The 56,353-nt window shown below is 63.0% G+C and carries 51 protein-coding genes, 2 tRNA genes and 1 pseudogene (2 of these 54 running past the window's edge); 26 read left to right on the top strand and 28 right to left on the bottom strand.

The annotated features are described in order from the left end of the window. The 4 genes from FJW04_RS25980 to FJW04_RS25965 form a co-directional block, all read right to left on the bottom strand. A protein-coding gene (locus tag FJW04_RS25980) for an O-antigen ligase family protein (protein WP_140717547.1) crosses the window boundary here: on the bottom strand, positions 1–1,194 show its 5' portion. The gene continues 96 nt to the left of window position 1, outside the view; the window shows 1,194 of its 1,290 coding nt (coding positions 1–1,194); its start codon is at positions 1,192–1,194; the stop codon falls past the left edge of the window. Then, a complete protein-coding gene (locus FJW04_RS25975; RefSeq protein ID WP_140717545.1) occupies positions 1,191–2,726 on the bottom strand; it encodes an undecaprenyl-phosphate glucose phosphotransferase in 1,536 nt (511 codons plus the stop codon). Before FJW04_RS25975 ends, FJW04_RS25980 begins: the two co-directional genes overlap by 4 nt. Positions 2,727–2,812: 86 nt before the next feature. Further along, on the bottom strand, positions 2,813–3,943 hold the full coding sequence (locus FJW04_RS25970; RefSeq protein WP_140717543.1) for a glycosyltransferase: 1,131 nt from the start codon (positions 3,941–3,943) through the stop codon (positions 2,813–2,815). Between the two features lie 10 nt (positions 3,944–3,953). Next, on the bottom strand, positions 3,954–4,517 hold the full coding sequence (locus tag FJW04_RS25965; RefSeq protein WP_041163468.1) for a polysaccharide biosynthesis/export family protein: 564 nt from the start codon (positions 4,515–4,517) through the stop codon (positions 3,954–3,956). 253 nt (positions 4,518–4,770) lie between these two features. On the opposite strand from FJW04_RS25965, the gene FJW04_RS25960 reads away from it, so the two are divergent. Then, positions 4,771–7,071 (top strand): exopolysaccharide transport family protein, encoded by a 2,301-nt coding sequence (locus FJW04_RS25960; protein WP_140717541.1) that lies wholly within the window; start codon positions 4,771–4,773, stop codon positions 7,069–7,071. A gap of 80 nt (positions 7,072–7,151) precedes the next feature. On the opposite strand, the gene FJW04_RS25955 is transcribed toward FJW04_RS25960, so the two are convergent. Next, positions 7,152–8,381, bottom strand: a complete 1,230-nt coding sequence (locus FJW04_RS25955) for a GNAT family N-acetyltransferase (protein WP_140717539.1) — start codon at positions 8,379–8,381, stop codon at positions 7,152–7,154. An 89-nt stretch (positions 8,382–8,470) separates the two neighbouring features. On the opposite strand from FJW04_RS25955, the gene FJW04_RS25950 reads away from it, so the two are divergent. Next, complete coding sequence (locus FJW04_RS25950) at positions 8,471–9,529, top strand: polysaccharide deacetylase family protein (RefSeq protein WP_140717537.1); 1,059 nt, start codon at positions 8,471–8,473, stop codon at positions 9,527–9,529. A 24-nt stretch (positions 9,530–9,553) separates the two neighbouring features. Here FJW04_RS25950 and FJW04_RS25945 read toward each other — a convergent pair whose 3' ends face one another. Beyond that, positions 9,554–9,769, bottom strand: coding sequence for a DUF2842 domain-containing protein (locus FJW04_RS25945; protein ID WP_015318215.1), 216 nt, complete (start codon positions 9,767–9,769; stop codon positions 9,554–9,556). 153 nt (positions 9,770–9,922) lie between these two features. On the opposite strand from FJW04_RS25945, the gene FJW04_RS25940 reads away from it, so the two are divergent. Then, positions 9,923–11,014, top strand: a complete 1,092-nt coding sequence (locus FJW04_RS25940; protein WP_140717536.1) for a COX15/CtaA family protein — start codon at positions 9,923–9,925, stop codon at positions 11,012–11,014. Positions 11,015–11,215: 201 nt separating this feature from the next. On the opposite strand, the pseudogene FJW04_RS30495 reads toward FJW04_RS25940, so the two are convergent. From FJW04_RS30495 to speB, 3 genes and pseudogenes are all read right to left on the bottom strand, one after another. Then, a pseudogene (locus FJW04_RS30495) lies at positions 11,216–11,323 on the bottom strand (3'-kinase); the annotation flags it as partial. Next, positions 11,323–12,249 (bottom strand): N-acetyl-gamma-glutamyl-phosphate reductase, encoded by a 927-nt coding sequence (gene argC / locus FJW04_RS25930; RefSeq protein ID WP_140717534.1) that lies wholly within the window; start codon positions 12,247–12,249, stop codon positions 11,323–11,325. The gene argC and the pseudogene FJW04_RS30495, both read right to left, overlap by 1 nt. Before the next feature lie 30 nt (positions 12,250–12,279). Further along, positions 12,280–13,287, bottom strand: coding sequence for an agmatinase (speB, locus tag FJW04_RS25925; RefSeq protein ID WP_015318212.1), 1,008 nt, complete (start codon positions 13,285–13,287; stop codon positions 12,280–12,282). A gap of 123 nt (positions 13,288–13,410) precedes the next feature. On the opposite strand from speB, the gene FJW04_RS25920 reads away from it, so the two are divergent. Next, complete coding sequence (locus FJW04_RS25920; protein WP_140717532.1) at positions 13,411–14,619, top strand: acyltransferase; 1,209 nt, start codon at positions 13,411–13,413, stop codon at positions 14,617–14,619. A 234-nt stretch (positions 14,620–14,853) separates the two neighbouring features. Next, positions 14,854–15,912, top strand: coding sequence for a glycerophosphodiester phosphodiesterase family protein (locus tag FJW04_RS25915; protein ID WP_140717530.1), 1,059 nt, complete (start codon positions 14,854–14,856; stop codon positions 15,910–15,912). 67 nt (positions 15,913–15,979) lie between these two features. On the opposite strand, the gene rpsI is transcribed toward FJW04_RS25915, so the two are convergent. The 3 genes from rpsI to FJW04_RS25900 all read right to left on the bottom strand — a co-directional run bounded on the left by rpsI (position 15,980) and on the right by FJW04_RS25900 (position 17,608). Further along, complete coding sequence (rpsI, locus tag FJW04_RS25910; protein ID WP_140717528.1) at positions 15,980–16,462, bottom strand: 30S ribosomal protein S9; 483 nt, start codon at positions 16,460–16,462, stop codon at positions 15,980–15,982. Position 16,463: 1 nt separating this feature from the next. Next, a complete protein-coding gene (gene rplM / locus FJW04_RS25905; RefSeq protein ID WP_010915638.1) occupies positions 16,464–16,928 on the bottom strand; it encodes a 50S ribosomal protein L13 in 465 nt (154 codons plus the stop codon). 215 nt (positions 16,929–17,143) lie between these two features. Beyond that, the gene (locus tag FJW04_RS25900; protein ID WP_140661962.1) at positions 17,144–17,608 is read right to left on the bottom strand and encodes a PaaI family thioesterase; all 465 of its coding nucleotides are present in this window, start codon (positions 17,606–17,608) and stop codon (positions 17,144–17,146) included. Between the two features lie 154 nt (positions 17,609–17,762). On the opposite strand from FJW04_RS25900, the gene FJW04_RS25895 reads away from it, so the two are divergent. From FJW04_RS25895 to FJW04_RS25870, 6 genes are all read left to right on the top strand, one after another. Then, on the top strand, positions 17,763–18,587 hold the full coding sequence (locus tag FJW04_RS25895) for an enoyl-CoA hydratase (RefSeq protein ID WP_140717526.1): 825 nt from the start codon (positions 17,763–17,765) through the stop codon (positions 18,585–18,587). A 4-nt stretch (positions 18,588–18,591) separates the two neighbouring features. Further along, entirely contained in the window at positions 18,592–19,014 is a 423-nt protein-coding gene (locus tag FJW04_RS25890) for a VOC family protein (protein WP_140717524.1), read from the top strand. Then, entirely contained in the window at positions 19,014–19,796 is a 783-nt protein-coding gene (locus FJW04_RS25885) for an AAA family ATPase (protein ID WP_140717522.1), read from the top strand. Before FJW04_RS25890 ends, FJW04_RS25885 begins: the two co-directional genes overlap by 1 nt. Then, the gene (locus FJW04_RS25880; protein ID WP_140617029.1) at positions 19,793–20,314 is read left to right on the top strand and encodes a CoA-binding protein; all 522 of its coding nucleotides are present in this window, start codon (positions 19,793–19,795) and stop codon (positions 20,312–20,314) included. Before FJW04_RS25885 ends, FJW04_RS25880 begins: the two co-directional genes overlap by 4 nt. Before the next feature lie 158 nt (positions 20,315–20,472). Further along, positions 20,473–21,753: an O-acetylhomoserine aminocarboxypropyltransferase gene (locus FJW04_RS25875; RefSeq protein WP_023773229.1), complete on the top strand. Its 1,281-nt coding sequence runs from the start codon at positions 20,473–20,475 to the stop codon at positions 21,751–21,753. Between the two features lie 6 nt (positions 21,754–21,759). Beyond that, positions 21,760–22,104, top strand: a complete 345-nt coding sequence (locus FJW04_RS25870; protein WP_140717520.1) for a cupin domain-containing protein — start codon at positions 21,760–21,762, stop codon at positions 22,102–22,104. 50 nt (positions 22,105–22,154) lie between these two features. Here the strand turns inward: FJW04_RS25870 and FJW04_RS25865 are convergent, their stop codons facing one another. Next, on the bottom strand, positions 22,155–23,405 hold the full coding sequence (locus tag FJW04_RS25865; RefSeq protein WP_140717518.1) for a cytochrome P450: 1,251 nt from the start codon (positions 23,403–23,405) through the stop codon (positions 22,155–22,157). Between the two features lie 104 nt (positions 23,406–23,509). Here FJW04_RS25865 and FJW04_RS25860 point away from each other — a divergent pair, with 104 nt between their 5' ends. Next, a complete protein-coding gene (locus tag FJW04_RS25860; protein WP_140717516.1) occupies positions 23,510–24,613 on the top strand; it encodes an FAD-dependent oxidoreductase in 1,104 nt (367 codons plus the stop codon). A gap of 2 nt (positions 24,614–24,615) precedes the next feature. Here FJW04_RS25860 and FJW04_RS25855 read toward each other — a convergent pair whose 3' ends face one another. Then, positions 24,616–25,209 (bottom strand): hypothetical protein, encoded by a 594-nt coding sequence (locus FJW04_RS25855; RefSeq protein ID WP_140717514.1) that lies wholly within the window; start codon positions 25,207–25,209, stop codon positions 24,616–24,618. Between the two features lie 334 nt (positions 25,210–25,543). Between FJW04_RS25855 and clpP the strand changes: the two genes are divergently transcribed. From clpP to FJW04_RS25835, 4 genes are all read left to right on the top strand, one after another. Further along, a complete protein-coding gene (gene clpP, locus FJW04_RS25850) occupies positions 25,544–26,173 on the top strand; it encodes an ATP-dependent Clp endopeptidase proteolytic subunit ClpP (RefSeq protein ID WP_015318198.1) in 630 nt (209 codons plus the stop codon). 295 nt (positions 26,174–26,468) lie between these two features. Further along, positions 26,469–27,743 (top strand): ATP-dependent Clp protease ATP-binding subunit ClpX, encoded by a 1,275-nt coding sequence (gene clpX, locus FJW04_RS25845; protein ID WP_013532190.1) that lies wholly within the window; start codon positions 26,469–26,471, stop codon positions 27,741–27,743. A gap of 274 nt (positions 27,744–28,017) precedes the next feature. Beyond that, on the top strand, positions 28,018–30,429 hold the full coding sequence (lon, locus tag FJW04_RS25840; protein WP_015318197.1) for an endopeptidase La: 2,412 nt from the start codon (positions 28,018–28,020) through the stop codon (positions 30,427–30,429). 196 nt (positions 30,430–30,625) lie between these two features. Further along, positions 30,626–30,898 (top strand): HU family DNA-binding protein, encoded by a 273-nt coding sequence (locus tag FJW04_RS25835; protein WP_015318196.1) that lies wholly within the window; start codon positions 30,626–30,628, stop codon positions 30,896–30,898. Positions 30,899–30,983: 85 nt separating this feature from the next. Here FJW04_RS25835 and FJW04_RS25830 read toward each other — a convergent pair whose 3' ends face one another. Continuing rightward, on the bottom strand, positions 30,984–32,006 hold the full coding sequence (locus tag FJW04_RS25830; protein ID WP_140717512.1) for an aldo/keto reductase: 1,023 nt from the start codon (positions 32,004–32,006) through the stop codon (positions 30,984–30,986). Between the two features lie 187 nt (positions 32,007–32,193). Here FJW04_RS25830 and FJW04_RS25825 point away from each other — a divergent pair, with 187 nt between their 5' ends. Then, entirely contained in the window at positions 32,194–32,760 is a 567-nt protein-coding gene (locus FJW04_RS25825; protein ID WP_140717510.1) for an SIS domain-containing protein, read from the top strand. A gap of 3 nt (positions 32,761–32,763) precedes the next feature. After that, a complete protein-coding gene (locus FJW04_RS25820) occupies positions 32,764–33,507 on the top strand; it encodes a creatininase family protein (RefSeq protein ID WP_140717508.1) in 744 nt (247 codons plus the stop codon). Positions 33,508–33,529: 22 nt separating this feature from the next. Here FJW04_RS25820 and FJW04_RS25815 read toward each other — a convergent pair whose 3' ends face one another. From FJW04_RS25815 to FJW04_RS25805, 3 genes are all read right to left on the bottom strand, one after another. Then, a complete protein-coding gene (locus tag FJW04_RS25815) occupies positions 33,530–34,447 on the bottom strand; it encodes a carbohydrate ABC transporter permease (RefSeq protein WP_023773222.1) in 918 nt (305 codons plus the stop codon). 6 nt (positions 34,448–34,453) lie between these two features. Continuing rightward, positions 34,454–35,575 carry a sugar ABC transporter permease gene (locus tag FJW04_RS25810; RefSeq protein ID WP_140717506.1) on the bottom strand — a complete coding sequence of 374 codons (1,122 nt, stop codon included), beginning with the start codon at positions 35,573–35,575 and terminating at the stop codon, positions 34,454–34,456. Between the two features lie 69 nt (positions 35,576–35,644). After that, positions 35,645–37,309: a sugar ABC transporter substrate-binding protein gene (locus FJW04_RS25805; protein WP_015318190.1), complete on the bottom strand. Its 1,665-nt coding sequence runs from the start codon at positions 37,307–37,309 to the stop codon at positions 35,645–35,647. 277 nt (positions 37,310–37,586) lie between these two features. Here FJW04_RS25805 and ugpC point away from each other — a divergent pair, with 277 nt between their 5' ends. The 3 genes from ugpC to rbsK are packed head-to-tail and all read left to right on the top strand — an operon-like array spanning position 37,587 to position 40,053. Beyond that, positions 37,587–38,636: a sn-glycerol-3-phosphate ABC transporter ATP-binding protein UgpC gene (gene ugpC / locus FJW04_RS25800; protein WP_140717504.1), complete on the top strand. Its 1,050-nt coding sequence runs from the start codon at positions 37,587–37,589 to the stop codon at positions 38,634–38,636. Positions 38,637–38,663: 27 nt separating this feature from the next. Beyond that, the gene (locus FJW04_RS25795; RefSeq protein WP_140717502.1) at positions 38,664–39,116 is read left to right on the top strand and encodes an RbsD/FucU family protein; all 453 of its coding nucleotides are present in this window, start codon (positions 38,664–38,666) and stop codon (positions 39,114–39,116) included. 4 nt (positions 39,117–39,120) lie between these two features. Next, positions 39,121–40,053, top strand: coding sequence for a ribokinase (gene rbsK / locus FJW04_RS25790; protein ID WP_140717500.1), 933 nt, complete (start codon positions 39,121–39,123; stop codon positions 40,051–40,053). A 70-nt stretch (positions 40,054–40,123) separates the two neighbouring features. On the opposite strand, the gene FJW04_RS25785 is transcribed toward rbsK, so the two are convergent. Together FJW04_RS25785 and FJW04_RS25780 are read right to left on the bottom strand one after the other, a co-directional pair. After that, entirely contained in the window at positions 40,124–40,639 is a 516-nt protein-coding gene (locus FJW04_RS25785) for a hypothetical protein (RefSeq protein ID WP_140717498.1), read from the bottom strand. 311 nt (positions 40,640–40,950) lie between these two features. After that, a tRNA-Asp gene (locus FJW04_RS25780) sits at positions 40,951–41,027 on the bottom strand. Positions 41,028–41,244: 217 nt separating this feature from the next. On the opposite strand from FJW04_RS25780, the gene FJW04_RS25775 reads away from it, so the two are divergent. Further along, positions 41,245–41,320, top strand: a tRNA-Val gene (locus FJW04_RS25775). Between the two features lie 52 nt (positions 41,321–41,372). Here the strand turns inward: FJW04_RS25775 and FJW04_RS25770 are convergent. The 6 genes from FJW04_RS25770 to FJW04_RS25745 all read right to left on the bottom strand — a co-directional run bounded on the left by FJW04_RS25770 (position 41,373) and on the right by FJW04_RS25745 (position 47,791). Beyond that, positions 41,373–42,143, bottom strand: a complete 771-nt coding sequence (locus tag FJW04_RS25770; RefSeq protein WP_140717496.1) for an SDR family oxidoreductase — start codon at positions 42,141–42,143, stop codon at positions 41,373–41,375. 30 nt (positions 42,144–42,173) lie between these two features. After that, on the bottom strand, positions 42,174–43,169 hold the full coding sequence (locus FJW04_RS25765) for an ABC transporter permease (protein WP_140717494.1): 996 nt from the start codon (positions 43,167–43,169) through the stop codon (positions 42,174–42,176). Positions 43,170–43,286: 117 nt separating this feature from the next. Then, positions 43,287–44,327, bottom strand: coding sequence for a sugar ABC transporter substrate-binding protein (locus FJW04_RS25760; protein ID WP_140717492.1), 1,041 nt, complete (start codon positions 44,325–44,327; stop codon positions 43,287–43,289). 39 nt (positions 44,328–44,366) lie between these two features. Beyond that, on the bottom strand, positions 44,367–45,131 hold the full coding sequence (locus FJW04_RS25755; RefSeq protein ID WP_140717490.1) for an ATP-binding cassette domain-containing protein: 765 nt from the start codon (positions 45,129–45,131) through the stop codon (positions 44,367–44,369). Further along, positions 45,128–46,294 carry an ROK family transcriptional regulator gene (locus FJW04_RS25750; RefSeq protein ID WP_140717488.1) on the bottom strand — a complete coding sequence of 389 codons (1,167 nt, stop codon included), beginning with the start codon at positions 46,292–46,294 and terminating at the stop codon, positions 45,128–45,130. Before FJW04_RS25750 ends, FJW04_RS25755 begins: the two co-directional genes overlap by 4 nt. 192 nt (positions 46,295–46,486) lie before the next feature. After that, on the bottom strand, positions 46,487–47,791 hold the full coding sequence (locus FJW04_RS25745; RefSeq protein WP_140717486.1) for a M23 family metallopeptidase: 1,305 nt from the start codon (positions 47,789–47,791) through the stop codon (positions 46,487–46,489). Positions 47,792–48,092: 301 nt separating this feature from the next. On the opposite strand from FJW04_RS25745, the gene FJW04_RS25740 reads away from it, so the two are divergent. After that, positions 48,093–49,094, top strand: coding sequence for a sterol desaturase family protein (locus tag FJW04_RS25740; protein ID WP_140717484.1), 1,002 nt, complete (start codon positions 48,093–48,095; stop codon positions 49,092–49,094). Beyond that, positions 49,091–50,230, top strand: coding sequence for a GNAT family N-acetyltransferase (locus FJW04_RS25735; protein WP_140717482.1), 1,140 nt, complete (start codon positions 49,091–49,093; stop codon positions 50,228–50,230). The genes FJW04_RS25740 and FJW04_RS25735 overlap by 4 nt, the downstream gene beginning before the upstream one ends. Before the next feature lie 39 nt (positions 50,231–50,269). On the opposite strand, the gene FJW04_RS25730 is transcribed toward FJW04_RS25735, so the two are convergent. Continuing rightward, positions 50,270–50,737, bottom strand: coding sequence for a peroxiredoxin (locus tag FJW04_RS25730; RefSeq protein WP_015318177.1), 468 nt, complete (start codon positions 50,735–50,737; stop codon positions 50,270–50,272). 95 nt (positions 50,738–50,832) lie between these two features. Here FJW04_RS25730 and FJW04_RS25725 point away from each other — a divergent pair, with 95 nt between their 5' ends. After that, positions 50,833–54,213 (top strand): DUF3971 domain-containing protein, encoded by a 3,381-nt coding sequence (locus tag FJW04_RS25725; RefSeq protein ID WP_140717480.1) that lies wholly within the window; start codon positions 50,833–50,835, stop codon positions 54,211–54,213. Positions 54,214–54,289: 76 nt separating this feature from the next. Here the strand turns inward: FJW04_RS25725 and tyrS are convergent, their stop codons facing one another. Further along, positions 54,290–55,543, bottom strand: a complete 1,254-nt coding sequence (gene tyrS, locus FJW04_RS25720; RefSeq protein WP_015318175.1) for a tyrosine--tRNA ligase — start codon at positions 55,541–55,543, stop codon at positions 54,290–54,292. 228 nt (positions 55,544–55,771) lie between these two features. On the opposite strand from tyrS, the gene FJW04_RS25715 reads away from it, so the two are divergent. Further along, positions 55,772–56,353, top strand: the 5' portion of a protein-coding gene (locus FJW04_RS25715) for a glycosyltransferase family 39 protein (RefSeq protein WP_140717478.1). Its footprint extends 1,062 nt past the window's final position; the window shows 582 of its 1,644 coding nt (coding positions 1–582); its start codon is at positions 55,772–55,774; the stop codon falls past the right edge of the window.

Below are 56,353 nucleotides of genomic sequence, written 5' to 3'. Positions count from 1 at the left end.
CGCTATGGCGCCCCAGATCAAGCCGAGCAGCAGATACATATGGCGCCAGTGGTCGATGTCGATAAAGGTGCCGAGCCCGACATTGCCGATGAAGGCGACGTAGGCGCATAGGAGGTAAGGCTGCCACGGCCGGTCGCGCAGCAGGATGCGGAATCCGGCTGAGATCGTCCAGACGACCAGCGTCAGGAACGAGACGAAGCCGAGCCAGCCATAGTCCATCAGCATCTTCAGCCAGATGTCGTGTGTGTCCTCGCCGAAGATCGTGCCGAAGACCAGCGGCCCGATGCCGAATGGGTGCTCCATCGCCATCTGAAAACCGAGCGTGTAGCGGGCGAAGCGGCCCAGGCGTGCGGTGTCGTAGCTCTGTTCCAGATGCGCGCGGCTGGAGAACATCTCCGACACACCGGGCAGTTGCAAGATGATGATGATTGCGATGGCCAGCAGCGACAGCGCGGCGATCGTCATGATCACCACCCGGAGCCGGAACATGCCGCTGGCGCTCTGCAGGAACAGGCAGCCGGTGAGCAGGATGGCCGAGACCGCGAACATGCCCCAGGCACCACGCGAGAAGGAGAAGAAAATGCCGGCGCTGATGATCAGCAGCGGCACAGCCAGCAGCGGCATACGCGTGACTGGGCCCGTCAGCAGCAAATAAAGCAGATAGATGCCGGGCAGCACCAGGAACGGCCCGAACACATTCGGGTCCTGGAAGGCGCCGGCGGCGCGGTCGTATTTGGTGAAAATTTCGGCACCGGGGAAGGCGTGGAAATAGCCCGCTATGCCAAGCAGCGACGTCGCCACCGCCGAAACGACATAGGCATTGAAGATCAGCCGGTAGAGGTTCGGCTGCGTGGCCGTAACCGATGCGAAAAACACCGCGCTGAAAGCGAGAAACAGCGACACGGCAAGATAAAGCGGGGTGTTGGCGAGATCCGCCATCTGCGTCATGGAAATCGTGCCGCCGATGTTCATCGTCACCAGCAGCACCAGAAGCGGCATGGCCGCGCGCGATATCCTCAGGCCGAACAGCGCCCAGATGGCGATCAGCGCGGCCATGTAGATTTCGTAAGGCGCCGGCTCGCTGATGACGAAGCCGGACAGAAGAATGCCGAGCACGACCGCGCTCGAGGAGATCAGCGTGATCAGCTTGGCGTTGACCGCCGCACGCGGCAGATCATGGCTGATCGCGCTCAATAGGCGTTTTCCGTGTTCAAGAGCCGGACCGGCGTCAGGAACAGGATCCGCAGGTCGAAAAGCAGCGACCAGTTCTCGATGTAGTAGAGGTCGTATTCCGTCCGCATGCGGATCTTTTCATTGGTGTCCATCTCGCCGCGCCAGCCATTGATCTGCGCCCAGCCGGTGACCCCCGGCTTGACCTTGTGGCGCGCGAAATAACCGTCGACCACCTCGTTGTAGAGCAGGTTGTGCGACTGCGCGGCAATGGCGTGCGGGCGCGGACCGATGAGCGACAGCGAGCCCAGCAGCGAGTTGAAGAACTGCGGCAGTTCGTCGACAGAGGTCTTGCGGATGAAGCGCCCGACGCGGGTGACGCGCGGATCGTTCTTGGTCACCGTCTGCTTGGCGGTCGGATCCGACCGGTCGGTGTACATGGAGCGGAACTTGTAGACCTCGATGATCTCGTTGTTGAAGCCATGCCGCTTCTGCTTGAACAGCACCGGTCCCTTGCTGTCGAGCTTGATGGCGATCGCGGCGGCCAGCATGACAGGCGAGAACACGACGATGCCGATGAGGCTGAAGATGATGTCGAAGGCCCGCTTGGCGACCGAATCCCAATCGTTGATCGGCTTGTCGAAGATGTCGAGCATCGGTACTGAACCGATGTAAGAATAGGCGCGCGGACGGAATTGCAGCGCGTTGGAATGCGCCGACAGCCGGATGTCGACCGGCAACACCCACAGTTTCTTCAGCAATTGCAGCACGCGCGATTCGGCGGTTAGCGGCAACGACACGATCAGCATGTCGATGCGGGCAATGCGGGCGAATTCGATCAGTTCCGAAATCGTGCCGAGCTTGGGATAACCGGCGACGAGGGATGGCGAACGCTTGTCGCTGCGATCATCGAAGATGCCGCAGATGCGGATGTCGTTGTAAGGCTGCTTTTCCACCGAGCGGATGAGCACTTCCGCCGCCTTGCCGCCGCCGACGATGACGGCGCGCCGTTCCATGCTGCCATCGCGCGCCCAGCGCCGGATCAGCCTCGACATCACCAGCCTGAGACCGAAGAGGCAGACGAAGGCGACGACGAACCAGGTGCCGAACAGCAGGCGCGAATAGTCTTGCGACATCTTCATGGCGAATGCTGTTAGCGCCATCAGCGCGAAGGTGCCGGCCCAGACCAGCAGGATGCGCCCAAAATTGGCGATCGGCCGCATCAGGGACACCACCTGGTAGCAATCGGTGACATCGAGCAGCACCACGGCGAGGAACGATGCGGCGGCGATCGTCAGCGGATATTGCCAGGCGAGATAATTGAAGAAACCGACATAGTAGAAATAGACGCCGAGCCCCGAGACGAACAGCACCGCGAATTCGACCATGCGCAGCACGCCGCTGACCATGATCGGCGACATCGTATCGCGCCGGTATTGCGACGCGACCTGCCGGGCAACGTCGTTCATGCCGCCCGGCTTGTCGCCATCGGCAGGCCCGTCGAAGTGACGCACCGCTTCTGATGAAAAGCGGTGCGCGGGGTCGATCTCGTTCATGGAACAGTCCGCAAGCTTCCCAGGGTGATTAGCAAAAGAGAGCTAAGAAACCCTTGAAACAACCTGTGGCTTTGGAAGGGCCCGAGCTAACTTTCGAGCGCGGCGAAGTAGGCCTTCTCGATTTCGGCGGCCATGACGTCGGCGCCGAAGCGCGCCCTGAGCGTGGATTCGTCAGGCATCAATCGGCGATAGGTGGCAAGGTCACCCAGCGCCTGGCTCATTTTGTCGGCGAGCTCGGCCGGATCCGGGCGAATCAGGGCGGGGGAGCTTGAACCGAAAATCTCCGGTATGCCGCCGACCGAGGTCGCGATAACAGGTCTTGCCGCGGCAAGTGCCTCCAGCACGGTATAGGGCATGGCTTCCGCGCGCGAAGGAACGACGACGAGCGCCCCCAGCACAAAGGCCTCCCGGGCCGGCATTGGCGGCAGGAAACGGACATTGTCTTCAAGCCCGAGGCGTTTCACCTGCGCGTGGTAGCGGGGCAGGTCGTCGCCGTCGCCGACCATCACCGCACTCGGTGCGCGGCCGAGCCGGGGAGCGGCGGCGGCCAGGGCATCGATGAAGATATCCGGGCCCTTGAGGTCCCGCATCATGCCAATATAGAGCAAATCAGCCGCATCGGCCCTGGCGGCTACCGGCTCGAATTCGGTGGTGCGAAGTCCATTGTAGACCAGCGTGTTCGGGATCGGCGGTTCACCCACCTTCCTGCGGTAGGTCCGCCGCTCGTAGTCGGAGACGAACAGCAGGCAATCGGTGAAGCGCGCCATGAGATACTCGAGCGCGAAGAACAGCTTTCCGGTGGCTGTGTTCTCGTCATAGTGGAGAGAGCCGCCATGCGGCGAATAGAGGCGGGCTACGCGAGACCTTGATACCCGCAACAATGAGCCGAACAGACGGGCATAGGCGCCACCCTTGGCGCCATGTCCGTGCAGCACGTCCGGCCGCAATTCCTTGATGATCCTGTAGGTGCGCCGGGCCGAGGCGAGGTCGCCCGGGCCGACGTGACGCTGCATTGGCGTACGATGGATGCCTAGCGCCAGCACGTCCTCCATCTGCCCGAAAAGACGCTCCTCGAATTCACCGCCGGTGGTCGAGTCGCAGACGATGCCGACCATGTGGCCGGCGGCGACCTGCGCTTCCGCCAGGTCGCGCACGTGCCGGAAAATTCCTCCCACGGGTGAGCGAAAGCAGTGGACGATCCTGAGCTTGTCCGCCACGAGGTGTCTGTCAGAACAGACGTTCGCGGACGTAGACGGTATCTCCCGGCAGCAGGGGATCGGAGGTGACCACACGGCCAGTTATCACCTTGCCGTTGATATCGCGGGTGATGTCGACGCTCTCCTGGTTGGCGCGTGGCGTGAAGCCCCCGGCAATGGCGATGGCCTTCTGCACCGTCAGGCCGGGCACGTAGGAATACTGGCCGGCGGCGCCCACTTCGCCCATGACGAAGATCGGCCGGTAACGATCGATCTCGACCGAGACGTCGGGGTCGCGCAGATAGCCCTGCCGCAATTTGTCGGCGATCTCCTTTTCCATCTGCTGCGCGGTATGGCCCCGTGCCGGTATGGCGCCGACGAGCGGGAAGGAGATATAACCGGACTGGTCGACGCTGTAGCTGTTGGTCAGGCCCTCCTGTTCGAACACAGTGACGCGGACCCGGTCGCCTGCGCCGAGGCGATAGGGCTGTTCGAGGACCTCGTGGAAGGCGGCCGGCGTCGGCCGGTAGCTGGAACAGCCGGCGAGCATCGAAACGGCAAGCAGTGCGCGAAACAGGGAAGCAGTGCTTTTCATGACCGGACAGGTACCTTCGACTGGCCGCTGCGATGTCGCAGCAAACATCTGGGATCGGGTCCGTTATCATCCTGTTAGGGTTAATGGCCGGTAAAGGAGCGCGCCAATAGCGTTTTAGCAGGCAAGGTTTTGCTATTTTATCGATTTTTTTGTCGGCCCCGGCAAAATCCTAACGGAAGCTTACCGTGATCTTAACGGCTGGGTTACCATAGTTGTTTACGGTGCATGCTGATCCAGTTTCGGAGTGGGATGCATGTCCGTTCAATCCGCGGCCGCAGACGTCGACGTTGATCTTAGGCAGCTCTTCGCCAGCCTGGGACGCAACTGGCTGCGGATTCTGGTCTTCGTTCTGGTGGTGACGGGGCTTGCCTTCGTGGCTGCGTCGTTCGCGACCCGCCATTACAAGGCCCAGACGCAGGTGGAGATCGCCCCGCGAGAATCGGTCTACACGCGGCCCGCCAGCAGCAATCCGGACAGCGACAAGCCGATCCTCGACGAGCAGGGCGTTGCCACCCAGGTCCAGATAATTTCGTCCAACGAGATCCTCAAGCAGGTCGCGCAGAAGCTCGGCCTGTCGCGACTGCCCGAGTTTGACGAGACGATCAACATGTCGTCGCTGAGTCGCGTGCTGATCCTGCTTGGCCTTAAGAACGACCCGATGGATGTTCCGGCCGATGAACGTGTCCTGAAGAAGATGCGCGAGAAGCTCAACGTCTACGGCGTTGAAAAGACTCGCATCATTGCCATCGAGTTCTCCTCGGAAGTTCCGAAGCTCGCGGCCGCCATCCCCGATGCCATTGCCGCCGCGTACATTGCGGGGCAGGGCGCGGCCAAGAGCGAATCGAACACCGCCGCCGCCGACTTCCTGGCGCCCGAGATCGCCGATCTGTCCAAGCAGGTCAGGGATGCCGAAGCCAAGGTCGCGGCTTACCGCTCGCAGTCCGACCTCCTGATGGGCGGCAACAATTCCACCCTGGCCACCCAGCAATTGGCCGAGCTGTCGACCGAGTTGTCGCGGGTGCGGGCCAACCGGGCCGCGGCCGAAGGCACGGCCGAGAGCGTGCGCAAGGCGCTGCAGAACGGCGGATCGCTGGATTCGCTGCCGGAAGTGCTGTCTTCCGATCTGATCCAGCGCTTGCGGGAGCGCCAGGTCGAGCTGCGCGCCAACATCGCCGATCTGTCGACGACGCTGCTTGACAATCATCCGCGTGTTCGCGCGGCCAAATCGCAACTGACCGATCTCGACGCGCAGATCCGCAGCGAAGCCCAGAAGATCATGAAGGGCCTGGCGATGCAGGCCGATGCCGCCAAGGCGCGCGAAAGCCAGCTCGTCGCCGACGTCAACACACTCAAGGCTGCTTCGGCGCAGGCCGGTGAGCAGCAGGTCGGTCTCGACGCGCTGCAGCGCGATGCCGCCGCCAAGCGCCAGCAGCTCGAACTCTACCTGACCAATTATCGCGAGGCGGCGTCGCGTCAGGATCGCAACTATATCCCGGTCGACGCCCGCATCGCCTCACCGGCTTCGGTCCCCGCAGAGCCATACTTCCCCAAGGTCGGGCCGATCGTCGGTGCTGCCGCCGCGGCTTCCCTTCTGCTGGCGGCCGTGTTCACGCTGCTGCGGGAGCTTTTCTCGGGCCGTGCCATGCGCCCGGCCAGGGGCGCGCGGTTTGAGCCGATCGACGAGGTGACGATGCCGCCGGCCGCCTATCAGGAGCCGTCCACCCGCCTCGAACCGGCTGTCGCCACTGAGCGCGCCACTCGCACCGCCGACGTATCATGGCCCGAAACGGTCACCGAAACACCGGCCCAGCCGCGGCCCGCCGCCGAGGTCGAGCCCGTCGCCAAAGCGGAGCCTATCGTCGAGCCTGAACCCTTGACCAAATCTGGACCCTTGGCAGAGCCTGAGCCCACGGCTGAGCCGGAACCCGTGGAGGTTCGGCGGCCGCGCTCCGTGCTCGGCGAGATCGACGTCGAGAAGGCAGCCGAGAAGCTGATCGCCAGCGGGGCCGCGCGCGCCATATTCGTTTCCCCCGAGGGCGATGAAGCGGCGGCGTCGGCGATCCTGGTGGCGCGCGAGGTTTCCGACGCCGGACTGCGCGTCCTGCTGCTCGACCTCACTGCCTCAGGGGCTGCCTCGCGCCCGATGCTGGACAGCGGGCTTTTCCCCGGCATCACCAATCTGCTGGCGTCGCAGGCGCAGTTCAGCGACGTGATCCATGGCGACCTCTATTCCGACTGCCATGTCATCCCCGTCGGCACCGCCGATCCGGTCCGTGCCATGCGTGCCGCCGATCGGCTGCCGATCATAATGCAGTCGTTGACAACAGCCTACGATCTGGTGGTGGTCGAGTGCGGGCCGGCCGATGCACAAGGCATCAGCCGTTTGGGCGGCGAGGCCACCGAGGTGTTCTTGTCCATGCTGGAGGCCGACGACGAGGTGACGCAGGCCGCGGTCAAGCTGATCGAGAGCGGCTATCCCGACCTGACGCTGGTGACGCCGCTCGGCCACGAGCCGCCAGGCAATCCGGTGCCGGGGCGGCGTTCGGCTGCTTGAGATAACAGCTGTTCAGAGGCCCATCAGGTCTATTCGAGTTCCTGCGTCGTCACATCGAATATCCTGTTGGCGTATTGGGGCTAGTTTTCGTCTTCCGTGGGCACGGGCGCTGTCTGTCCAACGGCCTTGCGGCGCAGCAGCTTGGTGAGCTTCCAGATTGTCGGGCTGTTCTTGACAAAGGCCTTCAGCCGCGCGCCCTGCCGAAGCGCCTGTCCCAGCGCACGGCCCTTGAGCGTCAGTGGGACGAGGACGTCGAAATGCCGGGTTTCGATATCGCACCATAACCGTTTGTAAGGCTCGTCTCCGACGGAGAAATCATAAACCGCGAACCCGCTCCGGCAGGCATCCTGGATGTTGTCGAAGAACAGGAAGTCGCCCGGGCTGGTGTGGGCAAGATCATCCTCGGCGATCGCTCCGAACTCGCAGATCAGCCGCCTGCCCGAGCGGCTCGCTCCAGTGACGGCGCGCAGCTTGCCGGCGACTTCCAGCCCGTGCAGCACGAAGCAAGGCTTGTCCTCGGCAAGTGCTTGCTTGAACAGCCCGCGGAAGAAGGCGCGTGTCCGGTCGTCACCGAAGACGTTGGCGATGCCCATCTTGCGGAAGCGCTGTTCCTTCATATCGAAGAACGCGTCGAGCAGCCTCTCCACGTCGCCGTCGCTGCTCGCCTCGATGCGCCGGTAGCTACCGACAGCCCCGAACTTGCGCGTCTGCGAACGATGCTTCTTGCGTTTGCGCTTGCCGCTGGCGCGCAGCAGCAGCGCATCGAATCCGCCGCTGAGGTCGACGGCCAGCGAAAGATTGGGGCTGGCGAAGTGATCGAGCGATGCCAGCGGATTGGCGATGCCGTCGAGATCGGGCAGCAGTCTTTCCAGCGCGATGAGATCGATGTCGGGCCGGAATTTGGCGATCGCCGCGAGCATCGATCGGATGGCCGTGAGGTCGCCGCTGGCCAGCCATTGCGGCTCGGCGGCGCAGAAATTGCCATTGGCGTGGCGGCCGCCCATGAACTGGGCGACCCGCAACGGGCCGCGCTTGACCACCTCCAACGCCAGTGCGAAGGCCGGCTTGCCCTCCAGTTCCAGCGTGGCAATGAGCAGATCGGGCCTGACCTCGGCGGCCCAATTCAACACCCATGCCGCACTTTGCGCTGGAGCATAGAGCGCCGAACGACAGAACGTCGCATATGCCGCGAGCCCCTCGGCGGCGGCAATGGAAACCAACGGCCCCGCGGCATTTCTGGGTAGCGTGCGTGGCGAGGCCTGGCTCGCCGCGAGCCGCTTGCCATCAAATGACGCGGTTGCGTCAACCATACCTCAATCCTTAAGGCGTATTGATCCCGATTTGGGGCGCGCTCGGGCGTATTCCGTGCTTGGTTAGCCTAGGCGCAAAAGGTGAATGAATGATCGACGGTGAGGAGGCAATCCGGAAACTGGCGCTCAACGTCGCCCGTTATACCGGCCTCGCACCGCTGGCCAGGCCGTTTGTCGGCGGCATTGGCGCCATCCTGATGCTGCATCGCGTGACGGCGACGCCCGAAAAGCCCGACAGCGTCAACCGGCACCTCAACATCGCGCCCAGTTTCCTCGATGCCGTGATCGCCGACATGAAAGCGGGCGGCTATGCCTTCGTTTCGATGGATGAAGCGGTGGAGCGTATCGAGGCAGGCGGCAAGGGCGGCCGGTTCGCCACCATCACCGCCGACGATGCCTATCGCGACAACATGACCGAGGCCCTGCCGGTGCTGGAAAAGCATGGCACGCCGCTCACCATCTATGTGGCGCCCGGGCTGATCGATGGCTCCGCCCACCTTTGGTGGGATGTGGTGGAGGATATCGTCAATGCATGCGACCGCCTGACTTTGGCCACATCGAACGGCCCTGCGGTGATCGATTGCGGGACCCCCGCCAGGAAACATCAGGCCATTGCCCGCCTGCATGCCTATTTCACCACCGAGGTCCGCGAGGAAGACCTGCGGACCGTGCTGCGCGGTCTCGCCGCGTCGCATGGTGTCGACGCCGACGCCCCGCGCCTGCGCACGCTGATGAACTGGGATGAGATCCGCGCCGTCGCCGCGCACCCTCTGGTGACGATAGGCGCCCACACGATCAGCCACAGCAATCTGAAGCGGCTTTCCGAGGCCGATGCGCGGCGCGAGATCGGCGCCGTCAAGGACATGCTGCGGACCGGACTTGGCGAGGAGCCGCGCCATTTCGCCTATCCCTATGGCTATGCGAGCGCCGTCGGCTGCCGCGAAGTGGGCTTTGCGCGCGACGCCTGCTATGCCTCCGCCGTGACCACCCGCCACGGCGTGCTGCGCGCCGAACATGCCGGCTTCCTGCATGCCTTGCCGCGCATTTCGGTCAATGGCCGCTACCAGAGCCTCGCCCACATCCGCACCATGCTGTCGGGCGTGACGACCCCGCTCGCCAATGCCGGCAAGATGCTTGTTACAGTCTGACGTAAGGCATGACTGGGCAGGGCTTCAGCGCTTAGTCCGCGGCTCCAGCATCAGCCATTTGATGATGCCCATTGCCGGCAGCACCCAGAGCAGGCCGCTGACGAGGAAGAACAGGAATTGCACCAGTGCGCCCGATTCCGACAGGCGGGCGACGGCGAAGATCGAGGCGACCAGCGCGTAGATGATGACCAGCGCCAACAGCAGGAACATTCCGATCAGTTTTTTCAGGCGAATGGGCATGTCTTGGCCTCGTTGATGGCTACCGCTTAGGCCCAACGCAAGGCACGCGCAACCCACGACACCGGGCGCGACGGCGTGCCGCGCTGCGCGGCCTTGCCAGCAGGAGTGCGATGGTTCACCAATCCGCGACATTCAACCTGCCGGGACATATCCATGGCCGCCATCACCGCCGCCGCGCCTTATCAGGCCCGCGACCGCGACCTGCACAACCGGGCACTCGTGCGCGGCTGGCTCTATGTCGTGCTCCTGGTGCTGTTCGCGCTGGTGCTGGTTGGCGGCGCCACGCGGTTGACCGAATCCGGCCTTTCGATCACCGAATGGCAGCCGATCCATGGCGTCGTCCCGCCGCTCAACGACGCCGAGTGGCAGGAGGAATTCCAGCGCTACCAACAGATCCCGCAATACGCCGAACTCAACAAGGGTATGAGCGTCGAGGCGTTCAAGCCGATCTTCTGGTGGGAATGGGCGCATCGCCTGCTGGCGCGCAGCGTCGGCCTGGTCTTTGCCTTGCCGCTGCTGGTCTTCTGGGCGACGCGTCGCATCGAGCGCGGCCTTGGGCCGAAACTGGTCGGCATTCTGCTTCTCGGCGGCCTGCAGGGGGCCATCGGCTGGTGGATGGTGGCGTCCGGCCTGGTCGACCGCGTGTCGGTGAGCCAGTACAGGCTGGCGACGCATCTCACGCTGGCGGCACTTATCTTTACCGCGACCATGGTCGTCGCGCGTGGCCTTGCGCCGCATTCCGAGCCCGCGGCCGATCGCTCGACGCAGCGGCTGGCTGCTTTCATCGTGCTTCTGGCGCTGGTCCAGATCTATCTCGGCGGCCTGGTTGCCGGTCTCGACGCCGGCATGAGCTACAACACCTGGCCGCTGATGGACGGCCGGATCATTCCCGGCGATCTGCTCGTGCTCGAGCCGGCGTGGCGCAATTTCTTCGAAAGTCCGAAAACGGTGCAGTTCATCCATCGGCTTGGCGCCTATACGGTCTTCGCCGTCGCGCTCTGGCACATGATCGCCACGCGTCTGCGTCTGCCCGGCTCAACGCATGCGCGACGCGCGACACTGTTGTTCGTTCTAGTGCTGGTGCAGGCTTCGATCGGTATTGGTACGCTGCTGATGCAGGTGCCACTGCACATGGCGCTGACCCATCAGGCTTTCGCGCTCGTCGTGCTGGGCTTTGCCGCCGCGCATTGGCGCGGCACCAAGGGCGCCTATCCCTTACCCAACGAGATTGCCGTCGGACGTTGAGTGCAGCCGATCACATCCAGAATTCGTTCGACTGGGTCGTCTTCTCGCCGTCGAATTCAGCCTGACGCAGTGCGGCGGCGGATGGTGCCGATTTGTCCTGGTCGGCTTGGCCGCCTGGTCCTGATTTGCCTTGGCAACCCTGTCAGCGGCCTTGAGCGCATCGAGCCTGGCCTGGGCCACGGCGATATGCACCTGGCGGTCTGGGGAGCCGTCCTCGAGCCGCACCTTCCAGATGCCGCTCGAAAAGGTCTCGGCCATGAGTTCCGGTTCGCTGACCTTCCAGCGCGCTGGAAAGGCTGGTGCATCCATCAGAGACCGAGCATCAGGTCCATGTTCTGGACGGCCGCACCCGAAGCGCCCTTGCCGAGATTGTCGTAGACCGCCAGCAGCAGCGCCTGGGCTCTGCTGTCGTTGGCAAAGACATAGACCTTCATGCGGTTGGTGCCGTTGTAGATCTCCGGATCGATGTCAGGCACGCGTTCCAGATGCGTATAGGGCGCCACCTCGACCACGCCGCCTTGGATCGCGGCGAAATGGTCCGCAATGGCGGCGTGAAGTTCGGCACCCGTCGGCACGCGGTCGAGGCCACCGAGCTGCAACGGCACCACCGTAATCATGCCTTGCGCGAAATTGCCCACCGCCGGCTGCATGATCGGATCATGCGACAGCTTCGCATAGGCCTTCAATTCCGGCACGTGCTTGTGCTGCAGGGTCAGGCCATAGGGCAGGAATTCCGAAGCGTCCTCGCCCTTGGCGACATAATCCTCGATCATCGGGCGCCCACCGCCCGAATAGCCCGTAATGCCGTTGACCGCGATCGGGAAACTGGCCGGCAGCAGGCCTGCGGTGACCAGTGGCCTGAGCGTTGCGATCGGCCCCTGCGGCCAGCAGCCGGGATTGGCGACGCGCTTGGCCGTGGCGATCTTTTTCGCCTGCTCCTTGTCCAGTTCGGCGAAGCCATATTCCCAGCCTTCGGCCACGCGATGCGCGGTCGACGCATCGATGACCTTGGTGGTTTCGTTGGCGATCAGCGAGACGCTTTCCTTGGCCGCATCGTCGGGCAGGCATAGGATCGCGATATCGGCGGCGTTGAGGAATTCGGCGCGGGCGGCCGTTTCCTTGCGGCGCTCGACCGGGATGGAAATGATCTCCAAATCGCCGCGCTCGGCAAGCAGCGCCCGGATCTGGAGGCCGGTGGTGCCGTGCTCGCCATCGATGAAGATTTTCGGTTTCATTGCCTGATCAAATTCCCTGATATCTCGAAACTATATGCCGTTGCCATGATTGACCGTGGCGCCATTGTGGTTGCCGTTGTTCAGCTCCTCGAGCCGGGCCTTTCGCTCGGCCAGCAGACCGAGATATTGCATGGCCACCATCGAGCCGGCGATCGCCGTTATATCGGCGTGATCGTAGGCCGGCGCAACCTCCACGACATCGGCCCCGACAATATCGACCTGGTTCAGCTGGCGCAGCGTCGACAGGATCTTCGCCGACGACGGGCCGCCCGAAACCGGCGTGCCGGTTCCCGGCGCATAGGCCGGATCCAGGCAGTCGATGTCGAAGGTCAGATAGGTCTTCTTGCCACCGGTGCGATCGACGATCGCGTAGGCGATGTCGGAGGCGCGCATTTCCTCGATTTCATGGCCATGGAGAATCTTGATGCCGAATGTGTCGGGCGCATGGGTGCGAATGCCGATCTGGATCGAGCGATCGGGATCGATGATGCCTTCCTTGACCGCGCGGCCGACGAAGGAACCATGGTCGATGCGCTTGCCGTCATCGGGCCATGTGTCCTGATGGGCGTCGAACTGCACCAAGGCCAGCGGTCCGTGGATGGCGGCGTGCGCCTTGAGCAGTGGCCAGGTGACGAAATGGTCGCCGCCGAGCGTCAGCAGGAAGGCGCCCGATTTCAGGATCTTGGCCGCCTCGCGCTCGATCGTGCCGGGCGTCTTCTGATGGTTGCCCGAATCGAGCAGGCAATCGCCATAATCGACCACGGCAAGGTGTTCGAACAGATCGCGCGAGAACGGGTATTGCGGGTCGTTGTCGAGGATCGCGGAGGCGCGGCGGATCGCCTGCGGCCCAAACCGGGCGCCCGGTCGGTTGGTGACGGCGGCGTCGAAGGGAATGCCCCACACCACCGCATCCGCGCCCTTCACGTCCTTGGTGTATTTGCGCCGCATGAAAGACAGCGCGCCGGAGTAGGTCGGCTCGAGGGCGCCACCCGTTTTGGAGCGGGCGGTGAAGGCATGGTCGATGGTGTTGGTCGCCATTACGGGTCCTCGTTTTCATCGGGGTGCAACAACTACAGAACCGGCATGGAAGATGCCAGTCACGGCTTGGGGAGACGAAAGCGCGCCGCCCGGGTGCCACGGCAAGACAGGACTTGTATCATCATGACGCAGACCGCGTTTCTTAATCCGTCGGATGCCGTGGTGTCGACCCACACCGGTACGATCGCCGGCGATCGGTTCCGGGTTCTCGATTCGTGGCGCGGCATCTGCGCGCTGCTGGTGGCGCTGTTTCATTTCCCGACCGCCTCGACGATCTCGCAGAGCAGCTTCATCGGTTCGTCCTATCTCTTCGTCGACTTCTTCTTCGTCCTTTCCGGCTTCGTCATCGCCTCCAGCTATGCCGATCGGCTCGGCCGCACTCAGGAGGTCTGCCGCTTCGTGCTAGTCCGTTTCGGCCGCATCTATCCGCTGCATCTGGTCATGCTTGCCGCCTTTGCCGCCTTCGAGCTGCTGCGGCTCGTGCTGCCGCAGCTGCATGGCACGGGCGCTGCTCCTTTCACCGGTGGCTTCGACCTCAGGAGCTTGGCTGCCAATCTCCTTTTGCTGCAAGGTGTCGGCTTCGAGGATCGGTTGACCTGGAACGCCCCGAGCTGGAGCATCTCGGCCGAGTTCTTTGCCTATCTCCTGTTTGCCGGGGTGGTCTTCGTCGCCGGCGCGCGCGCCTGGATATGGTTGGTCGCCGCCGCTGTCACCGCGCCGCTGTTCCTGCTCGGCTTCTCCACGCATCATATGGATGTGTCCTATGATTTCGGCTTCATCCGCTGCCTCTACGGCTTCTCGCTGGGCGCCCTGCTGGCCTGGTTTCAGCATGATTCCATTGCAGGAGCGCGACAGGTTCTGGCCGCAAACGGCCCGAGGATGAGCTGGACTGTTGCCGAAATCGTCATGGTGGTCGTCATCGCTCTCTTTGTCTCGCTGGCGGGCGACAATGACGCCGGCATTGCCGCGCCCCTGGTGTTCGCCTTGGCGCTGTTTCTCTTCGCTCATGAAGGCGGCTGGATCAGCGCGTTGCTGAGGACGCCGTTCATGCTGACGCTCGGCGCGCTGTCCTATTCGATCTACATGGTCCACATCTTCGTTCAGGCGCGCCTGATCAATGTCGCCGGGCTGGTCGAGCGCAAACTCGGCCTCGGCCTGGTTGGCGACATCGTGCTGCGTGGCGAGCCCGCGACCGGCTTTGGCGCCGGCTGGACGGGGACCGTGGCGATCGTCGTCATGTTCGCCGCCACCATCGCCGTGTCGTGGTTGACATGGCGCCTGGTCGAAATGCCTGCGATGGCCTGGTTCCGCCGGCTGTCGAAGCGCATCTGACCCGCATCGCCATCCAACCGCTAATGCATGTCGCCCAAAGTGAGCTCGGTTTGGGCAAGACGACATGCATAAAATCAGGAGCTTACAGCGGGTCGGGCGAAGCCGATTCGCCGCGACGCTGTAAAGCGCGTCGCCTGAATCCGTTTCGACGCGACGCGCTTTAGCCGGCTTCGTTCACCGGGATGTCACCGATGTCGCCTATCCCCGGCTCGATCCGGCAAGGAGCGATTCTCGATGCGGACGATCTGGCTGAGCCTTCTGCTTTCCACGGCGCTTTCCGCCGCTTCCGGTCAAGCCTTGGCCGGCGAAACCCGCGCCAGGGAGATCCTCGACCGCTTCGAACATGCCAACCAGTGGCGCGACCATGTCATGGTGGCCGCCCATCGCGCCGGCAGCATGCACGCCGGCAAGACGCTCTATGCGGAAAATTCGCTTGCCGCCGTGGAAGGCTCGATCGCGATCGGCGCCGAAATCGTCGAGGTCGACATCCGGCGCTCGAAGGACGGCGCGTTCATCGTCATGCATGACAGCTGGCTCGACCGCACGACCACCTGCAAGGGCGAGGTCATCAACTACACGCTGGCCGAGTTGAAGAGATGCCGGCTGATGATCGAGGGTACCCATGCCGTCACGAACGAGACCGTCTCGACATTGCGCGAGATGCTGATGGCGACACGGGACAGAATCCTCATCAATCTCGACAACAAGCTCGAAGTCGGCGACCTCCCGGGCATGATTGCGATAGCGCGCGAACTCGGCATGGCCGAGCAAGTCATCGTCAAGGAAAACCTTTGGGACCAGAACAGGATCAGCACGGTGAAGGCGGCCATGACTGCCGCAGGCGGTGGCTTCCAGTTCATGCCGATCATCGCCGATGACGCGGTCCATGATGCGGGCTTCGCCTCGACGGTCGACCACGCTTTCGCGCCGCGCGCGATCGAACTGATCAACTGGCGGGCGGGCGCCGAGACGCTGACCGAAACCGGCGGGCCGCTGTTCAGCACGCGCATGCGCGCCGAGGCGGTAAGGGGCGACTGGCACATCTGGGCCGACACCTATGCCATCGTCAACAAACCAGGCGGCTTCCTCGCCGGCGGCCGTGGCGACGAACTGGCGGTCCAGGCCAGCCTGCCGCGCGAAGCCTGGGGCTTCTGGGCCGATCGTGGCGCCACCATCATCCAGACCGACGAGCCGAAAGCGGCGATCGGCTGGCTGGCGGCGAATGGTTATCGGGTGCCCTATGCCGGCACGAGCGAACGCATCGAGCCAGCCGCGACCGCCAGCATCAATTGATCCGCCGCGTCCAAGCAAAAAGGCCGCTCGGAGGCGGCCTTTTCGATTGTCCGAAAATTCGAAACGGTTAGCGCTTCGAGAACTGGAAGGAACGGCGAGCCTTTGCCTTGCCGTACTTCTTGCGCTCGACGACGCGGCTGTCGCGGGTCAGGAAGCCGCCCTTTTTGAGCACGGCGCGCAACGCCGGCTCGTAATAGGTCAGCGCCCTCGAGATGCCGTGACGCACCGCGCCGGCCTGGCCGGAAAGCCCGCCGCCGACGACGGTGGCGATGATGTCGTACTGGCCCGAGCGGTTGGACGCGATGATCGGCTGGTTGAGGATCATCTGCAGGACCGGACGCGCGAAATAGGTCGCGAATTCCTTGTCGTTGACGACGATCTTGCCGGAACCCGGCTTCACCCAGACGCGCGCGATGGCGTTCTTGCGCTTGCCGGTGGCGTAGGCGCGGCCCGACTTGTCGAGCTTCTGGACGTGGACGGGGGCGGCGGCCTGCGTGTTGGTGTTGCCGGTGGCGGCGCCCAGTTCTGCGAGCGAGGAAAGCTCAGCCATCTTATGCGACCTTCTTGTTCTTGGAATTCAGCTTGGCCACGTCGAGGACTTCTGGCTGCTGGGCGACATGCGGATGCTCGGCACCTGCATAGACGCGCAGGTTCTTCATCTGGCGGCGGCCGAGCGGGCCACGCGGAACCATGCGCTCAACGGCCTTCTCGACGACACGCTCGGGGAAACGGCCCTCGAGCAGCTGACGCGCGGTGCGCTCCTTGATGCCGCCGGGGTGGCCGGTGTGCCAGTAATAGACCTTGTCGGTGAACTTCTTGCCGGTGAATACCACCTTGTCGGCATTGATGACGATGACATTGTCGCCGTCGTCGACATGCGGGGTGAAGGTCGGCTTGTGCTTGCCGCGAAGATGATTGGCGATGACAGTGGCGAGACGGCCGACGACGAGACCCTCGGCGTCGATCAGGATCCACTTCTTCACCACATCCGCAGGCTTCTGCGAAAAGGTTGTCATGTTTTCTGCTCTCGGTTCTGACCTTCGGGAGTGAAGGCGTTTCTTGTTGCTTGGATTGGCGAAAGACGCTTGTCATCAGCCAATAACAAAACGGCGGCCTTTGCGGGCCGCTGCTTCGTGAAGGCTTATAGGCGAGCGGAGTAACTGCGTCAAGGTAGCGGAAAAGTCCTGTAGCGCAGAAAAGGCTGTAGAAACAGCATGTTGGACTAAAGGTATTATTTTACCACATTGGCGGCGCGCTGCGGCGGGATCGAGTAGGTGCCCGTGGCATGCGCGATCGTGTGTCCTTCCGGGCCGGCGACGATGTCAATGTCGAACACCATCAGGCTCTTGCCGAGCTTCAGGATGCGGCAATGGCCATCGATCGGCCCGGCTTCGGCCTTGCGCACGAAGTTGATGTTGAGGTTGGTGGTGACCGAGAGCGCATCCGGCCCGGCATGGCTGAGCACGCAGACATAGCCGCCAATGTCGGCCAGCGTGAACAGGGCAGGGCCGGACACCGTGCCGCCGGGACGCAAATGCCGTTCACCGGCATTGAGCCGTACGATGCAGCCGCCTGGAAACACGTCGATCGCCTCGTAGGCGGCGGCACTCTCGTTGAGTTGGGGAAAGACGGTTTCCATTAACAAATTGATCTGCGTTGCGGTCAGCACCGGCTTGAGGTTGGTCTGGGCGGGCATATCGGTCTCTCGTTCTGCGCCAAGCCTGTATGGGCGCAGCCGGGTGTTTCTGGCAACATATACATCATGCTGGCGCAAGCGATGGGTGTTGGACGAAACCCGATCCGATATTAGATACTCTGCCGGCACCACCGGAATCGCGGAGACCTTAGCCATGGCCGAAATCCTTGCCATCAAGCCTGCTGCCGCCGACGAGGGCCCGGTCACGACAAGACGGGAGAAGGGCGTGCTGCGCCTGACGCTCGCCAATCCACCCGCCAATGCCCTGTCGCTTTCGGTGATGGCGGCGCTCGTGGCGGAGTTGGAACGCGCCAAGGCGGACAAGGCCGTTCGCGTTATTGTGCTGTCGGCGGCCGGCAAGGTGTTCTGCGCCGGTCACGACCTCAAGGAAATGACCGCGCGGCGTGCCGATGCCGATCGCGGCAAGGCCTTCTTCGAAGAGACCTTTGCCGCTTGCGCCATGCTGATGCAGACGATCGTGCGCCATCCCTTGCCTGTCATCGCCGAGGTGGACGGCCTGGCGACAGCCGCCGGCCTGCAATTGGTCGCCAGCTGCGACCTGGCGATCGCCTCGCATGAGGCGACCTTCTGCACGCCTGGCGTCAACATCGGCCTGTTCTGCTCGACGCCGATGGTTGCGCTGTCGCGCAACGTCTCGCGCAAGCAGGCGATGGAGATGCTCTTGACCGGCGAGACGATCGACGCCGCGACCGCCAAGGAATTCGGCCTCGTGAACCGCGTCGTGCCGCGCGAGTACCTGAATCAGATTGTCACCAAATACGCGCAAGCCATTGCTTCCAAATCCTCTTTGGTGATCAAGACCGGCAAGGAAGCTTTTTACGCGCAGGCCGAGATGGGCTTGGCCGATGCCTATGCCTATACCGGCCGCGTCATGGTCGAGAACATGCTGGCGCGGGACGCGGAAGAGGGCATCGGCGCTTTCATCGGCAAGCGCAAGCCGGAATGGACGGACGAATAGGATCATGGAACCGCGCATTTCCATCATCACCATCGCCACCGAAGATCTGGATCGCGCCGTGCGCTTCTACGAGGCGATGGGTCTGAAGCGCCACGCGGGGATCACCGACGGTGTCGCCTTCTTCCAGATGGGCGGCGCGATCCTCGGCCTGTTCCCGCGCCCCAGCGCCGAGGAGGACTCCGGTATCACCTTCGCCCAGGCGCCCTCGGCCGTCTATCTCGCCTACAACACCCGCTCCGATGCCGAGGTCGACGAAGTGCTGGCGCAGGCGGAAAAGGCCGGCGGGCGCATCATCAAGCCGGCCGGCCGCGCCTTCTGGGGCGGCTGGTATGGGTACTTCGCCGATGCCGACGGGCATGTTTGGGAGGTGGCTCATAACCCGGCCTTTCCGATCGCGGACGACGGCACGATTTCGCTGCCTGATTGATGGCCTACCGCAAGCAACTGACACGGCTCAAGGCACCGTACCTCAAACGGATTTTGCTCGACCGGGAGCGGGTTACGGACTGGGAAAAGTATCCGTGGAACCTGCCGCTGTTTCGCGGCCACGCGTTCGAGCTGGAATTGACCACGCCCATCACCATCATCGTCGGCGAGAACGGCACCGGTAAATCCACGCTGCTCGAGGCGATTGGGGCGCTGGCCGGCTATGACGAAGCGGGCGGCGGCAAGGGTTACCGGCCCGTCGACCATTCCGTCGCCATCGACAAGAGTGGTGCTGCGCTGGCAAACACCTTCCGTGGGCACTGGTTGCCAAAAGTCACTGCCGGCTGGTTCTTTCGCGCCGAATCCTTCTACTCGGTGGCCCGCTACCTCGACCAGGCAGCGCTGGAAGATCCGTTCAAGCCACCGCCGCCGGATTTCCTGTCCTGGTCGCATGGAGAAGGCTTCATCCGCTTCTTCGAGGAGCGCTGCCGCAGGCAAGGCATCTATATTCTCGACGAGCCCGAGAGCGCGCTTTCGCCGACGCGCCAGATCGAATTGCTGAAGATGCTGCGGCGCATGGACCAATCGGGCACCGCGCAGGTGATCATGGCGACCCATTCGCCGCTGTTGATGGCCTGTCCCGGCGCGCAACTGTTCCGCATCAGCCGCTTTGGGCTCGAGCCTGCCGACTTTCGTGACACGGACCACTTCCGCATGCTGCGCGATTTCAGCAATGACCCGGATGGTTTTCTCGCCGAGGCGTTGTATGAGGACGAGACATGAATCACGATAGCTACGACAACACCTATATCGGTGGCATCCTCAATTCGGTGAAGTCGATCGCCATGGTCGGGGCGTCGGCCAATGATGTCAGGCCGAGCTATTTCGTCCTGAAATACCTGCTGGCCAAGGGGTTTTCGGTGTTCCCGATCAATCCTGGCCAGGCCGGCAAGGAAATCCTCGGCCGAATGACCTATGCCAGGCTGGCCGACATACCAGAGCCGATCGACATGGTCGATATTTTCCGCAATGCCGCGGCGGTCCCCGGCATCGTCGACGAGGTGTTGCAACTCGATCCCTTGCCGAAAGTCATCTGGATGCAGCTTGCCGTGCGCCATGACGAGGCAGCCGCCCGTGCCGAAGCGGCCGGCATCAAGGTGGTGATGAACCGCTGCCCCAAGATCGAGTATGGCAAGCTCTCCGGCGAGATCGGCTGGACCGGCGTCAATTCCGGCGTGCTGTCGTCCAAGAAGCCGCTGATGCGCCAGGGTTTTCAGAGTTTCGGCGTGCGCCAGAAATAGGCGCGGCGCAGAGGCGCAAAAAATTATTCCGCGGAACGCCGCATTATCCTGCGGTGTGATCGAAGGATCGGCGCCGAAAGGTATTTTCTTCTTTGCATTCGCACGTCGCCTTCGCCAAGAATGCGCGGCCAATTTAGGAAGTTCACAGGGAGGTTTCAGTGACCCGTTCGCCAGGTTTCAACACGCTCGCCGTCCATGCCGGCGCCAAGCCCGATCCGGCCACCGGCGCGCGCGCCACGCCGATCTACCAGACGACCTCCTTTGTTTTCGATGACGCCGACCACGCCGCTTCGCTGTTCGGGCTAAAAGCTTTCGGCAACATCTACACCCGCATCATGAACCCGACCCAGGCAGTGCTCGAAGAACGCGTCGCGGCCCTCGAGGGCGGCACGGCCGCCCTTGCGGTCGCTTCCGGCCATGCCGCGCAGGTCATCGTGTTCCACAATCTGATGCAGCCCGGTGACAATTTCGTCGCCGCCAACAAGCTTTACGGTGGTTCGATCAACCAGTTCGGCCATGCCTTCAAGAATTATGGCTGGGAGGTGCGCTGGGCCGAAACCAACGACATCTCGACCTTCGAGAGCCAGATCGACGACAGGACGAAGGCGATCTTCATCGAGAGCCTGGCCAATCCGGGCGGCACCTTCGTCGATATCGAGAAGATCGGCGACATCGCCCGCAAGCACGGCCTGCCGCTGATCGTCGACAACACGCTGGCCTCGCCCTATCTGATCCGGCCGATCGAGCATGGCGCCGACATCGTCGTCCACTCGCTGACCAAGTTCATGGGCGGCCACGGCAATTCGATTGGCGGCGTCATTGTCGACGGCGGCACCTTCGACTGGTCGAAGTCGGGCAAATACCCGATGCTGTCGGAACCGCGCCCCGAATATGGCGGCCTCGTGCTGCACGAGACCTTCGGCAATTTCGCTTTTGCCATCGCCGCGCGCGTGCTCGGTCTGCGCGATCTCGGCCCGGCGATCTCGCCGTTCAATGCCTTCCTTATCCTGACCGGCCTCGAGACCTTGCCGCTGCGCATGCAGCGTCATTGCGACAATGCGATCACGGTCGCCGGCTGGCTGTCCAACCACCCCAAGGTCGCCTGGGTGAATTATCCCGGCCTGCCCAGCGACAAGAACAACGCGCTGCAGAAGAAATATTCGCCGCTGGGCTCCGGCGCCGTGTTCACCTTCGGCCTCAAGGGCGGCTACGAGGCGGGCATCAAATTCGTCGAGGCACTCGAACTGTTCTCGCACCTGGCCAATGTCGGCGACACCAAGTCGCTGGTCATCCACCCGGCATCGACCACGCACCGCCAGCTTTCCGACGAACAGAAGGTCAAGGCTGGTGCCGGACCCGACACGGTGCGGCTGTCCATCGGCATCGAGGATGTCACCGACATCGTCGCCGACCTCGAACAGGCGCTCGCCAAGGTCTGACCTGATATGACCGCGTTTCTTTCCGTCGACACCAAAGTCGTCGAACCCGAATCCGGCGCGCCGGCGCCGGATCGCCTGATCTCGGGCGATCCGAAATTCCGCACCTGGAATGTCGAGGAGCGCGACGGCGGCCTCTATGCCGGCATCTGGGAATCGACCCCGGGCAAGTGGCGCATCGTCTATGAAGAATGGGAGTTCTGCCACATTCTCTCAGGTGTTTCGGTAATCGCCGAAGAGGGCGGCGAAGCGCGCACCGTCAAAGCCGGTGACAGCTTCGTGCTGCGGCCGGGCTTCAAGGGAAGCTGGGAAGTGCTTGAAACGACTCGCAAGGAGTATGTGACCAAGCTTTGAAGCTTGATCACATATCGAGAATCCGATCGGATTTCCCGGCAGCTCGCTAGCTAGAAATCGACGGCAAGTCGCTCCAGCCCATGGAAGTGGTAAGTGTCGCGGAAGCGTGGCTGTTCGGCGAGATGCAGTTGCGGGTGCCGCTCGAACAAGGTCCTCAGCGAAACCTGCAGTTCGAGGCGGGCCAGCGGCGCACCGATGCAGAAATGGATACCGGCGCCGAATGATACATTCTTCTGGTCGGTGCGCTCCGGCCGGAAGGCCCGCGGTTCGGCGAAGGCGTGCGGATCGTGATTGGCCATGCCAAGCAGAAGTCCGATCGTCTGGCCCGGCCGCACGACGATGCCGGGCGCGATTTCGATTTCGTCGTAGGCATAGCGCATGAACATGTGCAGCGGCGCGTCGAAACGAAGGCATTCCTCGACCGTTGCTGCCGTCACTTCGGGCGAGGTAAAGAAGCGGCGCGGGTCGCCGCCTTGTGCCAGGATGGAGTGGATGGCATTGCCGGTCTGGTGCACGGTTGCTTCGTGGCCGGCGTTGAGCAGCAGGATGGCCGAGGAGACCAGCTCGTCCTCTGACAGTTTCTGGTCGTCCTCCTGGGCCGAGATCAGCAGCGACAGCAGGTCATCGCCCGGCTTCTTGCGCCGTTCGGTCACGTAGCCGCGCAGGAAATCGGAAAATTCGCCCGCGGCACGGTTGGCCGTCTCCTCGGTCTCACGGGTGCGGCCGTGGATATACATGGCGACCATTTGATGCGACCAGTCGAGCAGTCGCGGCCCCATCTCCACCGGCACGCCAAGCATTTCGGCGATGATGGTGATTGGCAGCGGGGAGGCGAAGGCCGGCAGGAGGTCGACGGCCTTGCCAGGTTCGAAACGATCGATCAATTCGTTGGCGAGCGCCTCGACGCGCGGCCGTAACCGTTCGACCTGACGGGAGACGAAAGCCCGGTTGACCAGTGTTCTCAGCCGCGTATGGACCGGTGGCTCCAGCTCGAGCATCGAATTGGCTTCGATGCCGTCGAATGCCTTGAGATGGGTCCTGTCTTGTCCGACACCGCGGCTGTCGGGGATGCCGGCCGGGTTCTGGCGGCCGAAACGGCGGTCGCGCAACAGCCGGTTGACGTCGCCGAAGCCGCCAAAGCACCAGAAGCCGAACTCTTCCCAGAAAAACGCATTCGAGGCTTCGTGCAGGAAGCCGTAGGCCTCGTAAGGGTTCAGGAAGAAAGCCGGTTCGCGCGGGTCGAGTCTGAGCTGGCGAGTGGCTGGATCAAAGGCCAGATAGGAGAGCGTCGATTTGGTCATGCCAGACCCATAGCGCGGCTTGCCAGCCCGGTTCCAGACCGTATGTTGCGTCCGACAGCCCGATGCATTGAGCCAGGCAGTAGGGTTGCGGAAGGTCTGAACGGATGAATGTGATCGTTGTCGGCGCGGGTATCGCCGGTCTGTCCACGGCGTGGTCGCTGGTCAAGGCGGGCCACGCCGTGTCGGTTGTCGAGCAGGGGCCGATCCCCAATCCGCTGGCGGCATCGGGCGACCATCACCGCATCATCCGCCGCGCCTACCGCGCTGGAACCGGCTATGGGCTGCTGATCACCGAAGCCTACGAGGCCTGGGACGAGATGTGGGCCGATCTCGGCGAGAACCACCTCGACGCGCGGGGCTTCGTCTGCGTTTCGCGCGAGCCCGGCGACGAGGCCGAGGAATACCGCGAGGGCCTGGAAGAGGGAAAATTCCCTTTCGAATTGCTGGGACCGGAGGCAGCCGTCGAGCGCTGGCCGTTCCTTGAGGCCGGCTCGTTCCGCTACGCCTATTTTTCGCCCGAGGGCGGCGCGCTGCATTGCCGCAAAATAGCGGCCGGGCTGGCCAAATGGCTGCGTGCCAATGGAGCCAACGTCTACGAGCACAGCAAGGTGACGGAGATCGATGCCGAGGCCGGCCATATCGTGCTCGAATCCGGCGAGACGATGCAGGCCGACCGCATCGTCGTTGCCGCTGGCGCCTGGGTGCTGAAACTATTCCCCGAACTCGGCGGCGAATTGAAGACCTTTCGCACCGCGCTCGCCTATGTCGAGCCGCCGGCCGATCTCAAGGCCGCTTGGGAGGCGGCGCCCGTCATTCTCGATGTCGGCGGCACGACCGACGGCTATATGATCCCGCTTACGCGGGGCGCCGGCATGAAATTCGGCTCGGGCCTGCACAAGGTGCCGACCAGCGACGCCGACTGGAACCGCGAGCCGGTGCCCGGCGAGGGCGAGGCGATCCGCAACCTGTTTTCGCCGCCGATCGCCCGCATCGAGGAGTACAAGGTGACCGAAGTGGTCACCTGCGCCTACACGTTCACCGATGACGAGAAATTCCTGGCGCATGAGACCGGCAAGTGCCTGGTCGTCTCGGCGTGCTCGGGTCACGGCTACAAGTTCGGCGCGGCGGTCGGGCGTCGTGTGGCCAAAACCATTGGCGATGGCGATGTCGTCGGTCTTAAGGCCTGGCTGCGGGCCGAGGTGGCCTAAGCCTAGTCCTGGCAGTGCCTTGGAATATGCACCCGCCGCCAGCCGGATGAGCCTTCGCGCACCAGCACGCGGCGCGGGACGGTCTGGTACGCGGCGGGAATATCGATGACGCGCCTTTGCTCGGGCCGCACCAGCACCTCCTCGGCGATGCTGTCATATTGCGCCGGAATGACGACGCGCCGCGTGCGCTCGGGCTGGATCACCACCGTCTCGGCGACGCGTTCAAAGCGTGCCTTGTGCCAAACCTTGCACAACACGCGGCGGCCATGGATGACGCGCCATTCCCAGGAATAGCCGCCGCCATCGACCCTGACGGTGTGATAGACGGTCCTGGTGGCCGCAGGCACCACCTCATACCGAACCTGGGCCGGCACAGTCATCACCACTCGCTCGCGCGTGCCATAGATCGGCGGATCATAGTCGACGATCTGCTGGCCGGGAGGGCTGACCATGACGTCTTCGTAGACGGTGTCGTAAACGGCCGGTGTGTGGACGGGCTCGTAGCATTCGACGGCGCGACCACCGGCCGCCGTTTGCGAAATCGAGCCGAGCATGGTCATCCCTGCAATGGTGAAGCATGCGGTTTTCCCGGACATGGCACTCCCCGTCTGAACTGTAGGCACAAGTTCAACGTTGAATTGTAGGGGAAGCCGTTGCGGAGAAAAGCGGTTTTGGCGCATTTCGTTAAGTGACGAGGTTAAGAAACTGCTACCCTGGCGGGGCCGGTCGGTATTTGAGGTCGGCGTGGCATCAGCTGCTGCTAATTCTTGCCCGGAAGCTTGATTCGACTTACCCAGATGGCTAGGACGGGTCGGCCTTGCACAAGGATGAGCCGGCATCCTATTTACATCTTAACGATCCAGAACCGATTCTGCCCGAGCTGCCAGCCTGTCCGGCGCCGGAATCCCACCGCGAGACAAGAGATAACTGATGAAGAATCCCGTCGAAACCTACATGAACCTCGTTCCGATGGTGGTCGAACAGACCAATCGCGGCGAGCGGGCCTACGACATTTTCTCGCGCCTCCTCAAGGAGCGCATCATTTTCATCACCGGTCCGGTCGAGGACGGCATGGCGACGCTGGTCTGCGCGCAGCTCCTGTTCCTCGAAGCGGAGAACCCGAAGAAGGAAATCAACCTCTACATCAATTCGCCGGGCGGCGTCGTCACCTCGGGCATGGCGATCTACGACACCATGCAGTTCATCAAACCGGCCGTGTCGACGCTGTGCATCGGCCAGGCGGCCTCGATGGGCTCGCTGCTGCTGACCGCCGGCCACAAGGACATGCGTTTCGCCACGCCCAACGCCCGTATTATGGTTCACCAGCCGTCCGGCGGCTTCCAGGGGCAGGCGTCCGATATCGAGCGTCACGCCCAGGACATCATCAAGCTGAAGCGTCGCCTCAACGAGGTCTATGTCAAGCACACCGGCAAGAGCTATGAGGACATCGAGAAGACGCTCGACCGCGACCATTTCATGACCGCCGACGAGGCCAAGGATTTTGGCCTGATCGACAAGGTCATTTCGTCGCGCGAGGCGGCCGAGGGAGCGTTGGCATAAAGGCTAGTTGGCAGTTGGATGGCACCATCACGCGCTTTTGGCGTGTCTTGCGTCATTTCGGCCACAATTGGCTGTTCCCTCGGAGGTCGGGATTGCCTACGTTAAGGCTATGTTGATTTTCGACGGCTTAGCTTTGCGTGGGGAAGCTGCGAATCATTGCCACGTTTTCTGATTTGTGTTTCGTACGGAATACGTTGCGGGAGCCGGAAGACTGGCGGCGGCGGATTCCCGCGATAAATAGAGTATGCGCCCTTTCAGCCAGACCATCGGCGGGCGGCCATGAAAGGACATGAAAATGAGCAAGGTCGGCAACAACAGCGGTGATTCCAAGAACACGCTTTATTGCTCGTTTTGCGGCAAGAGCCAGCACGAGGTGCGCAAGCTGATCGCCGGTCCGACGGTGTTCATCTGCGACGAGTGCGTCGAGCTGTGCATGGATATCATCCGCGAGGAGAACAAGACCTCGATGGTGAAGTCGCGCGAGGGCGTGCCGACCCCGCAGGAGATCCTCAAGGTTCTCGACGACTATGTCATCGGCCAGCCCTACGCCAAGCGCGTGCTGTCGGTGGCCGTCCACAACCACTACAAGCGCCTCGCGCACGCCGGCAAGAACAACGATGTCGAGCTGGCCAAGTCCAACATCCTGCTGATCGGCCCGACCGGCTGCGGCAAGACGCTGCTGGCACAGACGCTGGCCCGCATCATCGACGTACCCTTCACCATGGCCGACGCCACGACGCTGACCGAGGCCGGTTACGTCGGCGAGGACGTCGAGAACATCATCCTGAAGCTGTTGCAGTCGGCCGACTACAATGTCGAGCGCGCCCAGCGCGGCATCGTCTACATCGACGAGATCGACAAGATTTCACGCAAGTCCGACAATCCCTCGATCACCCGCGACGTGTCGGGCGAGGGCGTTCAGCAGGCGCTGCTCAAGATCATGGAAGGCACGGTCGCCTCCGTGCCGCCGCAGGGCGGCCGCAAGCACCCGCAGCAGGAGTTCCTGCAGGTCGACACCGCCAACATCCTGTTCATCTGCGGCGGCGCCTTCGCCGGGCTGGACAAGATCATTTCGGATCGCGGCAGGAAAACCTCGATCGGCTTCGGAGCTGTCGTCGCCTCGCCGGAGGATCGCCGCACGGGTGATGTTTTCCGCCTGGTCGAGCCCGAGGATCTGTTGAAGTTCGGCCTCATTCCGGAGTTTGTCGGCCGTCTGCCGGTTCTGGCGACGCTGGAGGATCTCGACGAGCCGGCACTGATCCAGATCCTGACCGAGCCGAAGAATGCGCTGGTCAAGCAGTACCAGCGCCTGTTCGAGATGGAAAATGTCGATCTGACCTTCCACGAGAACGCGCTTTCGGCGATCGCCAAGCGCGCCATCGAGCGCAAGACCGGCGCGCGCGGCCTGCGTTCGATCATGGAAGCGATCCTGCTCGACACGATGTTCGAACTGCCCGCGCTCGAAGGCGTGCGCGAGGTTGTGATTTCGGAAGAGGTGGTGACCGGCAGTGCCCGGCCGCTCTACATCTATTCCGAACAGAAGGAAAAGAAGGGCAATGTCAGCGCCTGATATGGCACTTGGCCCTATATTTTTATGGAACGGCGCCCCTGCGGCGCCGTTTTGCTGTGAGGAACCGGCACAGCGTCGCGATGGAGTGGATTGGGGACGATGTTAACTCTTGATCTTTGCCCTGCCTGCCTCCACCTAACACGAGAAGGCCGAGGTGCCCGATTTCTGTGCTGTAAAACTCCCGTCATAAACGGTGGTAGGCGGAACGATCCCCGGTCGTTAATATGAGATTCGCGGTTGGCCTGATGGTGGCCGCGACATGAAAGGTTGGACAATGGCCAAAATATCCAAGGCTCCCAGCGACGGCGTCTTCGCGGTCCTCCCACTGCGCGACATCGTGGTGTTCCCGCATATGATCGTTCCGCTCTTCGTCGGGCGCGAAAAGTCGATCAAGGCGCTGGAAGAGGTGATGGGTCAGGAAAAGCAGATCCTGCTTGCCACCCAGATGAATGCCGCCGATGACGATCCCGAGCCCGATGCGATCTTCGACATCGGCACGCTCGCCAATGTGCTGCAATTGCTGAAGCTGCCCGACGGCACCGTCAAGGTTCTGGTCGAAGGCGCCTCGCGTGCGAAAATCGTCTCCTTCACCGACCGTCCCGACTTCCACGAGGCCAAGGCCACGGCGCTGGTCGAACCGGAAGAGGAGGAGGTCGAGGTCGAGGCTCTGGCCCGCTCGGTCGTCACTGACTTCGAGAACTACGTCAAGCTGAACAAGAAGATCTCGCCCGAAGTGGTGGGTGCCGCTAGCCAGATAGACGACTATTCCAAGCTCGCCGACACGGTTGCCTCGCATCTTGCCATCAAGATCCCTGAAAAGCAGGAAATGCTGGCCACGCTTTCCGTCAAGGAGCGGCTGGAAAAGGCGATGGGCTTCATGGAAGCCGAAATCTCCGTCCTGCAGGTGGAGAAGCGCATCCGCTCGCGCGTCAAGCGCCAGATGGAGAAGACGCAGCGCGAATACTACCTCAACGAGCAGATGAAGGCGATCCAGAAGGAGCTCGGCGAGGGCGAGGACGGCCGCGACGAGGCCGCCGAGATCGAGGCTCGCATCAAGAAGACCAAGCTCTCCAAGGAGGCCCGCGAAAAGGCGGATGCCGAATTGAAGAAGCTCAGGACGATGTCGCCGATGTCGGCCGAATCGACTGTCGTGCGCAACTATCTCGATTGGCTGCTGTCGATCCCGTGGGGCAAGAACTCCAAGGTCAAGCAGGACCTGGCCTACGCGCAGAACGTGCTCGACACCGATCACTTCGGCCTCGACAAGGTCAAGGACCGCATCGTCGAGTACCTTGCCGTGCAAAGCCGCCAGAAGAAGCTGAAGGGGCCGATCCTGTGCCTCGTCGGCCCTCCCGGCGTCGGCAAGACCTCGCTCGGCAAGTCGATCGCCAAGGCGACCGGTCGCGAATTCATCCGCATGGCGCTTGGCGGCGTGCGTGACGAGGCCGAGATCCGTGGCCACCGGCGCACCTATATCGGCTCGATGCCCGGCAAGGTCATCCAGTCGATGAAGAAGGCCAAGAAGTCCAACCCGCTCTTCCTGCTCGACGAGATCGACAAGATGGGCCAGGACTTCCGTGGCGATCCGTCGTCCGCGCTGCTCGAGGTGCTCGACCCCGAACAGAACTCGACGTTCATGGACCACTACCTCGAGGTCGAATACGACCTGTCGAGCGTAATGTTCGTGACGACGGCGAACACGCTGAACATCCCTGCGCCCCTGATGGACCGCATGGAGATCATCCGTATCGCCGGCTACACCGAGGACGAGAAGATCGAAATCGCCAAGCGGCACCTGATGCCGAAGGTGATCCGCGATCACGCGCTGCAGCCAAAGGAGTTCTCCGTCGGCGAGGACGCGATCCGCGCCATCATCCAGACCTACACCCGTGAAGCGGGCGTCAGAAGCCTGGAGCGCGAGCTGATGAAGCTTGGGCGCAAGGCGGTGACCGAGATCCTGAAGACAAAGAAGAAGACGGTGAGCATCACGGCGGCGAACCTCGCCGACTATCTCGGTGTTCAGCGCTACCGCTTCGGCCAGGTCGAGGCTGACGATCAGGTCGGTGTCGTCACCGGCCTTGCCTGGACGGAAGTCGGCGGCGAGCTGCTGACGGTCGAAGGCGTCATGATGCCCGGCAAGGGCCGCATGACGGTGACCGGCAATCTGCGCGACGTCATGAAGGAATCGATCTCGGCGGCGGCCTCCTATGTCCGCTCGCGCGCCATCGATTTCGGCATCGAGCCGCCGCTGTTCGACAAGCGCGACATCCACGTGCACTTGCCGGAAGGCGCCACGCCGAAGGACGGTCCGTCGGCTGGTGCCGCCATGGCCACGGCCATCGTGTCGGTGCTGACGGGTATTCCGGTGCGGGCGGATGTGGCGATGACTGGCGAGATAACGCTTCGCGGCCGCATCTTGCCGATCGGCGGCCTCAAGGAGAAGCTGCTCGCCGCACTGCGCGGCGGCATCAAGAAGGTGCTGATCCCGGAAGACAACGCCAAGGATCTGGCGGAGATCCCGGACAACGTGAAGAACGGCATGGAAATCATTCCGGTCTCACGCGTCGGTGAGGTGTTGCGCCACGCGCTGGTGCGGATGCCGGAGCCGATCGAATGGGTCGAACCGGTCAATCCGCCGGCTTCCACGGATACGAGCGATGACGCTGGAAAGTCGCTTGCGCATTAGTTTTTTCTAAGGTTGCAGCGCACAAACAGAAAGCCGGGCCTCGCGCCCGGCTTTTTCATGTGAAAAACCCCGGAATTCCGGGCTTTTTCCGCTATTTTCCTGCCTTTTCGACTTGGTTGCGGGAACGCTTCTTTCTAAAGTCCGTTTCCTGCCGGATGAGTCGTGAGTTCCGGTGTTCTCATGGAAGGGAATTTTTATGAACAAGAACGAACTGGTGTCCGCTGTCGCCGACGCCGCGAGCATTTCGAAGGGTGACGCGCAGTCTGCGGTCGATGCAGTGTTTTCTGTCATCTCCGGCGAACTGAAGAAGGGCGGCGATGTCCGGCTTGTCGGCTTTGGCAATTTCACCGTGTCAAAGCGCGCCGCATCCACCGGCCGCAACCCGCAGACCGGCGCCGAAGTGAAGATCCCGGCGCGCACCGTGCCGAAGTTCTCGGCCGGCAAAGGTCTCAAGGACGCCGTCAACTAAGCGCGTTTTTATTTTTGAAAAAACCAGAAAAGCCGGGCTTGCCCGGCTTTTCTTTTTTCGGCGTATTGGGCCGGACGGTAGCTCTTCAAGCTGTCGGGGCGTCGGCGCCCATGAGGCCTTCGTTCTTGAGGTCGGCCCAGAGCGCTGCAGGGAGTTTCGCGTCCAGCAGCGAGCGGTTGCTCTCGACCTCTTCAGGCCGCTGACCGCCGGGGATGACCGAAACCACCGACGGGTGCAACAGCGGGAACTGCAGGGCGGCTTCGATCAACCTGACCCCATGGCGCTTGCAGACGGCCTCGATGCGCGCCACGCGATCGAGCACTTCCTGCGGCGCCTCGGAATAATTGTAGTAAGCGCCGGACTTCGGTCCGGTGGCCAGGATGCCGGAATTGTACGGGCCGCCGAGAACGATGCCGATGCCGCGTTTCTGGCAAAGCGGCAGGAACGATGTCAGCGCCTCCTGTTCCAGCAGCGTATAGCGCCCGGCAAGCAGGAACAGGTCGAAATCGCCGCGCTCGGCCAGGGTCTGGGCCACCTGCCATTCGTTGATGCCGCCGCCGAACGCCTTGATGACGCGCTGGTCGCGCAAGGCGAGCAGGCCATAATAGCCCGAGCGCATGAACTCCTCGATGCGCCGGTCGGACGCCTCTTTGCTGCCGTGGGTGAAGATATCGACATCGTGTACGAACAGGATGTCGATGCGGTCGACGCCAAGCCGCTCCAGCGAGGCCTCGAACGAGCGCATGACACCGTCATAGCTGTAATCGTAGACCTCCTTGCGCGACGGCGTGTCGAAGAACTTGCCGATGCCGGTGCGCTCTTCTGGCGGGCAGGCGCGCATGATGCGGCCGACCTTGCTCGACAGCACGTAGTCGTCGCGCTTCCTGGATCGCAGGAACGGATTGAGGCGCGTTTCCGATAGGCCGAGCCCATAGAGGGGCGCGGTGTCATAATAGCGGCAGCCGGTCGCCCAGGCGGCCTCCAGCGTCGCATTGGCATCCTCGTCGGAGACGGCGCGGTAAAGATTGCCGAGCGGCGCTGTACCGAAACCCAGCTCCGTGAAGGTGATGCCGCCATTGCCGATGCGGTCGAAATGCCGTGACTTCATATCTTGAAATTTTCCCGGATTGATTTGTCTGACATGACACTATCACGCTTGTGGCTTGGCAAAAGCGCCGCTGAGCGTTGGACACGCATTTTCCCGGTTGCTAGCATGAACGAAATCAAGCTGTTCCGGGGAAAAGCGTGATCAGGAATTGCCAATCCAATTCGATTGCCGGCGCGCAGGCGCGGCCGTGAGCAATTCCAGCTCGGAGATGTTCAAGACCGCGCTCGACGAGCTTGGCGCGGTGCTGGCGCGCGTCGACGGTGATCGGATCGACGCCGCCTGTGGGATGCTGGTCGGTGCCAGACAGATCGTCGTCTATGGCTGCGGCCGCGAGGCCCTGCAGGTGAAGGGCTTTGCCATGCGGCTTTATCATCTGGGCCTGCCGGTTTCGGTCGTCGGCGACATGACCACCCCGCCTGTAGGGCAGGGCGATGTCCTGCTTGTCAGTTCCGGACCCGGCGAAACCTCGACCGTACTCACCCTGATGCGCATCGCGCGCGAGGCAGGCGCCACCGTGCTGCTCCTGACCGCCCAGGCAGGCGGCAGCGCCGCAGGGCTGGCCGATTTGACGCTGCTGATCCCGGCGCAGACCATGGCCGACGACCAGGGGCCGCAAAAGACGTCGGTGCTGCCGATGGGCTCGGTGTTCGAGGGCGCGTTGTTCGTGCTGTTCGAGATCATGGTGCTGAAACTCAGGGAGATGACCGCGGCGTCGCCGGAAGCCATGCGCGCCCGCCACACCAACATGGAATAGATCATGCGCTATGAACTGATGCTGCCGCACCAGATCCGAAAGGCAATCGCCCAGAATTGGCCGGTCGCGCTGCCGCTCGGCGTGCTGGAATACCATGGCGAGCACATGGCCGTCGGCATGGATACGCTGGCAGTCGTCAAGACGCTGGAGCTGTTCGAAAAAGAGAGCGATGTCGTCATCCTGCCGCCCTTCTACTATGGCGCGGCGAGCTATGCCGTGGCACCGCCGGAAGGCAGCGGCTCCGTCCAGGTCGGCGGCAATCAACTGGCGCCATTCGGCGAGGCGCTGTTCTACAGCCTGCTGCGCATTGGGTTTCGCAACATCCACGCCATCATTCATCACCAGACCGAGAATTTCGCTGCCGGCATGCCGACGGATCTCGCCTTCAAGACAGCAGGCAGACAGGCGATCTTCCGCTTCCTCGAGAAGCAGCGTGGCGAGGGCTGGTGGGGTTCAGAGACGATGGCCGACTATTATGCCGGACATGCCGAGGGCGAAAACTTCTTCAACTGGGTGCAGGTGCACCCGCTGATGCCGGCCGCCATGAACGGCAAATATCCGTTCGACCACGCCGGCATCGGCGAGACATCGCTGATGCTGGCGCTATGCCCGGAAGCGGTGGACGCCGCGCATTTTGCGGACAACAAAAGCTGGTATACGGCGACTGCGGCGGAAGCCTCGGCAGCACTTGGACAGAAGGGCGTCGCCATGATCATGGATCATCTGCGCGCGATCCTGAAGGCCTAGCGCGGAGAAAAAAGGGCGCCGGTCACTTCACCGCGCCAGCGGTCATGCCCATGATCAGGTAGCGCTCCAGGGCGATGCCGATGACGGCAAGCGGCGCGATCGCGGCCGTGGCAAGCGCCGCCATCGACCACCAGTTGATGCCTTGCGAGCCCGTCTGGCTGGCGACCATGACGGGAATAGTCTTGGCGTCCGTCGAGGTCAAAAGGGCGGCGAAGAAGTACTCGTTCCAGCACAGCACCATCGCCAGGATGAAGGCGGCCACCATGCCCGGCAGCGCGATCGGCATGACAATACGGAAAAAGGCGCCCCAGATCGACAGGCCGTCGACGAGGGCTGCTTCCTCGAGTTCGACGGGGATGGAATTGAACTGGTCGCGCATGATCCAGATGACGATCGGCAGCACCATCAGCGTGTAGAGCAGGATCAGTCCGACGCGGGTATCGAGCAATCCGACTTCACGGTAGAGCACCAGGAAGGGCAGGGCCAGCACCACCGGCGGCAGGATGAGCTGCGACAGGAAGAAGAAGGAGATGTCCTCGTTCTTGAACCAGGCGAAATGGTAGCGGTAGCGGGTCAGGCCATAGGCGGCGAGGCTGCCGATGATGATCGCCAGGCTCGACGCGCCAACCGAGGTGATGACCGAATTCATGAAGCGCTTGAGGAACTCGTCGCGCACGGTCGATGTCTGGAAGATCGAGTCCGGCGACAGGCCAAGCGATCGCCAGCCTTTCCAATCCGGCTGGAAGTCCACGAACGGGATCAGGTGGCCCTGGGTGACATCCACCGCCGTCTTGAAGGATGTGGTGATGGTCCAATAGATCGGAAACAGGCAGATGAAGCCCCAGCAGGCGAGCGCACCATAGATGAAGACGCGGCTGGCGAGGAAGCTCGCCGGCGAGCGGATTTCGGATGCGACGTAGTCGGTGGTCTGAACGCTCATCTCTACCTAATTCACATTGCGCACGAAACGGCTGGCGAACTTCAACAGCCAGGTCACGAACACCACGATGATGACGAGATAGGCCATCGCCAGCATGGTGCCATAGCCAACATTCGAGCGGTCGCGGTATTCGCGGTAGATGAAGCTCGAGACCGAATCGGTGGCGCCGCCCGGACCGCCCGAGGTGACCGTGATGATGATGTCGGCAAGCTTCAGCTTGAAGATGATGCGCAGGATCACCGCCGTCACCGACACCGGCAGCATCAGCGGGAAAGTGACCTGCCAGAAGGTTTGCCAGGCCGTGGCGCCGTCGACACGTGCCGCCTCCAGCACCTCGCGCGACATCGCCTGCAGCCCTGCCAGCAGCATGATCATCATGAACGGGATGAAGGTCCAGGCGTCCAGCAGCATGATCGAGATGCGGGCGGTGATCGGGTTCGAGAAGAAGGCCGGGTCTTCCCAGCCGAGATGGCGCGCCAGCGTGGCTGCCGGTCCAAAGCGGTATTCCATCAGCGACTTGCCGATCATCCACGAGACCGCGACCGGCGACAGCATGAGCGGCATCAGGAACACCACCCGGAAGAACTTGCGAGCCCGGATCTGCGCGTTGAGGAGCAGTGCCAGGCCAAAGGCGATGACATATTCGACCAGCACCGCCAGCACATAGAGCACCATGTTGAACAGGGCGTTGCGGTAGTAGGGGTCGGCGAGCATCTGCCAGAAATTGTCGAGCCCGTTGAACCTGCGGCCGCTGAAGGAGGAGAGGTTCCAATCGGTCAGCGCGATGTAGAAGCCGAACAGGGTCGGGAAGATCACCATCGCAATGGTGAACAAAAGGGCCGGCAGCAGGAACAGCGCGCGCTGGCCGTCCTCGCCGCGTGTCAGAACCTGGCCGATGCCGATCGCCACACCCCACAGCACATAGGCGTAGACCACGGGCCGCCATGTCTCGAAGCCGATCGTATCGACCTCGGTCTTGTAGAGGATCTGCACCACGATCATTGCCAACAGGCCGAGCGTGGCAATCGCCATCAGCGCCCAACCCAGACGCCTGCGGCCCGGCGGGATCAGATCATAGGGGGCGGCGTCTGCCGGCCACCGGGTCGCGGTCGAAGTCTGGTCAGTCACAAATCTCGCCCGTTTGGAAGGGAAGGCTGTGGCCCGGCGTTGCCGCCGGACCACGGTTCACAGGGCAGCCTACATGCCGAGCGAGGCCTTGTAGAGCTTGATCTGCTTGTCGCGGCCAATCTGGTCGGTCAGCTTCTCCCAGGCGGCTGCGATGGCATCGGCGCCTTCCTGCGCCTTCATCTTCCCGGCGAAGGTGTTGGCCAGGATATCCTCGGCGGCGCTGTAATACTGGAAGATGCCGGGGATGCGCGGCTCGATCGCCGCGTTGGGATGATTGTAGCTGTCGCCTTCCGACTTCAGATATGAGGTGATGAACGCCTCGTCGTAGCCGGCCGCCACCCACTCCGGAATGTCGAAGTGCGAATTGCGGTAGGGTTGGAAGCCCGACGGATACATCGCCGTCCAGATCGACAGGTCCTTGCCGCCGAGATGGGCGGCGGCCGACCATGCCGCCTTCTTCTTCTTTTCGTCGCTATCGACGCGGGCCATGACATAGACGCCCCAGCCGAGATAGGCGCAGTTGGGCGAATAGTTCGGGCCGCTGGCGAGCTTCTCCCACTTGCCGGTCTTGGAGTTGTAGACATCGTCGGAGCCCGGCAGGATCGAGAAGCCGGTGACATCGCCGATGACCGAGCTGTCATTGGTCTTGACGTTCGAGCCGACGTCGCCCCACCAGGGGATCATCGAGCCGGTGCCGGCCAGGAACTGCTGGAAGGCGGTGGTGTTCGGGTCGGCATTGATCTGGTCGGCCGGCTCCGACGGCAGGGCGTCGATGACGTCCTGGATGGCGCGTACCCAGGCCGGATTGTTGATGCGTGGCTTCATCGTGTCGGCGTCGAACAGCCAGGCCTTGTCGTCGGGATGCTTGGCGTAGGCGGTGGCACGGCTGCCCAGGAAGTAGAAGCCGAACCCGCCCCAGGGCTTGGGCGCGTCGAGGTAGCCGTAGACATCCTGGCCCTTGAACTTCTTGCCTTTCAGGAACTTGGTCACGGCCTGAACCTCTTGCCAGGTCTTAGGCACGCCCCATTCGCTCGTCGCCCCGCCATCCTTCCACTGCTTGGCGAGGTCGGCATCGGCAAACACGTCGGTGCGGTAGTTGAAATTGTGCGCGTCGCCGTCGATGGTGACCCGGTACTGCTTGCCATCCCACGTGCCGACGGGCGGCTTGAGGTAGTTGACGAGATCGTCGAAGTCGATCTGCTTCTTGACCCAGTCGGGCATCTCCGAAGTCAGGCCTTTGCCGCAGACGTCGCCCTCGAACGGCGCGCCCATCTCGATAATGTCGAAGTCGACGGTGCCGGTGGCGATCGACTGCTGCAGGCGGGCGTTGTAGTCGGCCTGCGCCAGGTCGATCCAGCTGATCTTGGCGCCGGTATAGGTCTCCCATGGCTTCAGGAAACCACGGAACAGCACATTGTGCAGGTTCTGGTTGTTGAGTCCCATGAAGGTGAGCTCGACGCCGGCGAACTCGCCTTCCTTGACATTGGCCTTGGTCGCCTCCAGGCAAAGCTCGCCGACCTTCTGGAAGTCGGCGTCTGTCGGCTGGCCTTTGCCAACCCCGGGGATCTGCAGGATTTTCGAGCGCAGTTCGCTTGCGGCGGAAGCCGGGCGCGTCAGCGCGCCAAGTCCGGCGCCGGATGCGGCGGCGATCGCGGCCATCGAGGCCGCGCCCTTCAATATGTCGCGCCTTGTGGCGCCGGCACGTACCAGTTTGTCGTAAAGACCTACTCGCATGGACTATTTCCTCCCAGAACGTTAGTCGTGAATCGAAAGTGCCAATCGTGCCGGGCGCTGGCCTTTTTAGAAGCGAAATCAGGACCCCGACCTGCGTCGCTTCGCGTTCCGTTTTTTCGGGTAGAGTACCGGCGTTCGGATTGGCGCTCGTCACTATTCTCACAACCAAACGCCGTGTCAACGAGGACGGGTTTTTATCTATAAGAGACCGACTTGCCCTGACCGGTCGCGTTGGTTAGCTTCTGCGCCTACGGCCAGTGGAGCCGATGGGGGAACGATGGCTCAAGTCGCGATCAGCAATGTGGCCAAGGCGTTTGGAACCGTCAAGGTTCTGCACGAAGTCAGCGTCGACATTGCCGATGGCCAGTTCGTCGTGCTTGTCGGCCCGTCCGGTTGCGGAAAGTCCACGCTGCTCAGGATGGTGGCCGGGCTGGAGACCGTCTCCGGCGGCACGATCGCCATCGGTGACCGTGTCGTCAATCACCTGCCGCCCGCAAAACGCGACATCGCCATGGTGTTCCAGAACTATGCGCTCTACCCGCACAAGACGGTCGAGCAGAACATGGCCTTCGCCCTCAAGCTGCGCAAGACCGATCCGGCCGTGGTTGCCGAGCGGGTCAAGCGCGCCGCCGACATCCTCGACCTCAGCCCCTATCTGAAGCGCTACCCGCGCCAGCTTTCCGGCGGCCAGCGTCAGCGCGTCGCCATGGGGCGCGCCATCGTGCGCAATCCGCAGGTATTCCTGTTCGACGAGCCGCTTTCGAATCTCGACGCCAAGCTGCGCGTCCAGATGCGCACCGAGATCAAGGAACTGCACCAGCGGCTGAAGACCACCACCATCTATGTCACCCACGATCAGATCGAAGCCATGACGATGGCCGACAAGATCGTCGTCATGCGCGATGGCCGCATCGAACAGGTCGGCGCGCCGCTGGAGCTTTTCGACCGGCCGGCGAACCTTTTCGTTGCCGGCTTCATCGGCTCGCCGTCGATGAACCTGCTCAAGGGTACCGGGCGCAAGGGCGGCGTCGAGATTGCCGGAACGCTATTCCCGGTCGCTCCGAACAACACCGTCGAGGAAGGGCGCTCCGTCGTCTATGGTGTGCGCCCCGAACATCTCGAAATCCATCCCGAAGGCGTGCCGGCGAAGATTTCCGTGGTCGAGCCGACCGGCTCGGAAACCCTGGTGTTCCTCCGCTTCGGCGACGGCGAGATGGTGGCGCTGTTTCGCGAGCGCCATGACTTCAAGCCCGGCGATACGCTGAAGCTCCGGCCAAGGCTCGACCATATCCATCTGTTCGACGCCGAGACCGGCAAGCGTCTCTGATCTCAAACGCACTCCACGAGGACCATCATGCTCAAAGGGATCGATCCGTTGCTCAATGCCGACGTGCTCCAGGCATTGCGGGCGATGGGGCATGGCGACGACCTGATCATCGCCGACACCAACTTCCCGTCCGATTCGGTGGCGCGCCAGACGGCGCTCGGTCGGGTGCTCCGCATCGATGCGCCGGCGGCGCAAGTGGTCAAGGCGGTGCTGTCGCTCTACCCGCTGGACACCTTCGTCGATGATTCCGCCGCCCGAATGGAGATCGTCGGAAAGCCGGACGAGATCCCAGCCGTGCAGAAGGAAGTGCAGAAAGAGATCGACGCCGCGGAGGGCAAGTTCTGGCCGATGGTGCCGGTCGAGCGTTACGCCTTCTACGAGCGCGCCAAGCAGGCCTATTGCGTCATCCAGACCGGCGAACGCCGCTTCTACGGCTGCTTTGCCTTCCGCAAGGGCGTCGTGCCGCCGGATGCGGAGTAGCGGCATGGCCTCGGGCAAGCCGGTCGTCATCCTCGGTGTGTTTGTCGCCGACACGGCCTACAGGGCCCAGCGCCAGCCGCGCATGGGCGAAACGATCCTTGGCAATTCCTTCAAGCTGGGGCCAGGCGGCAAGGGGTCGAACCAGGCCGTGGCCGCTGGCAAGCTGGGGGCAGATGTCGCGTTCCTGACCCGCCTCGGTGTCGATGCCTTCGCCGACATGGCCAAGCGGACCTGGAAGGATGCCGGCGTGAAGAGCGCCGCCATCGACACGCCGGACAGCTACACCGGTGCCGCCTACATCTTCGTCGAGGAGGGGAGCGGCAACAACGCCATCATCGTCAGCCCCGGCGCTGCCATGCTGATCACGCCCGAGGACATCGAAGCCAATGCCGACCTTATCAGGGGTGCCGGAGTTTTCGTGACGCAGCTCGAACAGCCGATCGATGCCGCGATGCGGGCGTTGGAGATCGCGCGCGGGGCCGGGGTGGCGACCATCCTCAACCCGGCACCGGCGGCAAAGCTACCCGACCGCATCTACACGCTCTGCGACTATCTTACACCGAACGAGACAGAGACGGAGGAGTTGACCGGGCTGAAAGTTTCTTCGGTCGAGGAGGCCCGCGCCGCCGCCGGCAAGCTGCTCGAAAAGGGCGTCGGCACGGTCATCGTCACGCTGGGCGACAAGGGTGCGCTCCTGCACACGAAGGATCGCTCCGAGCATGTTTCCGCCATCAGCGTGGGACCCGTGGTCGAGACCACCGGCGCGGGGGACGCCTTCAACGGTGGCTTGGCCGCAGCACTTTCGCGCGGCGCGGAGCCGCTGGAGGCGGTGCGCTTCGCCTGCGCCGTGGCCGGCATTTCGGTGACCCGTCCAGGCACGGCACCGTCTATGCCGACATTGCAGGAGGTCGAGGCGTTGCTGGCCGAGCGCCGCTGAGGCTGCTCAGGGCTCGCGGTGCCCCGGAGCCCAGCCCGTTCTGGCCTCCGGGTCAGTGGGCGTTGAGAAGCTACTGCATGACGTAGCAGCGCTTTCCCTGGTCGGGAGCGGGATCGCCGAATGCATCGTTGTCGCATTGGACGCCATTGCGGAACACGTCCTGCGTGAACCGGCCGCGGGCGCCATACCTGACCACCTTGCGGCCATAGAAATCGCAGAATTCGCCTTCCTCGGCGCAGACCGCCCACTTCTCGCGGCGTGGCTGATCGTAGTCGTCGTTCGACTCGTCAAGGTCGCGCTTCACGATGAAGCAGAACTTTTCCTTGCCCGGCGCGGGATCGCCGAAAACGCGGTTCGAACAGGGTACCGCGTTGCGCTCGATGTAACGCGAGGTCGTGCGGCCCCTGGCGCCGTAGACGACCTCGGCGGGATAGGGCAGGCGGCAGATCTCACCCTCGCGAGCGCATCGCTGCAGCCGGTCGGCCGACGCGGCGGCGGGAAAAAGGACGGATGCGGCCGTCGTCGCGCCACCCAGGCAAATCAGCGTGAATATCGTGCGCGTGGAAATGTTCGGTGCAATTGACATTACGTCCTCCATGCCATTCCGGCAGCATACTGCAATGTGGCTGCCTGCGGCATGAATCGAGCGTTGTGGGCGATTGCGCAAGCAGATTCGCAACGACCAAGTCGTCCGCTGTCCGCAGGGCCGCTTCGTCCGTTGCTTGGCGACCCACAGGAATCGCGTCGTGGATTCCAAGGCATCGCTCATGCAAGAGTGATTTTGGAGCCAAGAAGAGCCGGGCCGAAGAAGGCCTTCAGCACGCTGTTCCTGGAGAGATCCTTGACAATTTTGTCGGCATTTCCCCGGAGCCAAGGATCATCATCCTTGAGGGGAAATGGCGCGAGTGACGGGGCTCGAACCCGCGACCTCCGGCGTGACAGGCCGGCACTCTAACCAACTGAGCTACACCCGCGCATTGACGAGCACGTGTCAGCCGTGTTCGTCGTTGGGGCGCTGGATAAGGGGTTCGCTACCGGGTGTCAAGCGCACCAAACCATCATAACGCCAAACAGGAGAAGGTTTTTTGACAGCCGGCATTTTGTTCGCAAATCCGGCCTGCGAACAGGGCATCCCGCACTCATTTGGCCTTGCGAAGCAGGTCCCGACCGCTTAAAGGTCCGGCCCGGAGCGGGCGATTAGCTCAGTTGGTAGAGCGCTTCGTTTACACCGAAGATGTCGGCGGTTCGAGCCCGTCATCGCCCACCATTCAAACCCACATTTCAAGTCAGCTGAGAGCCGGCCGCTGCGCGTCGCGGTATCACGGCGGCACCATACGGAAATCCTTGCCCTCGGGCAGCAACTGTCCGCCATCGACGACAATGGTCGTGCCGGTGATGTAGCTGGCGTCGTCCGAGGCGAGGAACAGGAAGGCGTTGGCCACGTCGCGTGGGCTGCCGAGCCGGCCGAGCGGGATCGAATCTTCCATGTTCTTGATATAGGCGGCGCCGCGATGTTCCTGGATGGCTTCGGTGAGGATATTGCCGGGTTCGACGCCGTTGACGGTGATGCCGTAGCCGGAGAATTCCAGCGCTGCGGCGCGAATGAAGCCGTTGATGCCTGCTTTCGTCGCCGAATAGTGGCCATGGCCGGGGCTGGTGACATGCGGGCCGGTGATGGAGGAGGTGTAGAGCATGCGGCCAAAGCGCTGCGCCTTCATCGGCACCAGGGCTGCGCGGCTGGCGTTGAAGGTGCCGCGCAAATTGACCGCCATGACGCGGTCCCAGTCGTCGGCGCTGGTGTTCTCGATCAACTGCCAGGGATAGATGCCGGCATTCTGGACGATGATGTCGAGGCGGCCATGGTGTTTCAGCGAAAGCGCCACGGCGGCCTCGGCGTCGCTCATTTGCGAGATGTCGGTGCGGATGAAGGGGACGCCAAGCTCATCCGCACTTGCCCGCCCGGCCTCGGTCTCGGAGTCGGCGAGCACCAGCCTTGCACCTTCCTCGGCGAAGCGCAGCGCGATGCCCTTACCGATGCCGCGCGCGCCGCCGACGATCAGCGCCACCTTGCTTTCCAGTCGTCCTGTCATGCGAACCGTCCTGTCACGCCAATCCCCGTCTCACGCCAATCGCTGGCGAATGGTTTGCTTGAATGCATCGAGCAGCACGGCCGCCAGCACCAGCAGGCCATGGATGACCTGGGTAAAGTTGGCGGGCAGGCCCATCAGGTTGATCGCCGTGTTGATGGCAGAAAGCAGGAGCACGCCGGCGTAGACGCCGGGCAAGGTGCCGACGCCGCCCTTCAGGCTGACGCCGCCGATAACCACGGCCGCGAAGGCGTTGAACAGAAGGCCGACGCCCAGATTGGCGGTGGCGCCCGAGGTGCGGATCGCCAGCAGCCAGCCGGCCAGCCCTGCGATGGCGCCGGCGAGCACGAAGGCGATGATCAGGTTGCGGTTCACCCGGATGCCGGCACGGAAGGTCGCGGTTTCATTGCCTCCGATCATCACCAGGTGCCTGCCGAACGGGGTCTTGGCCATGATCAGCGAGAACACGACGAAACAGGCCACCGCGATCCAGGCGGTAAGCGGCAGGCCAACCAGGCGCTGGATGCCGAACCAGCGGATGGCGGGTGCCAGATCCTGCGCCGAGCGGCCGCCCGAAATGACCAGCACCAGGCCGCGCACCCAGATGTAGGAGGCGAGCGTGATGATGAAGGCGCTCATCTTGACCTTGACCACGAGATAGCCGTTGAAGGCGCCGATGAGGCCGCCGACGGCCAGCGCCAGCAGCAGCGAGACCGGAACCATCAGCCATTCCGGGCGCAACTGCACGCCGAGCCCGATGCCCGAGGAACAAAACAGGATGCCCACCGCCATGGCGCTGAGAGCGGCGACGGATTCGACCGACAGGTCCATGTGCCCGGCAATGATGACCAGCGCCAGGCCGATCGACATCACGCCGAGCACGCTCGACGCCTCGATGATGTTGGCGAAGATGCCGAGCTGGAAATAGTTCGGGATGAACAGCGAGAAGACGACCAGGACAAAAAGCAGCATGAACCAGACGAGGTTGTCGAGGACGAACTCCAGGGCGTGGCGTGTGCGAGGGTTCATGTGTCGATCCGGTTGGCGTGCGGGATGAAGGCCGCGGCAGGTTGCCTGCGTCTCGTTTCATGCGGGCAGGGGCAGGGCTCCGGGCCTCGTATGGCCCGGAGCGGTCGGGCCGCCTGTCTATTCGACCGGCTTGACGGTATCCGTCGGCGGCTTCTGGTTGCCCCAGAAAGCCGGGTTGTCGACGTTTTCCTTGGTGATGGCGGCACCCGGGATCTTGATGTTGGGACCCCAGGCTTCCTTGGTGAGGGTCGATTTCAGGCCAAGCACATCGTATTCGCCGGGCTTGATCTCTTCCTTCTTGACGACCTTGTCCATGAACATGGCGACGGCAGCGGCCTGTGCGTAAAGCGGCTGCTCGACCTCGACGTTGAGCCAGCCCTTGCGGATCAGGTCGAGGCCGACCGGTGCGCCGTTCGAGCTCATCAGCATGACGTCGCCCGGCTTCTTGCCGGCGGCCTCGAGCGAGGCGACGGCGGCGACCGACAGATGTGCGGCATGGCTGAAGATCAGGTCGATGTCGGGGTTGGCCAGCATCTGGTCGGCAACGATGGTGCCGGCGTTGCTGGCCTCCCACTGCATGGCCGGCAGCGAGATGATCTTGACGTCCGGGAACGCCTTCATCTTCTGCTCGAAACCCTTCTGGATGTCGAGCGTGTAGGGATCGCCGGGATCGCCAAGCACCTGCAGGACCTTGCCCTTCACCGAGCCGTTCTTGGCTTTCAGAAGCTTTTCGGCCTGCTCGGCGGCGACGTAGCCGATCTCGACGGTGCCCGCGACCGACGTGAAGTCGGACGGTGTCGACGTGATCTGGCGGTCGAACTCGACCACCGGAATGCCGGCCGCGCGCGCTGCCTCGATCGATGGTTTCAGCGCATTGAAATCGACGGCGGCCAGGATGATCGCCGCCGGCTTCAACGCGATGACGTCGTTCATCTGCGATTGCTGCGCGTCGGTCTTGTTGTCGGCGTTCAGCGTCTTCATCTCGTAGCCGGTCTGTTTCAGGAACAGCTCCAGCGCGCTCACCGAGCCGGTCTGGAACTCGTCGAGCAATGTCGGCACCATGTAGTAGACGATACCCTTGGACTGGGCGAATGCCGGCGTAAGCGTGGCAAAGGCCAGTGCCAGGATACCGAAGACAGCAAGAAGTATTCGCTTCATGTGGTTGGCTCCCTGTTAAGCCGGACCCCTCTTTGTCCCTCAGCCCGCCGGTCCGGCACCGGCAAGCGTCTCTCCGGTGATCATGTTGATCACCGCATCGGGACTTGTCTTGTTGCGTGCGACATCGCCCGCCACGACGCCTTGCCGGATGACCACGATCCGGTCGGCGACCTGAAAAGCCTGCTGCATGATATGGGTGATGATGACGACGCCGATGCCCTGGCTCGCCACCTGGCGGATCATGTCGAGACCGCGCCGCGTCTGCTCGACGCCAAGTGCGGCGAACGGCTCGTCGAGCAGCACCAGCTTGCCGCCCCAATGCACGAAGCGGTTCAGCTCGATGGCCTGCCGCTGGCCGCCCGAGAGATGCTCGACATTGGTGCGCAGTGAAGGAATGCGGGTTCCGGCGCTGGCCAGCGCCTTGCCGACGACGGCTTCCATGGCGCGCTCGTCGAGCACCGGAATGCCGAGAACCTTTCTGGTGATCTCGCGGCCCATGAAGAAATTGGCCACCACATCGACATTGGTGCACAGCGACAGGTCCTGGTAGACGGTCTCGATGCCCGCCGCCTTGGCTTCCGCCGGCGACCGGGCCAGGAATTCCCTGCCCTCGAACAGCATGCGGCCGGAGGTCGGTTCGAGACCGCCAGCTATGATCTTGACCAGCGTCGACTTGCCGGCGCCATTGTCGCCGAGCAGCGCCACCACTTCGCCCTTGCCGATGGAAAAGCTGATCCCCTTCAGCGCTTCGATCGCGCCGTAGTTCTTGGTCACGTTGTCGAGCACCAGCAGGGGTTCGCTCATGCGGCAATCTCCCTGCCCGAAAGTATGTCGCGGCCGCGCTCGCGTTCGGCGGCGAACATCTGCCCGAAGCGTGGCGACAACACCCCTGAAACGGCGAGCGCCGCCGCGCCGCGCAGCACGGCATGCTGGCCGCCGCTGGCGACGATGACGCGCGGCGTCTTGCGGTCCGCGCGGGCCGAAACCGAATTGTGCAGCGGTTCGGCCGCGTCCGCCAGGCGCTCGAGCAGTTCCGATGCCGCCAGGCCGCCGAGCACGACCGTCTCTGGATCGAAGAGGTTTTCGATGATGGCGATGGTGTTGCGGAAGATCGGGCCGACTTGCGCCACCCAATCGGCGTCGCTGCCGGCCCGGCGGCCCCGCGCCTCGAGCGAGAGATAGCGCTCGAGGCAGCCTCGGTTGCCGCAGGGGCAAAGCTCGCCATCGGGGACCACGGGAATGTGGCCGATCTCGCCCGCATTGCCCCAGGCGCCGCGCAGAACGCTGCCGTCATGCATCATCGCGCCGCCAAGCCCGACGCCGAAATAGAGATAGTAATAGTCGGAATGGCGGGCTCCGATGCCATAGAGCCGCTCGCCCATCGCGGCCGCGGCCATGTCGCTCTCGAAGAACGCCGGCAATCCTGTCGCGGCCGTCAGCCGCTCACGCAGCGCCACATGCTTCCAGCCGGTCATCGTGGTCGGGCCGACAAAGCTCATGGAGTCCACATCGAACGGGCCGGGAAGCGCCATGCCGACGCCGATGACGCGGCCGCCGGGCCGCTTGCCCGTCAGGTCGCGGACCATGGCGCCGATCTGGTCGAACGCGTGATCGGGCGTCGCGTTGGACGCTTCGCGGCGTGAACTCTCGATAACGTCGCCGCTGAGATTGATCAGCGCGGCGTCTATTCCAAGCGGCGTCAGGTGGATGCCGACGGCATAGCCGCCTTCCGGGTTGATGCGCAGCGTTGCCGGTGGCAGGCCACGCCCCTTCGGCTCTTCGCGCACGGACAGGATGTAGCCCTGTTCCTCCAGTTCGCGAACGATGGTCGACACGGTCTGCACGGTGAGCCCGACGTGCCTGGCGATGTCGCCGCGTGCAATCGGGCCATGACGGCGGATGGACTCAAGCACGATGCGCCGATTGTATGGCCGCCCGAACTCCTGATTGGTCCCCCGCAATGCCATGCCTTGCGCCCCCACTTGACGTAAGGTTCGCATCAAATATTTATTCAGTCAAATGGAATTCAAAAATAATCCGGAAGCTGAGGAGCCGCGATCCTATGGGGGTTTACGGCGTGCGGGATATCGCATGACGGGGAGAGGTGTGCTCGACCGGGACCGACGGCTCCGGATTCAGCAAGCGAGCGGCTGATCTTGCTAGAGATACTGGGCGACTTTCTTGCCGACGGTCAGGAAGCGCAGCGGATCGATCGCCTCGCCATTGTGACGCACTTCATAGTGCAGATGCGGGCCGGTCGAGCGCCCACTGCTGCCGGTCTTGCCGATGACGGCGCCGGCGTCCACTTTCTCGCCTACCGTCACGTCGATCTCGCTGAGATGTCCGTAACGCGTGGCAAAGCCATTGCCATGGTCGATCTCGACCATGCGGCCATAGCCGCCATTCCAGCCGGCCTTGGTGACGATGCCGGGCGCGGTGACCTTGGCCGCCATGCCGATCGGCGCCCTGAAATCCATGCCCGAATGCAACGCGGCCGTGCCGAGAATGGGATCGGTGCGCACGCCGAACGGACTGGTGACGGAGTGGCCAGGGGCAGGGTTTGCAAGCGGTAACCGACGCGCTTCCTTCTTGAGATGATCGAGCGTATCCAGCGCCTCGTCCAGTTCCTTGACCTTGCTGTCGAAGATCATCGACGAGTCGAGCGGAATCAGCGGTCCGCCGACATCGCTTTCGTTCTTGCCGAAATCACTGTCGACCGGCAGTCCGGCCGTCTGCAGCGCCTGCTGGATGGCATCGGCGCTTTTGTAGGCATTGTCCGCGAGCGTGTTGATGCGGCTGAGCTGTTCATTCTCGATGGATTTCAGCGACTGGTTGATCGAGACGAACAGCCTGTCCGCGCGATCGGCGGCTGAGTCGCTGGGCAGCGGATCGGTGCGGGTCGACCACAAGGAGAAGGGCCTTGTATCGGCGGTGCCGAGGTCCGCGCCCAGGCTGGCAACCGCGTAGTTCCGCGCTGGCTGGCTGATGCTGCCGGTCACCTCGGCGCGCTTGTCCGGCTTGGCGGCCGCGGCCGGATCTTCGGCGGGCACCGTTCCGATATCACCTTCGGCGCGTTCGAGCAGTGGGCCGAGACGGCCATGCCGCTGGCTGAGCTGCGTCTGGCGCTCGAGCAATTCGCTGACTTTGGTCTCCATCAGTTGCTGGTCGAGCAACTGCCTGCTGGTGATGCGGTCGACCTGGGCGCGAAGCGCCGAAATGCGGTCCTCGTAGGCCTGCTGCATGCGCGCCTGGCGCGCCGTGGTGGCGCCGATCAGGTCGTCGCGCAGCACGAGATAGGATGTGGCCAGGAGGTAGCCGATGGCAATGGCGGCGAGTGCTGAACCGATGAATGCCGCCAGCCAGGGACGGATCGTGAAGTGCCTGATCTCGTTGCCCCGGGCGATGATGATCGTGTGCGGTTCCTTGCGCCTGCCGAAGACTGCGGACTGACCGGTTGCGTTCACGGGACCAAGCTTTCGTTACGACACCACGACCGCCTGATTACACATTATTAGGGTTAACAAAGGCTTGCCGTATCGGCAGCGCGACGCCGAATGCACGCAATGCAGGCGAGAGGTTGCATGGAAATCGCCAGCTACGGCCGCTACGTCGCGAAATCGTTGGCGAGGAGCACCAATGTTCCGCCAGCAGCGGTCAGTCACGCGCTGAGCAAGCTCCAGGTTTCTTAACTGTATTCGATTGCATTTAATTGACTCTTTTCGAGTAAAGATCTGCTGGTATTTCGGATTCACCGTGGCGGTAGGAATGCTGGACGACCTGGTTGGCAAGATCCTCGACAAGATTTCGGGCACCAGTCTGCTGGCGACCGGGCTTTTGCTGCTGACGGCCCTTGTCAGCGCGCTCGTGGCCTATTGGCGCACGGTCGAGGAGAAGAGCTGGAAAGAATTTTTCGAGTTCGTCGTCCCCCATGAGGTCATCACCCATCCCTCCGCGAAGGCCGACCTGCTGTTCTGGGTCACCAGGAAGGCCCTGATGCCTTTCCTGATGCTGCCCGCCGGAATTGTCTTCGTCACGGCGGTGGGCTACGGGACCAACTGGCTGTTTTCGACACTGTTCCAGTTTCAGCCGCCTCTGATCGAGGGGCCGGCAGGACCGGTGACGGTGCTGATCTTCACCATCAGCATGCTGCTCGCCTACGACATTTCCTATTATCTCTATCACGTCGCCCAGCATCGCTACCCCCTGCTTTGGGAACTGCACAAGGTGCATCACTCGGCCGAGGTGCTGGTCGGGATCACCAAGGACCGGGTCCATCCGCTCGACGAGTTGATGAACCGGGCCTGGGACGGGCTCATCGTGGGGCTGTGCTTCGGCATTTGGTCGCTGATTTCGCTGAACCTTGTCGAACTGACCGTCTTTGGCGTCAACGTCTATGTCATGCGGAACATCCTGATGATGGATTTCGTCAGGCACACGCATTTCAAGATCTCGTTCGGCCCGCTCAACAACTTGATCCTGTGTCCTCATTGGCACCAGCTGCATCACAGCGTCGATCCGCGCCACTACGACAAGAATTTCGGGCTGCTCTTCTCGTTCTGGGACCGGCTCTTCGGAACATTGTGCGTGCCGAGGCCCGACGAGGACTTCAAGTTCGGACTGGTCGACCGCGATGTGCGCGACTACCAGTCGCTCGCCGGCCTTTATGTCATGCCGCTGAAGCGGATGTGGGGTCATGTTGCCAGGCGCATCCGGCCTGGAAAGCGACAGCCACGGACTGCGCGACCATCGGAAGGGACACGGCCATGAACGCTCCCGTCACGCTCTCCGTCCCGCGGACACGCACCTTCGAAATCGTGACATCGGCGGTGCGCCTGGCCGAGATCGCACCGGCCTGGAGCGCGCTCTGGCAGCGGGCTGGCGGGCTTGTCTTCCAGCATCCCGACTGGATCGCGGCCTGGTGGCGCACCACCCCGCATCAGGAGCGGCGCGCCCTCAGGATTGGGCTTGCCTGGAACGGCGACCGGCTCGAGGGCGTGATAGCGCTCGCGACCTTCAGGCGCTCCGGCATCCGCATGCTCGAATGGGCGGCGAAGGATCACAGTGACTATGGCGACGCGCTGGTTGCACCCGACAGCGACCCGCAGGCGATCTCCCGCCTTTGGCAGCATGTTTTCGATCAGGGCGGCTTCGACCTGATCTACCTCAACCGCCTGCTGCCGGATGCCGGGGTTCATGCCCTGCTGCACCCGGCCCATGGCAAAGCGCTTCGGCCCAACCACCGCGGTGAAATCAGCTACCGTGTCACTGGTCCCTGGCAGAGTGGGGCGGAATGGTTCGAGACGTTGTCGAAAAAGGGCCGGCAGAACTATCGTCGCGGCCGCAAGTTCATGGAAGAGAGCGGCGCATTGCGTTTCCGCCTCCTGGATGCGGATGACCCGCGCGAGCCGGTGCTCGAGCGGGTCGCGACGCTGAAGCGGCTCTGGCTCGTTCGGCATGGCCGCGCTTCGGATCTGTTCGATGAGGGCTCGCCGGTTCTCGCCGCGCTTATTTCCGTGCTGGCCGACCTCGGGCTGTTGCGCATTTTCGTGCTGGAGCTTGACGACACGATCATCGCGGTCTCGATCAACTTCGAGCAGCACGGCACGATGATGGCTTTCGTCACCACCTACGATCCCGAACACGAGCGCGCCTCGCCGGGTATGGTGCTGATGATGGACTATATCCAGTGGTCGCTCGACCGTGGCCTTGCCACGATTGATTTTCTCTGCGGCGGCGAGGATTTCAAGCGCCGCTTCGCCACGCAATCAGTCGCGCTGTCGTCGATAATGGGTGCGCGCGGCTTGCGCGGTCATCTCGCCGCACTGGCCGATCATGTGGACCATGTTTCGAAGTCCTGGAAGACCCGGCGGCAGCCGAAAGCCGACGCGGTGCCTGACGAATAGCGCCACGATCGTCGTTTGCGTCGTGTGCTTTGGCGACGCTCAAAGCGCGCGAACGGCTTCCAGAACGGCCTCGGCATGGCCCTTGACCCGGACCTTGCGCCAGATCTTGGCGATCCGTCCGTCACGGCCGATCAAGAATGTCGCGCGCTCGACGCCCATGTATTTGCGGCCATACATCGATTTCTCGACCCACAGGCGGTAGGCCTCGATCACCTTGCGCTCCTCGTCGGCGGCAAGATCGATGGTGAGATCGTATTTCGATTTGAACTTGTCGTGTTTCTTGGCGCTGTCGGGCGACAGGCCGATGACGACAGCGCCGGCCTTCTCGAATTCCGGCTTCAGCCGCGAGAAGCTGATCGCCTCTTGCGTGCAGCTTGTCGTGTCATCCTGAGGATAGAAATAGAGCACGACTGGCTTGCCGGCGGATGCGGCCAGGCTGAGCGATCCGCCGCCGTCCCGCGGCAGATCGAATTGCGGCGCGGGATCGCCTACTTCGAGGTCAGCCATATCGATGCCCTTGTTTGAGGTTACGCGCGAAGCCACACCGATATAGTGTCGACCGGGGATTCGTCCACGAGCGAGTTTGTACAACGGAAGATTGCGTGGATCAGGAGCAACCGCAGCACGAGAAGATCCGGTTCAGGCGGGACGAAATCACCGACCTGGGCGCCCTGCCGTCCGCGTGCCGCGTCCCGCCTCTTGGCCAGGCGGCGATCGGCCGCGGCTTTCGCATCCTTTCGCGCGTGTTTAACGGCTTGGTCGCGTTCATGCTGCTGGCCGCGACGGCGGTCTATCTCATCGGCCTTTCCGGCATTGGTTCTGACCGGCTGCGCGTCGAGGCGGAGAGCGCCATCGAGAGGCTGGCGGGCGTCGACGTCAATGTCGCTGTCGGGCCCGCCCGCATCACGCTCGACAGTTCGAGCTTCGTGGCGCTGCAGGTGAGCGATGTCAGCCTGAAGACATCGGACGGCAAACCCATGGCCGATGCCGGGCGTGTGCGCTTCGGCATCCGCCTGGTGCCGCTTTTGTGGGGCGAGGTGCGGCTGACCAGCGCCAGGATCTCCGATGCCCGCATCGTCATGGCGGCGATGCCGTCCGGCGGCGACTGGACGGCGGCACTGCGCAACGAGAACGGCCTCGTCGATCCGGAGAAGCTGTCGGACGCCGTGTTCGGCTACATCCATCGTGCGCTCGACGCCGTGCGGGAAGATTCGATGCGCCGGATCGATCTCAGCAATGTCGAGTTCGTGTTGCCCGACGCTGGATCGATCAAGCTGGTCAAGATCGCCGACGCCACCGTGGTTCAGTCGGGGCCGGGCGGCATGGAGTTCACCTCCGACGCCGACATCGACGGCAGGACAGTCACCGTTGTAGCTTCCGCCACCCGTAACATCGCGGCGCACCGGGTGACGGCGTTGGATGCCAGCATCAATCTGGCGGATGCCGGCGCCACCGCCGCCGGCTCCGGCAAGCTTGGTGCCGTCGCGCTGAAGTTGACAGGATCGGAAGGGTCAGGTGCCACCGCATCACGCTTGACCGCCGCCCTTTCGTCCACCGGGTCCGTGCTGGATCTTGGCACACGCGGGCTGCTGCCGGCGGATGCCGATCTCAATGCGACGCTTGTCTATGGCTCCAACAAGATCCAGGTCGACAGGCTGCTCTTGAAAACCGGCAGGTCTTCATTCGATTTCGGCGGCTCGATCGGGCCAAAACCAGCAACCGGGGTGGCTGGTGAGGAACCCTCCTACCGTTACGATCTGACCAGCGACGGTTCGACCTTGGCGCCATCGGAATCGCCTGAGCCCGCGCTGATGTTCCTGGCGCGCATCGCCGGCGTCTACCAGCCGCAAAGCCATAAACTGGTGGCCGAGCAGATCGCGGTTCGGTCCGCCGGGAGCAGCGAGGTGCTTGGCACCGCGGCTGTGGAATTCGTCGAGGGCAAGGCTCCCGGGATCAATCTGGCGCTCAACATCCATGACATGCCGGTCTCGCACGTCAAACAGCTGTGGCCGTGGTTTTCGGCGCGCAATGCGCGGCTCTGGGTGCTGAACAATCTGTTCGGCGGCCGCGTGGTCGATGCCAGCCTCCAGTTCCAGGTGGTGCCGGATCGCCTCGGCAATGGCGTGCCGCTTTCCGCCGACGAGGTCTTCGGCCGCTTCCAGATCGAAGGCGCGCGTTTCGACACTGCCGGCCGCATCCCGCCGATCCGCGACGCGGTGGGCGTGGTCGGATTCCACGGCAACGACGTCGACGTCTCCTTGTCGTCGGGCACCGTCTTCATGCCTAGCGGCCGCACGGTGGCGGCCAGCAATGGCACGCTGACGGTCAAGGCCGCCAACCGTCCGCCGGTCATCGGCGCACTCGACATCGATGTGGAGGGGGAGGCGCCGGCCGTCGCCGAGCTTGCCTCCTACGAACCGATCAACGCCATGCGCCATGTCGGCATCCTGCCTGAGGATCTTTCCGGCAGCGTCACCGGCCACGTCAAGGCGGACATTCCGCTGCAGTCGGGCGTCGATACGGCGAAGCTCGATTGGCTGGTGTCGCTCGACTACACCGGCCTGTCCCTGGCCAAGCCGTTCGAGGGGCAGGCCGTGACGGACGCGGACGGCTCGATCACGGTCGACCCGCAAAAGGCTGTCATTTCGGCCAAGGCATCGCTGAACGGCATTCCGGCCGAACTCGATCTCGTCGAGCCGTTAACGGATGACGGGCCGGCGCGCAGTCGCAAAGTCGCCCTGGTGCTCGACGACAAGATCCGCGCCGCCGCCATGCCCGGCCTGACGCCGCTGCTTGGTGGAACGGTGAAGGTCGCGATCGACAAGAGCGGCAGCGGCAACCAGAACGTTTCGGTCGACCTGACCAATGCCAGGCTGGACATTCCCTGGGCCGGCTGGAGCAAGGGGGCGGGGGTTCCCGCCAGCGCCACCTTCGTCATGACCAAGGCCGGCGACACCACGACGCTGTCCGACTTCGACCTCGGTGGCAAGACATTCTCCATCGATGGCGGCATCGTGCTGGTCAACGGCGCGCTGTCGTCGGCCAAGTTCAGCAGGGTCACCCTGAACCGGGGCGATGATGTTTCCGTGTCGGTGAAGCGATCGGGCAAGGGCTATGCGGTCGGCATCAATGGCAATGCGCTTGATGCTCGTTCGTTGATCAAGCAGTTCACGTCCGATGTGGACACCGCGACCAAAACGACAGGAACAGACAATATTTCAGTCAGTGCGGACGTCAATCAGCTCACCGGTTTCCACGACGAGCAGCTCTCCAACCTGAAGCTCGACTACAGTGCGGCCGGTTCGCGGGTGAACGGACTGAAGGTCAGCGCGACGGCGAGTTCGGGTGCCGCCATCGCCATCAGCAACACCACCGGCGACGGCAGGCGTTCGCTCAATGTGCAGTCGGCGGACGCCGGCGCCATCCTGCGGTTCCTCAACATCTATGAGCACATGGAAGGCGGATCAATCACGCTGGCGCTGACCGGGGCCAGCGACGGGCCGATGAAGGGCAAGGTCGACACCAGCAACTTCTTCATCGTCAACGAACCCAAGCTCGCCTCCATCGTCTCGACCACGCCGGCCGGCGACAGCCGCAGCCTCAACCAGGCGGTGAAGGGCAAGCTCGACACGTCGCGGGTGAAGTTCGAGCGCGGATATGCCGAAATCGACAAGGGCAGCGGCTATCTGCGGCTGACCAATGGCGTGCTGCGCGGCCCGCGTATCGGCACGACCTTCCAGGGCATCCTCTACGACCAGAACAACAATATGGATATGACCGGCACCTTCATGCCTGCCTACGGTCTCAACCGCATCTTTGGCGAATTGCCCATCGTCGGCGCGCTTCTGGGCAATGGCCGCGACCGCGGCCTGATCGGCGTCACCTACCGCCTCAGGGGCAATGCCAACAAGCCGGTGCTCGACGTCAATCCGCTGTCGGTGATCGCGCCGGGGATATTCAGGTCGATCTTCGAGTATCGCTAGAGCGAAACGGTTTTCTGCCCGCAATTGCCTCAAGACACATAGTTGGAGCCGTTTCCGGGAAACGGCTCCAAGGGCCTTAGGCCGGCCTGACCAGGATGTGTTTTTTCCTGCCCAATGAAAGCTTTATGACGTTTTCCGGACTCAAATCCTGAAGCGTCACCAGCCGGCGGTCGTCGCTGACCGCCTGGTCGTTCAGGCGCACGGCGCCGCCCTGGATGTGCCGCCGTGCCTCGCCATTGGATGATGCCAGCCCGGCGCTGACCAATAGCGACAGGATGCCGACACCGGCTTCGAGCGCGGCCTTGTCCGCCTCGACGGCCGGCAAAGTGTCGGCGAGAGCGCCTTCCTCGAAAGTCTTTCGCGCCGTCTCGCTGGCCTGTTCGGCGGCCGCGCGGCCATGCAGATGGGCGGTAATCTCGGTCGCGAGGATCTTCTTTGCCTCGTTGATCTCGGAGCCGCCCAGCCGCTCGAGCCGTGCGACCTCGTCCAGCGGCAATGTGGTGTAGAGTTTCAGGAACCGGGCAACGTCGGCATCCTCGGTGTTGCGCCAGTACTGCCAGAACTCGTAAGGGCTCAGCATCTGCGGATCGAGCCAGACCGCACCCGACGCCGACTTGCCCATCTTGGCGCCGGACGAGGTGGTCAGCAGCGGCGTGGTCAGCGCATAGAGTTGCGCATCTTCCATACGGCGGCCGAGATCGATGCCGTTGATGATGTTGCCCCATTGGTCGGAGCCGCCCATCTGCAGGCGGCAGCCGAGGCGCTTGTAGAGTTCGACGAAATCATAGGCCTGCAGGATCATGTAGTTGAATTCGAGGAACGAAAGCGATTGCTCGCGATCGAGCCGCAACTTGACGGAATCGAACGCAAGCATGCGGTTGACGGAAAAGTGCCGGCCGACATCACGCAGGAAATTGACGTAGTTGATCTCCATCAGCCAGTCGGCATTGTTGACCATGACCGCGTCGTTCGGACCACTGCCGAATTTGAGGTAGGGCATGAAGTTGCGGCGGATGCCGGCAAGATTGCCGTCGATGTCTTGCGGCGTGAGCAGCTTGCGCGCCTCGTCCTTGAAGGAGGGGTCGCCGATCATCGAGGTGCCGCCGCCCATCAGCGCGATCGGCCGATGGCCGGTCTGCTGCAGCCAGTGCAGCATCATGATCTGGATCAGCGAGCCGGCATGCAGGCTCCTGGCGGTGGCGTCGAAGCCGATATAGGCCGTCACCGTCTCCTTGGCGAAGAGTTGATCGAGACCGGCATCATCCGAGGTCTGGTGGATGAAACCGCGCTCGCTCATCGTGCGCAGGAAATCGGATTTGAAGGCAGGCATGGTTTTTTCCCGAAAGCGTGTGCCCGTCCAGCGCGAGCAATGTGAACGCGCGCGTTTAGCACCCAAGGGCGATCAGCAAAAGTGGAATCCGGTTTTGCGGCCGGCCCGGATGGCATTTGCGAATCCTTGCCTCATCCATGCCGCTGGCGTAATGAGGCGCCGCGCAAGGGCAGCGCCCGCACGCCGCGACGGGGTCGTCCCGCAGATCAGATCCGGAAAGCTCCCGCGATGAACAGAAACTACCTCTTCCTCTTTCTGTTCAGCTTGGTCATGAGTTTCAGCGGCTTGGCGAGCCTTCCGCCGATCGACCGCGACGAGTCCCGCTTTGTCCAGGCGACCAAGCAGATGGTCGAAACCGGCGACTATATCGACATCCGCTTCCAGGATGTCTCGCGCTACAAGAAGCCGATCGGCATCTACTGGCTGCAATCGGCTGCCGTCGCATTGAGCGGCGAGGGCGCGGCCGCACCGATCTGGGTGTACCGCCTTGTCTCGATGCTCGGAATCGCGCTCGCTGTCCTGGGCATCGGCTGGACGGGCACAAAATTGTTCGGCGCCAATGCCGGCCTTGCCGCCGGCCTGATGATGGCGGCGATCTTCGCAACCGCGTTCGAGGGACGCGACGCCAAAACCGACGCCATGCTTTTGGCCTGTTGCGTGGCCGCGCAGGGCGCGCTGGCGCAAGTCTACCTGGCGTCGCGCCGCAACGAGCCGGTGGCCGGCCATCTGCCGTGGATATTCTGGTTCGCGCAAGGCGTCGGGATCCTCATCAAGGGGCCCGTGGCCCCGCTTCTGTCACTGCTGACGGCG

The organism is Mesorhizobium sp. B2-7-3, assembly GCF_006440715.1.
GTDB classification, from domain to species: Bacteria; Pseudomonadota; Alphaproteobacteria; order Rhizobiales; family Rhizobiaceae; genus Mesorhizobium; species Mesorhizobium australicum.
Note: the sequence above shows the minus strand (reverse complement) of the source record. Positions and strands in the feature narration are given on the sequence as shown.

Bases quoted from the DNA above. Each gene is read 5' to 3' on its own strand.
- FJW04_RS25975 (WP_140717545.1), bottom strand. From the start codon at position 2,726: ATGAACGAGATCGACCCCGCGCACCGCTTTTCATCAGAAGCGGTGCGT.
- FJW04_RS25965 (WP_041163468.1), bottom strand. From the start codon at position 4,517: ATGAAAAGCACTGCTTCCCTGTTTCGCGCACTGCTTGCCGTTTCGATG.
- FJW04_RS25960 (WP_140717541.1), top strand. From the start codon at position 4,771: ATGTCCGTTCAATCCGCGGCCGCAGACGTCGACGTTGATCTTAGGCAG.
- FJW04_RS25955 (WP_140717539.1), bottom strand. From the start codon at position 8,381: ATGGTTGACGCAACCGCGTCATTTGATGGCAAGCGGCTCGCGGCGAGC.
- FJW04_RS25950 (WP_140717537.1), top strand. From the start codon at position 8,471: ATGATCGACGGTGAGGAGGCAATCCGGAAACTGGCGCTCAACGTCGCC.
- FJW04_RS25945 (WP_015318215.1), bottom strand. From the start codon at position 9,769: ATGCCCATTCGCCTGAAAAAACTGATCGGAATGTTCCTGCTGTTGGCG.
- FJW04_RS25940 (WP_140717536.1), top strand. From the start codon at position 9,923: ATGGCCGCCATCACCGCCGCCGCGCCTTATCAGGCCCGCGACCGCGAC.
- argC (WP_140717534.1), bottom strand. From the start codon at position 12,249: ATGAAACCGAAAATCTTCATCGATGGCGAGCACGGCACCACCGGCCTC.
- speB (WP_015318212.1), bottom strand. From the start codon at position 13,287: ATGGCGACCAACACCATCGACCATGCCTTCACCGCCCGCTCCAAAACG.
- FJW04_RS25920 (WP_140717532.1), top strand. From the start codon at position 13,411: ATGACGCAGACCGCGTTTCTTAATCCGTCGGATGCCGTGGTGTCGACC.
- FJW04_RS25915 (WP_140717530.1), top strand. From the start codon at position 14,854: ATGCGGACGATCTGGCTGAGCCTTCTGCTTTCCACGGCGCTTTCCGCC.
- rpsI (WP_140717528.1), bottom strand. From the start codon at position 16,462: ATGGCTGAGCTTTCCTCGCTCGCAGAACTGGGCGCCGCCACCGGCAAC.
- rplM (WP_010915638.1), bottom strand. From the start codon at position 16,928: ATGACAACCTTTTCGCAGAAGCCTGCGGATGTGGTGAAGAAGTGGATC.
- FJW04_RS25900 (WP_140661962.1), bottom strand. From the start codon at position 17,608: ATGCCCGCCCAGACCAACCTCAAGCCGGTGCTGACCGCAACGCAGATC.
- FJW04_RS25895 (WP_140717526.1), top strand. From the start codon at position 17,763: ATGGCCGAAATCCTTGCCATCAAGCCTGCTGCCGCCGACGAGGGCCCG.
- FJW04_RS25890 (WP_140717524.1), top strand. From the start codon at position 18,592: ATGGAACCGCGCATTTCCATCATCACCATCGCCACCGAAGATCTGGAT.
- FJW04_RS25885 (WP_140717522.1), top strand. From the start codon at position 19,014: ATGGCCTACCGCAAGCAACTGACACGGCTCAAGGCACCGTACCTCAAA.
- FJW04_RS25880 (WP_140617029.1), top strand. From the start codon at position 19,793: ATGAATCACGATAGCTACGACAACACCTATATCGGTGGCATCCTCAAT.
- FJW04_RS25870 (WP_140717520.1), top strand. From the start codon at position 21,760: ATGACCGCGTTTCTTTCCGTCGACACCAAAGTCGTCGAACCCGAATCC.
- FJW04_RS25865 (WP_140717518.1), bottom strand. From the start codon at position 23,405: ATGACCAAATCGACGCTCTCCTATCTGGCCTTTGATCCAGCCACTCGC.
- FJW04_RS25860 (WP_140717516.1), top strand. From the start codon at position 23,510: ATGAATGTGATCGTTGTCGGCGCGGGTATCGCCGGTCTGTCCACGGCG.
- FJW04_RS25855 (WP_140717514.1), bottom strand. From the start codon at position 25,209: ATGTCCGGGAAAACCGCATGCTTCACCATTGCAGGGATGACCATGCTC.
- clpP (WP_015318198.1), top strand. From the start codon at position 25,544: ATGAAGAATCCCGTCGAAACCTACATGAACCTCGTTCCGATGGTGGTC.
- clpX (WP_013532190.1), top strand. From the start codon at position 26,469: ATGAGCAAGGTCGGCAACAACAGCGGTGATTCCAAGAACACGCTTTAT.
- lon (WP_015318197.1), top strand. From the start codon at position 28,018: ATGGCCAAAATATCCAAGGCTCCCAGCGACGGCGTCTTCGCGGTCCTC.
- FJW04_RS25835 (WP_015318196.1), top strand. From the start codon at position 30,626: ATGAACAAGAACGAACTGGTGTCCGCTGTCGCCGACGCCGCGAGCATT.
- FJW04_RS25830 (WP_140717512.1), bottom strand. From the start codon at position 32,006: ATGAAGTCACGGCATTTCGACCGCATCGGCAATGGCGGCATCACCTTC.
- FJW04_RS25820 (WP_140717508.1), top strand. From the start codon at position 32,764: ATGCGCTATGAACTGATGCTGCCGCACCAGATCCGAAAGGCAATCGCC.
- FJW04_RS25815 (WP_023773222.1), bottom strand. From the start codon at position 34,447: ATGAGCGTTCAGACCACCGACTACGTCGCATCCGAAATCCGCTCGCCG.
- FJW04_RS25805 (WP_015318190.1), bottom strand. From the start codon at position 37,309: ATGCGAGTAGGTCTTTACGACAAACTGGTACGTGCCGGCGCCACAAGG.
- ugpC (WP_140717504.1), top strand. From the start codon at position 37,587: ATGGCTCAAGTCGCGATCAGCAATGTGGCCAAGGCGTTTGGAACCGTC.
- FJW04_RS25795 (WP_140717502.1), top strand. From the start codon at position 38,664: ATGCTCAAAGGGATCGATCCGTTGCTCAATGCCGACGTGCTCCAGGCA.
- rbsK (WP_140717500.1), top strand. From the start codon at position 39,121: ATGGCCTCGGGCAAGCCGGTCGTCATCCTCGGTGTGTTTGTCGCCGAC.
- FJW04_RS25785 (WP_140717498.1), bottom strand. From the start codon at position 40,639: ATGTCAATTGCACCGAACATTTCCACGCGCACGATATTCACGCTGATT.
- FJW04_RS25770 (WP_140717496.1), bottom strand. From the start codon at position 42,143: ATGACAGGACGACTGGAAAGCAAGGTGGCGCTGATCGTCGGCGGCGCG.
- FJW04_RS25765 (WP_140717494.1), bottom strand. From the start codon at position 43,169: ATGAACCCTCGCACACGCCACGCCCTGGAGTTCGTCCTCGACAACCTC.
- FJW04_RS25760 (WP_140717492.1), bottom strand. From the start codon at position 44,327: ATGAAGCGAATACTTCTTGCTGTCTTCGGTATCCTGGCACTGGCCTTT.
- FJW04_RS25755 (WP_140717490.1), bottom strand. From the start codon at position 45,131: ATGAGCGAACCCCTGCTGGTGCTCGACAACGTGACCAAGAACTACGGC.
- FJW04_RS25750 (WP_140717488.1), bottom strand. From the start codon at position 46,294: ATGGCATTGCGGGGGACCAATCAGGAGTTCGGGCGGCCATACAATCGG.
- FJW04_RS25740 (WP_140717484.1), top strand. From the start codon at position 48,093: ATGCTGGACGACCTGGTTGGCAAGATCCTCGACAAGATTTCGGGCACC.
- FJW04_RS25735 (WP_140717482.1), top strand. From the start codon at position 49,091: ATGAACGCTCCCGTCACGCTCTCCGTCCCGCGGACACGCACCTTCGAA.
- FJW04_RS25730 (WP_015318177.1), bottom strand. From the start codon at position 50,737: ATGGCTGACCTCGAAGTAGGCGATCCCGCGCCGCAATTCGATCTGCCG.
- tyrS (WP_015318175.1), bottom strand. From the start codon at position 55,543: ATGCCTGCCTTCAAATCCGATTTCCTGCGCACGATGAGCGAGCGCGGT.